This window comes from Chondromyces crocatus (assembly GCF_001189295.1).
In the GTDB taxonomy this organism is placed as follows: Bacteria; Myxococcota_A; Polyangia; order Polyangiales; family Polyangiaceae; genus Chondromyces; species Chondromyces crocatus.
In genome coordinates, this window is record NZ_CP012159.1 from 6276902 (window position 1) to 6334014 (window position 57113).

Genomic DNA, 57113 nt, shown 5'->3' on the forward strand with positions numbered 1-57113 from the left:
ATCGAGGCGCCGACCCGCGGCCCATCGCAGTCGGGCATGGGGAGGCCGTGGGGCCCGCTGCAGACCGCGCCTTCGAGGCGGAGGTCGAGCGCGATGTGCGACGCGCGGAACCGCTTCCCGTTCCGGTCCCTCACCGCGACGCAGACGCCGTCACGCACATGGTACTCGGTGTTGCGGGTGATGAAGACGCGGTGCCGGCGACGCTCCGGTCCCTCGTAGCCCAGGTTCATCATGGATGACTCCTTCCTGTCGGCGCTCCGTGGGGCGCGGCCCGATGGTGGCAAGGAGCGGCGGTGGCGGCCAAGTTCAGTGGTGTTCATGTAGGGAATTGGGGCAAAGGGTCGCGGGCTCGGCACGATCGCGTCGACATGAGGGCGAGATGAACGAGAGCCGCCTGTCGGGACCCGGCCTGTCGAAGAGCCGCGCCGCGCCGCTCGTGCGGCGGCGGATGGTGGAGCTCTGGTCGACGACCGAGGGAGAGCTGCGCGCGCTGTTCGACGCGGCGGACGTGGTGAGCGAGGGCGCCGCGCGCGTGGAAGGCGGGCAGCTCGTGTACTACGGGAGCACCAGCGTGCTCCTCGTGCCGCCCGATCCTTCCATGCTGCGTGACCTCTGGCGCGTGCTGCCGTTCGATCCCCACGTGCGGTTGCGGGCGTTGCGCATCGCACACCGTGAAGCGAGCGCGCGGGCTGGCGGTCCGCTGGCCAGCTTGCAGGCGGAGCTCGGCTTCGTGGAAGAGATGAGCCCGTCCACACTGTCACGTGGTCGTCCCGCGTTCGCGATCAGCGTCGACGTGACGGCGGTCGTGCTCGAACGAGGCGCGCGATCCTTGTGCAGCGGATGAACCTCTTGACGCCCGCGCGTACGTGGAAGACGGGTGCGGCTCTGTACGTAATGGTCGATCGCGCGTGATGAACAACAAGGAACGACCCGAGGCCGGCGACGCCGGCAAGGTGATTCACGTCGTCTTCGGGCCAGGGGGTGGCCGTGTGGCGGCACCTCACCCGCCGCGCGCTCCGGAGCCGCCTGCCTCGAACGAGCCGGTCTCCGATCTGTTCACGGCGAGCGAGGTGGCGAAGCTGCTCGGCGTCGCGGTGGGCAAGCTGCGGACCCTCGACCGCGCCAGCATCGTGTCGCCGAGTGGTCGTCGCCGTGGGCGTCGGGCCTACACGTTCTCCGATCTGATCGCGCTGCGGGCTGCGCGCGACCTGCTGGTCCGCAAGGTGCGCTTGCGCGACGTGGCGAAGGCGATCGAGAACATCGTCGCCGCCCTGCCGCGGGTGACGCGGCCGCTCGCCGAGCTGCGCATCGTCTCCGATGGGCAAGCGGTGGTGGTCCGTAGCTCCTCGGGCTCGTTCGAGCCGCTCACCGGGCAGATGGTCCTCGACTTCGAGGTCAAGGATCTGCGCGACGACGTCGTGCGTGTGCTGCGTCCGCGGGTGGGGCGTGATCGCGCCCGCACCGCGTACGACCTGTACATGCAGGCCAGCCAGCTCGATGAGGACCCGGAGACCATGGACGACGCCGAGTCGCTCTACCGGCGCGCGCTGGAGATCGATCCCTGGCTGGCCATCGCGACGACGAACCTCGGCAACATCTGCTTTCGCCGCGGGGACGAGGCGCAGGCCGAGGTGCTTTACCAGAAGGCCCTGCAGATCGATCCGCAGCAGCCCGAGGCCCAGTACAACCTCGGCTACGTGATGCTGGATCGAGGCCAGGCACTGGAGGCCATCTCCTACTTCCGGGGCGCGATCGAGAGCGATCCGCGCTTCGCGGACGCCTACTACAACCTGGCGATGGCCTACGAGCAGATCGGTGAATCGACGAAGGCGCGGCCTTGCTGGCGCAAATACCTGGAGCTCGAGCCGACCGGGACCTGGGCCGAGATCGCGCGCAAGCACCTCTGATTCCCCACGGTCGCGGCGCGTCCCTGAGTCCCACCACGGAGGGGCGCGCCGTGGGCGGGAGGAGCCGTACCTCGACGAGAGAGCGCAGGGCGTTCGCAGCGTTCTGCAGGCGCTGCATTTCTCACGATCTCGTTGATCTGGTCTGGTCGTCGCATCGATACTGCTGCGCCATGAGCATGAATTCTCCTCCTGGGGGCGGCGCATTCGGTGGCGGGCCTCCAGGTGGTTTCGGGGGGCCTCCGGGTGGTGGTTTCGGGGGCCCACCGGCAGGTGGTCCGTCAGGGGGGTTTGGGGGGCCGTCGGGTGGGGAGCCTCCGGGGGAGAGCTACGGGGCACCGCCCGGTGGGTTCGGTGGGGGTCCTGGCGGTCCGCCGCCGGGAGGTTTCGGGGGTCCGCCTGGTGGTCCGCCGGGAGGCTTTGGTGGACCGCCTGGAGGCTTCGGCGGTCCGCCAGGAGGACCTCCGGGCGGCTTTGGCGGTCCGCCCGGTGGTCCGCCGGGAGGCTTCGGGGGCCCGCCAGGAGGACCTCCTGGAGGTGGATACGGTCCGCCGCCTGGCGGCTTCGGTGGACCGCCAGGAGGACCTCCTGGGGGTGGATACGGTCCGCCGCCTGGCGGCTTTGGCGGCCCGCCAGGAGGACCGCCTGGAGGCTTCGGTGGACCGCCTGGAGGCTTCGGCGGACCACCTGGAGGCTTCGGCGGAGGCGCTCCGCCTCCGAAGAAAGGCCCTCCAGTCGGGTTGATCCTCGGCCTCGGATGCGGCGGCATCTTCCTGCTGGGGATCATCGGCGCGCTGGTGTTCTTCATGCGCGTGAAGAGCGCTGCCGAGGAGATCATGCAGTCGCCGGAGTTCAACCTCCCCACGGGCGACACGGCAGGCTCACCGGCGACCGGCACCCTCCAGGCCGAGCTGCGCGATCTGCGAGAGTTCAAGGGCTTCGGAAACTCGCGCGCGTTCGTCGGCGAGATCCACAACACGGGCACCGACGCCATCGGGATCCCCTCGGCGAAGGTGATCTTCTACGACGCCGCGGGGACGGCCGTCACGAGCAGCTCCTGCATGAGCATCGTCCGTGCGCTGCCGCCCGGAGAGAAGGTGCCTTGCTCGTTCACGGTGCCGGCGACCACGAAGTCGGTGAGCCACAAGGTCGAGATCACCCCGATGCGGGCGTTCGCCGCGGGCCAGACGGCGAAGCTCGAGGTCACCGACGTGACGTACACGCCCAAGAAGCAGGTGTACGGCATGAACGAGATGAAGGGGAAGGTCACCAACCAGTCGGACTTCGAGGCGAAGGGCGTGATCGTGATCGTTTCGCTCTACGACAAGGCCGGCAAGATCGTCGGCGCCACGCAGACCACCGTCGCAGGCAGCAACATCCCTGCGGGCGGCTCCGCGCGCTTCACTGCGACGCTCATGGATGTCGCGGGGCCCGCCGACACGTGGCAGGTCCTCTCGGTCGGCTACCGTCAGTGATCGGACGGCACGTGACCGCGCGTCACGTGCCGATGCGCCCGGACCTCACCCCGTCGCTCGACGGCGGGGTGAGCGGCTCGGAAGATGGCCCCTGAACCGTGATCATGGCCACGTGTTCATGGCGATGAACTGCAAACCGTGTAAGCTGCTCGCTCTGTGAGTGAGCACGAGCTCTCCCGTCACCTGGCTTCGCGTGTGGTGGACGCGCTGAGAGCCCGCGCCCGCATCGCCGTCGTCAAAGGGGGTGCGACGGCCCTGTTGCGGGAGCTGGACGCGGCGATGGCGGGTGGCCTGGCCACACTCTGGCCACGCATCCGCGGGGGGTCTCTTGCTGCCGTCAGCGAGGAAGTGAGAGACCTGGGCGACCACCTCAGCCGGGCGCTCAGGGATTCGGAGCACGTCGAGGACATCTTCGCCGACGAGACGACCTTGCAGAACGAGGCGGCCGAGGCGCTCCAGCGCGCGCTGGAGGAAGCCGCGCGGGCCGAGGCCGCGGCCCAGGCCAGCGCCGGGGGGGCCGAGCGCAGGAGCGCGCCGACGAGCGGGAACAGGCCGCCTCCAGGCACTGGGCTCACCCCGGTGCAGGTGCGGCTCGACACGCTGGGCTATGTGGCGGCGACCGTGAGCAAGCGGGCGCCTGAAGGGGCACTCCAGGAGGCGCTCTCGCGCGCAGCCGACGCCGCCGGGGGCATGCTCACGGCGTTCGACAAGGAAGCGCGTTCCGCCGTTTTCGCGCTCGGGGACGCCGATCCCGACGCGCGGCTCGAGCTGGAAGAAGCGATCGCCGACGAGTTCAGCGCGCTGGTCGAGTCGGGTCACGTTGCACTGCCGTCGGTGATCCGACGCGTGGAACTGGGCCGTGTCGTCCCCCTCGAGGAGCGCGATGCGCTGCGGCGACGGCTGGACGCGGTGGCGGCGCGCACGCTCCTGCGGAGTGGATGCGGGGCCACGTGGGAGCTGGAGGATGGGCGGACCCTCCTGGTGACCCTCACCCCCCTGTCCGAGCGGGACGCGCTCCAGGCGGAGCATCACGTGAGCCTGTTCGCGCGTGAGTTCGCTGCCCTGCACGCCTCGGCGTGGAGCGAGTCGAGCGATGTGGCGCTGGAGATCGCGCCTCCATCCGACGAGAAGCTGGGCGAGGGCGAACGCTCCGCCGAGGCCCTGGAAGAGACGGTGGTGACCAGCGGGGGCGAACTGCCCGGCGCGCCCGCCGTCGCGTCTGCACCTGGCGACGTCACCGCGTCGGAGCCGAACGTGTCGGTCGGGGGCGAGGAGCGGATGTCGTCGGCAAAGGGCGAGACCAAGCACGCACCGAAGAAGCCCGCTGCCAAGCCGGAGAGTCGTCCAGCGCGCAAACGCGCCAGCCGGCCTCGCTGACGGTCGCGTCGGCGGTCCCGCTGGTACCCGCGCCACTGGCCTCGCTGATGCCCGCTTCGGCCGCCACAGACGGCCGCTTCAGGGACGGCGGGCTCGGTACACCAGGATCACCGGGACGCCATCGAGTCCGCCGATGTGGGCGGGGCTCGTGGTCCCGAGGGCGACCCAGGCCTGGTAGGCCTCGCCCTGCATGTGCTGCTCGTGGTGGTAGAGCGCGAAGTCGGCCTTCGCCGACGAGCCCACCCCCCGGATGTCTTTGCGCAGCCGCCCGTCCCTGATCAGCATCTCCCACGAGGGCCACAGGGTGTCGTGGATGTAGACCGTCCCTCCGCGGGGCACCTCGGCGTTCAGGTAATCGACCACCGCGCCGGTCGTGTACCCCCAGAAGGTGCGGTTCAGGCCGAGGGTGGCGGCCCCCGAGGCGCCGCCCACGAGCGGGGTGTACGCGGAGAGGGCGAAGGGGTGGGCGTGCAGGGTCTCCGCGATCGGCGCAACGAGCACCATCGCTCCCATCACCACCGCGGGCAGCGGCCCCCGCCCGAGCTGCGCGAGCGCCGCGTGTCGACCTTGCCGGCGGAGCGCGATACCCGCGCGTCGGACGAGCGCCGCGAACGCGCTCCCAGCGAACAGCGCCAGGAAGGGGTACGCCGTCATCCAGTGCTTGGTCCCCCCGAAGATGGGCGTCTTCGGGGAGAGCCAGGCGGCGTAGATGGCCGCGATACCGAGGAACCACAGCAGCTCCGTGGCGGCCGGATCCGACGGCGAGCGCGGCCCTCGCTGGAGCTTCGCCAGCAGAGGCACCGCGCGACCGCGCGATCCCACCCGCTCGACGAGCTTCCCCAGCGTGGGCACGAGCCGCGTGCGCGCGGCCATCGCGAGCCCGAGCAGCGCGAGGAGCAGCGTGATGGTCGGCACCGTCGCCGCCGTCATCACGGGCGCATAGAGCCTCGGCATCGGCGGCGTCCAGTACGTCACGCCGAAGAACTCCATGTTGTAGTAGTCGTGCTCCAGGTGGAACAGCGCGTACTCGCGCAGCCGCGCGAAGGTGTCGCGCCAGAGCCAGGGCCACATCGCCACCATCACGATGGGCCCGATCAGCGCCATCGCCATGAGGGCCGTCAACGCGCGGCGAGGGACATCGCCCTTCGGTTCCCGGGTGATGAGCCCGTGCAGCACGATGGCGGTGGCGTGGGCGCTGCAGACGATGGGGAGGAACCAGGAGTTGTGCTTCGTGTTCAGCGCCAGGCCGAAGGTCAAGCCGCAGAGCAGAGGCCACACGCTCCCGCCGTCGCGCAGCGAGCGCCAGTAGCAGTACGCGCAGAGCAGCCAGACCGTCACGATCGCCGCGTCGAAGCAGGCCAGGTGCGCCTGGTAGAAGTACCGCGGCATCATGGCGAAGAGCCCCGCCGAGACGAGCCCCGCGGCCCTCCCTCGCGCGGCTGTGCCCCACCAGTACACCAGCGCCACGCCGATCCCGGACAGGACCATCCCCGGGAACCGGTAGCTCGTCCCGGGCATCGAGAAGAGCCCGAGCTTGCCCTGCAGGGTGTGGCTGGAGAGCGCGAACAGCGACTTGATGAGCGCCGGGTGCTCGTGGTTCACCGACCAGGCCGCGTCCACGGCGCGCCGGCTCACGGCCGTGCGAAAGTCCGAGGCGAGCAGCTCGAACCAGGCGGCGTAGCGATCCGCGGCGGCGAAGTAGAAGCCCTCGTCCCGCGCGTACCCCAGGTTGCCCGCCGTGTCGAGCAGGAGCGCCACGAACGCCACGCCGAGCGCGAGGCCCACCAGCGGATCCACCCAGCGAGATCGAGCCGCGTTCTTCATCGCGTGTCCGCCTCGAAGCAGTAATGCCGGTGCTGGTGGTTCGGCGAGCTCACCGCGAATTCCACCTCGGCCTCCTTGGCGCCTGCGTGCGCGCCGAGGGGCAGCTCGAACGATGCCCAGCCTTCGCCGTCGTGGTGCGTCGAGCGCCCGATCTCCTCGCCATTCACCCGCACCGCAAGCGTCACCGGGGCCCCGCGGCGCTCCCGCTCGATCATCCAGTACATCCCGGCGTGACCGCGGATCACCTTGCCGAGCGGCACGCCGCGGAAGCGGGTGACGATCTCGCCGCGGGCGAAGGGGTGGGACCAGATGCAGCGCCGAGGCCGGAACTCCTGGTCGGCGATGACGGTGACGCCGACGTTGAAGAAGACGCCGCCTGGGCACTCGAACCGCTCCAGAGGGAATGTCGGGTGGCCGCCGAGGCCGCCGGTGAGAACGCGCGCCTTCGGATTCCACGTGCAGGTCACGGCGGGCTCGGTGCCGAACACGTCCACACGGCGCGGTGACAGGTTGTCCACGAAGTCGAAGACCACCTCCGCCTTGGCCGGGTTCTCCAGCCGACGAACCAGAAACGGACCGCGCTGCTCTCGGGCCACCTCACGAAAGCTCGACAGCGCTGGCACGTGCTGCCCGAGCACGGAGATCTCGATGGCCCCCGCGTAGCGGCTCTCGTCCGGCCGCGCCGCCTCGCGCAGCGGCATCACGCCGTCGCCGAGGACGCGCCGCGCCAGCGGATCCGCCCAGTCCGGCGCCACGACCACCAGATCCCCCTCCTGCTTCAGCGCCTCGACGGGGGCTCGCACGGCCGCCCAGTCCTCGAAGCGCGGCGCCCGCCGGCTGAACGCGACGTGCCCCAGCAGCTCGACGACGCCGACCAAGGGCACCACCGCGAAGGCCCACCGCCCGACCCGGCTCCGCAAGGTCCCGCTCACGCCGCGCCTCCGCTCCGAGCCCCGCCTCGAAGACGCCGCTCCCGACGCCACAGCCCGAACAGCCCCGCCCCCGTCACCGCCGCGAGCCCGAGCCCGGCCAGCAGCCCCGGCGGCCTGTAGCGCAGGGTGATCCTGGACGTCCCCTCCGGCAGCTCCACCGCCACCCGGTCGCCCTGATTCACCACCCGCCCCCGATCGGCCCGCCAGCCTTCGTCGAAGTTCATGTTGTACACCAGCCGATCGCCCGCCCTCGCCTCCTCCACGTCGATCGTCGCGCTGTTGAAGGTCCAGGACACGAGCCGCGCCACACCCTTCCCCTCCACGAACACCTCACCCCGGTGCGCCGGGTCCCTCATCGAGAGCGCCCCCCTGCGATCGAAGGGCGGGGTGCCGTAGCAGTTCAGGACCCCGGTGTTGCCGAGCATCGCCAGGTACATCGGCCCCGCCCAGTCCCGGCGCTTGTACTGGAACGGCGGATCCTTGACGAAGCGGAACGACTCGGCCTCGGGGATGCGATCCGGGGGCACCATCCACATCGCGCTCCGCATGGGGAGCTGGGCCACCGCCGCGATGTCGAGCGCGAGGGGGACGACGGCGAGCGCGGCGACCAGGTCGAGCCACGGCCGCCGCACCGCCTGCCGCAGGATGACCCGGCCGAGCGACGCCGCCGCGACGAGGCCCAGGATCAGCACCGCCGGATAGAGAAACCGCGACGGCACGTGCTGCGAGCGGAAGACGGGCACGTGCTCGTGCAGCAGCGTCCAGGGAGCGGACGGATGGAACGCGCCGAACCCGAGCACGACGAACAGGAGCCCCACCAGCTTCAGCACCCGCTCGCGCCGCTCCGACCGGAGCGCGAGGCCCACGAGCAGCACGACCACCCCGGCCACGCCGATGTACATCCCCCACTCGTGCCAGCCGTACGGCGTGACGCGCGCGGGCCGATCGTAGAAGTCCTGCTGGCGCGACGTGAGCGTGGTCAGGAACGCGCCGAGATCCAGCCGCTCGGTCGACGCGATCAGCCGGGGCGCCTTCCCGAACCCGTCGAGGAGCGGCAAGAGCTTCGGCGCCGAGAGCCCGATCCCTGCCGTGCCCATGAGCGCCAGCGTGGAGAGCGGCCGCACCGAGCGCTCGGTGATGGCGAGCCCCGCTGCATAGAGGCCGAGCAAGAGTGCCGTGTGCGGCAGCGGGTAGATGCCGCCGCCGTACACCAGCATCGCGAGGGCCCCCGCGCCGAGCACGAGGTCCCGCGCGCGCCCGTCCGGCTTGCGGGCTTGCTCGTAGAAGGCGAGGCACCACGGCATCCAGGCGTAGGCGAGGTGCCAGGTGTGCCCTGCTGCCGTCTGCAAGCCGAACCGCCCGTTCACCGCCCACAGCGCCACCACCAGCGCGCGCGCCGCGAAGCTCCGGGTGAACCGCCCGGCGAGCACGTAGGCGCCGAAGGCCCCGAGCAAGGCCATCCCCAGCGTCTCCAGCCGCAGCGCCACGCTCATCGGCAACGTGAGGTAGAGCGGGAGCCACGGCGAGACGACGATGGTCCCCCCCTCCACGAAGCCCCAGGCGGGGAAGCCGCCACACGCGAACGGGTTCCACCAGGGCAGCTCGCCGTGCTGCAAGAGACCGCGTCGAACCAGCTCCCGGTGCGAGGTCTGCACGTCCCAGTCGTGGAACCCGAACGTCGACCACGAGCGCAGCCACGGCAGCAGGGTCGAGAACACCGCCGCGAACAGGGTGGCGAGCGCGGTGAGCTGGGCCGCTCGGCGCAGCAGCCTCCCGCGCCAGAGAACCTGGTCTGCGTCTGTGCGTGCTTCGGTCGAACCCTCGCTCACGGGCGGCGGACCATAGCACCGCCTCCCGCCCTTGCGGCGGGTGGGCCGCGCCCGCGCTGCGACCGGAAGAACGCGCGGGAGGCGACCTGGCTGACGTCACCCGCCTGCGGGGTCGGACAGGACAGGCGATACGGAAAGATCCGGGGTAAGCTGCCGACGTGACGGTCACGGGCAGGGCTTCATCGCCGGCATTCGACGCTTCGCCACCCACGGGTGCGCAGCACAAGGGAGAGGACGCGCGAGCGCCCCGGGCCGTCCACGCCGAGGTGGCCGACGTTGGACCGGCGCCCGAGCGCGGCGCGCGGCTCTTCGCCACGGCCTCCACCCACGCGCGCGAGGCGATGGAGACCGTCTACGCCGCGCGCCTCGCGCCGCCCACCTCGCCGTCGCCGCTCAACCGCCTGGCGTATGGCGCGGGCCTCCCGCTGGCCGTGGTGGGCGCGCTGCTCGCCCACCCCGATGCTGGGCGTCGCTACCGCAGGGTGTGCTTCACCCAGGCGGCGGTGGTCCTCGCGCTCGGGCTCCTGTTCGGTGGGGTGCTCGAGCGCGCCATCAACCTGCTGTGGGGGATGGATTCCCGGGGACCCTGGGGACAGGGGGCGAGCTGGATCACCCTCGTGTCGGCCTTCTACGCCACCCTCAGCACCGTGGAGTGGTGCGTGATCGCGCTCTCGCGGCAGTACCACGATGCCATCGGCCGGGACGCGGCGCTGCTCACCGGCGCCGAGCCCGAAGACCCCGCCTTCACGCCGCAGGTGAAGGTCGATCTGCACTGGGTCATGAAGCGGGTCAGGCGCTACGTCCGAGGGTGGATCGCCTTCACCGCGGGGCTGCCTGGGCTCGCGCTGCTCTGGCTCGTCCCGGGGGCTGGCGCCGAGCTGTACGCCGTCGCGTCGACCCTGTGGGGCGCCTACTGGCTGATCGTGCTCGTGGCCGCGAAGAGCGCCCACGCCTGGAAGGAAGAAGGTTCGGCGCCCTCTCCGTGGTTCAGGCGCGGCTGGGACGAGCTGACCACGACGGCGCCCGGCTTTCGCTGGTGGCTTCCGCGCTCGTACGGCCAGCTGCTCCGCCGCGCCACCTCGCAGCTCGACTCCCCGGCGGCGGCCTTCGAGCGAGCGCCCTGGGAGATGATGGGCGTGGCGTTCGCGCGGGTGCTGGGCGGGCTCCCGCTGTTCTACCTGCTGGTGAGGCCGATCATCCCGGTGGCAGCCCAGCACGTCCTGCGCGGTCAGCGCGAGCGGGAACTCGAGCGGCAATCAAAGCTGCTTCGCGACGCGGACGGCGCTCCCGCTGCCACGTCGACGGATCTCACGGTGTCCTCGGTTCGCCGTCGCTCGTCGTAGCCGCCGCCTCGCGCCGCGCGCGGTAAGATGGTCGCTGCGTCATGCAGGGCTCTCCATGATTCAGGCCCCTGAAACGCAGCTCAGCGTCCAGGTCCTCCGCCGGAATCGCCTGGCGCTCGTCCGCAGTCTGGGAGGTCTCGGGCTCGGCCCCACCTTTCTCCTCCTGGGTCTGGGACTCCAGGGAGAGAGCAGCTTCGACGGTCTCCTGACCCTCTCCGGAGCCGCGTTGACCATCGTCTCCCCCTCCCTGGCCCTGTTCGTCCTGCTGACCAACCCGCACCCCGTGCTCGTCCCGGCCACGCTCCGGGTGAGCGCCCGGGGTGTCGTCCTCGATGGCCGCCTGGCACTCCCGCGCACCCGGGTCCGCGCGGGATTTCTCATCCCGGCGCGGCAGGGCGTCATCGTGCGCATCGAGCGACGCCTCGGCGCGGCGCTCGAACTGCTGGTCGCCGACCACGAGCAAGGACGCGACCTCCTGCGCGCCCTCGACCTGGACAGCTCGCAGACGACCGCTTCCTTCCGCCTGCGCTCCCTGGGCCTCGGCCTGCGCGCGCTCCGCCTCGGGGCGCTCGCCGCCTTTGCGGTCTGCGCGGGCGCGCTCCTCGGCGCGCTCACGCTCGACGCACCGGCCGCGCTCCCCTTCGCCATCGCGCTGCTCGCGCTGGTGCTGCTCGCCAGCGTGGTGATCCTCAGCGTCCCGGCACGGGCGATGGTCGGTACCGATGGCGTGCTCGTCTCCTGGTTCTGGCGCGAGCGCTTCATCGCTCACGCCGATCTCGTCCGCGCCAGCGTCACCTACCAGCGCGTACCGGGCGTCCTGCTCACCCTGGAGAGTGGGCGCACCCTGCTCCTTCCCACCCGGCTCGGCTGGAACCATGAGCAGGTCGTGCGCGAGACCCGCATGCTCTCGGAGCGCATCGAGGTGGGCCTCTCGGAGGCGCGTGCCAGCGGGTTCACCCACGACGAGGAGCGCCTCGCGCGCGGCAAGCGTCCCCTCCCCGACTGGATCCGGCACCTGCGTGCTCTCGGCGCTGGCGCCGACGCCGACCACCGCACCGCCCCGATCGCCGCGGACCGCCTCTGGCGCCTCGTCGAAGACACCACCACGGCGCCCGACATCCGCGTGGCCGCCGCCGTCGCGCTCTCCTGCTCGGGCGGAGACGCGCGTCACCGGTTGCGCCGCGTCGCGAATGCCACCGCGGCGCCCCACCTCCACGCGGCCTTCAGCGCCGTGTCCGAAGCCGAGACCGAAGCGGAGGCGGAAGCCGACGCCGCGCTCCTGAAAGCGCTGTCGACCCTCACCCCCCGCCTCCGTTAGTCCTGCGCCAGGGCGCTACGGCAGCTCCACCGCGTACACCAGCGTCCCCTTCGGGTTCCGGAGCGCCCGCTCCTGGATCACCCCGCGCAGCGTCTTCCAGGTCCCGTCCTGGTCCACGTACGCCTCCTTCAGCTTCAGCGCCGCGGCCTTGTCTCCCCGCGCCTTGATGCCCAGCACCTCGCGCGCGAGCTGCTCCACCACCCCGGGGAACCTGTCCATCGCCAGCGTGAAGCAGCCCTTGTCGCGCCCGTTCGCGGCGACCTCGTCGGCCCGCCAGGTCATGGCGCCCTTCTCGAGCAGGCGCCCCGCCTGGATGGCGGCGAGCTGCGGGTACGGCTTGGCCTTCCCGTCCGACGTGGTCATCCCCTGCGAGATCTGCCCGAACGCCCACACCACGTCGCCCGCCAGCGCACGCTCCGCGGTCGTCTTGTCGAGCACGCCCCGATCCTTCAACCAGCTCGCGAAATAGAGGGCCGCCGTCTGTGCCTTCAGCTCCTCCAGCGTCGCGGCCAGGGGGCCGCCGAAGGCCTCGTCGTCGGTCTTCCCGTTCGCGCGGTACTCGTGCGACGGGCCCAGGTTGTGCGCGGCCTCGTGCAGCACCGTGCTCATCGTCTGCATCCCCGGCTCGATGGGGATGAGCGGCGTCGCGTCACGGCACAGGAGCGACTCCACCATCGCCCGGCTGGCGCCGAGGCTGTCGTCGTCCTCGAAGAGGTTGGTCATCGCCACCGTGCGCCCTCGCCCCTCGTTCGCGACCGGCCCCCAGTTCGGCAGGCTCTGCCCCACCGTCGCTCCCGCGGCAGAGCGCGAGTCGCCCGCGTTGATCACGATGTCGATGAAGTCCGGCAGATGGAACGAGACCTTCCGGGCCTTGTAAGGCTTCCCTGCGAGCTTCGCGAGCGCCTCTTCCATCTCGCTCTTCCGCGGGTCCAGCTTGCGCTGCCATGCGAGCGACGCCTGGTTGATCCGGGCGAAGCTCACGTGGAAGCCCGCCTTGCGCGAGCACGGATCCGCGTACGTCTCGTCCGGCCCGATGCGCAGATACCACCGCGAGTTCTCCGCGTTCATCCGCGACCACGCCTCGTCCGCGGGCTCCCACTTGTTGTCGAGGAACGCCTGCGCGGCCGCGAGCAGGTAGGCCTTCAGCGCCGCCTCGGCCGGGCTCTGGATCCCCGCCGCGGCAGCCTTCAGCTCTCGGCTCACCGCCTCCATGTCTTCCCGGAACGCCTGGCTGTAGGGCACCGCTTCCAGCTTGTCCGCGCCGCCCCGCGCCTCCACCACCGTGAAGGGCCCGAGCAGCGCCGCCTGATCGGGCCGCTTCTCCAGCGCCTCGCAGAACTTCCCGCCTTGCTGCAGCGCCGCGGGGTACAGCCCGGAGACGCGCGACGGCTTCGACGGCAGCGCGTTGCAGTCGGGGTTGCTCTCCGTCCGCGGCTGCGCGCACCAGGGGCCCTGGTTGCGGAAGAACAGCGCACGGCTCGCGGGATCTTGCTTCGCCGCGTCGGCCGCGAGGGCCGTGGCGCCGCGCTGCTTCAGGTAGATCCGCTCGATGAGTGTCGCCGCTGCCAGCACGTGCTTCACGAGCACCCGATCCTCCTCCGCCGCCTCACGAAGATCGGTGCGCACCAGGGAAGGCCGCCCTTGCGACAGCTCCAGCTCCACCGCCTCACGACGGCGCTTCTCGCGATCGTCCGCGCCACCGCGATCGTGTCCTTGCGCGTGGACCTTGGCCACCGCCGCGTACGCGGCGCGGAACGCCGGCGTGAACAGCCCACCCTCCACCCAGCGCGGCGGTGCGCCGTGGCGCCAGAGACCGACCACCTCGCCGGGCTCGATGCTCCCAGGTGAGGCCGTGTCGGAGACCCAGAGCACCGGGAGGTCGAGCTCCTGTGCGATCCGGTTGAAGTCGAGCCTCGGGACCGCGTTCAGCGGCACCTCGTCTGCGCGCTGGGCCGCGGACGACGCGACCTCGGCCGCATCCGGGGGCGGATCGGGCGCGGGGGGAACGGCGGGGGGCGGCGCTGGGGTGCAGCCCATCGCGACGAGAGACAGCAGGAAGGCGAGAGAAGATCGGGGCGCTCCACGCATCGGGCGCATGCTTGCCGCCTCCGCGCCTCGAGTGCAAGCCGAAGGCGCTGTGATAGGCTGCGCCGCCATGGACAACGTGGCCCCCACGTACGAGCCGCTCCTTCACTTCTGGCTCGGCGAACCTGGCGCAGATCCGCTCGCGAACGCTGGCCGCTGGTTCTCGGTCGACCCCACCTTCGACGCCGAGCTGCGCTCACGGTTCAGCGCGCTGCTCGAACGCGGTGAGCGCGACGAGCTCGAGCCCTGGCGCACCACCCCTCGGGGCTCGCTCGCCTACGTCATCCTGCACGACCAGATCCCCCGCAACATCTTCCGGGGCACCCGCAAGGCCTTCTCGCACGACGAGCGCGCCCTCGAAGCCACCCTCGTTGCCATCGCCCGCGGCTTCGAGGCCGACCTCGGCATCGTCGAGCGCTGGTTCCTGTACATGCCCCTCATGCACGCGGAGGACATCACCTACCAGCAGCGCTGCGTGGACGCCTTCGCCCGGCTCGCCGACGAGTGCGAAATCCCTCTGCGCGGCGCCTTGCAGAACTCACTGGACTACGCCATCCGCCATCGTGACGTCGTCGCCCGCTTCGGCCGCTTCCCCCACCGCAACGCCGCCCTCGGGCGCACCTCGACCGCCGACGAGATCGAGTTCCTGCAAGAGCCAGGGTCCTCCTTCTGACGGACCCGCTGGCCCCACGGACCTGCTGAGCAGGGGGGACGCCTGGTGCTCGGTTCCCCGAGCTCGTCCCGGGTCCTCGGCCAAGCGATCTGCGAAGAAAGCAGGGGTAGCGACCATCGGGAGCGCAGGGGCCGATAGGCCCCTGATTCAGGGTACGCAGTACTAGCGGGCGACGGGGGGTAGCACCCCATCGGCAGGCGCCACGGCCGCGATCACGCCCGGATAGGGCGGATCGTCCTTCACCCTCTGGTTGGCGAAGAGCAGCGCGTAGCCCGGGTGCACCACGACGCACGGCGATGACGCCCGGACGCCGGCGCTTCCCCCGAACACGGGCGACACCCCCCGGTCGAGTGGCCCCTCGGCGTCGTCGAGCCAGCGCCCCGCGAGCCCGACGCTCGCTCGTCCGGTGAGGCTCGTCGCGGCGTAGTACACCCGGACGTGGACACGACCCGTCGCCGAGGTGGCGAGCACGGGCGCCGGGGCGCCCACGGAGGCGTCATCGTGGGCCGCGCCCTCCTCCTCGACCACCGCGGAAGGGGCGAGCGCCGGCCTGCTCCCCACGCGCTCCCACGCGAGCCCGTCCGTCGATCGCGCCTCCCCGATCACCGATCCGCCCTCGGGCCGGGCGACCTCGTAGAACAGCCGGAACGACCCATCGGGCAAGCGCACCACACCGGGCGCCGATGGCGTGGCTCCCTGCTCCCACCCACCGCCCTCCGGCGCCAGCACGGGCTCAGCCTCCCGGGTGAACGTGCGACCGTCCGCGCTCCGAGCGAGGCCGATCCCCCCGGCCGCTGCGTAGTACATCCAGATCGCTCCGTTCACGCGCAGCGTCGAAGGCGCCCCCACGGTGCCTCCCTCCCAGGGCAACGCGGGCTCCAGCACCACCTCCACCCTTCGCGTGAAGGAGCGCCCGTCCTCGGCCTCGTGCCGCACGATCGCGTTCGGCGGTGCGGAAGGCGTTGCCTTCTCGCCCTCGGGAGCGAGCGTGGCCGAGAAGAAACCGAACACCTTCGGCGTCGCAGGATCCTCGTCCGCGTCCAGCACCGAGGGATCGCGGACGAAGCGCGACGAGTCGTCGATGACGAAGGGCGCGGCTCGGGCGGCCCCCAGCTCCTCCTGGACGATGGCGCGAAACGGCCCCGCCTGCGCGCTGGGCAGCACCTCGTCCTCCTCGCTGGTCGAGGGCAGCGTCGCGCACGCGGAGAGCAGGGACGACAGGAGGACGACGTTGACGACGCGCAGCATGGCCGACGCAGAATAGCGCCGTTCAGCGCAGGGAGCAGCGTGACGTCACGGCGTGTCCTTCTGTTACCCTCGTCGGACGGAATGGCACCGAGCCGAAGGAACATGGCGTTCGCCACCAGAGGCAGCCTCTACCTCTTCGTCCACAATGGCGTCTCGCCGGACGAAGCCGAGTGGAACGAGGCCACGAAGGGAGCCTTGAACGTCCCCGATCCGCAGCACATCCGGACGCTGGTCTTCACCGACGGCGGCGGCCCTTCCAACACCACCCGCGCTCAGACCGAGGGGATCCTGCGCGGGCGCCCTTCCGCCGTCGCCGTGGTGACCGACAGCGCCTGGGTGCGCGCGCTGGTGAAGGTCCAGGGCCTCACGAACCCCAGGAACCGCGCCTTCTCGCCGCGGGAGATCCAGGAAGCGTACTGGCACCTGGGCCTCACGGCCGACGAGATCACGTGGAGCGAGCTTCAGGTGAGGGAGATGCGCCGCCAGCTCGACCGGTGAAGCGCCGACCCGGGTGGGGGTCGGGCGTCATTCGGCGGGGCGACGGGTGAAGCGCCGACCCGAGCGCAGCTCAGGCGCCGCTCGGAGCAGCGACGGGCACGCGCTGGCTCGACGCCTCGCCAGCGGCGCTCGGGACCGCCTTCGCTGCGAGCACCCCGCGGAAGCTGTCGCGGTAGGACCAGGCGAGGAACAGCTCCAGCCCGAGCAGCGCGACCACCATCGCGTACCCTGGCGCGAGGAACACGTGGAACGCCGCGATGTTCACGATGACCGGCGCGAGCAGGGTGAGCGCCAGCGGGACGAACCGGTTGCCCAGGAGCGCGAGCCCGGCCAGGACCTCCGTCCCCTTGATCAGCGGGAACATGTACCCCGCCGACGCGAGCCCTCCGAGGAAGGCGCCAGCCGCTTCCGGGGGCGGCGGCTGCGGGGGCAGGAAGTTCAGGAACCCGTTCAGCCCGAACACGAAGAAGATGAGGCCGAGCAGAATGCGGGCGGCGGTCGGTGCGTGGCGCGTGATCATGGGAGAGCTCCTCTCGAAATCAGCTCGAAACCACCGTCAACATCGTCCGTTGCGCGGGGTAGTACAAGGTACGTAGACTTCGACTCTATGTTGCACCCCAGTGAACAATCCGAGGCGCCCCTCCTGGAGGAGATCGCCACCTTCCTGCGCGTGGCCGAGGCCGGGAGCCTGACCTTGGCGGCGCGGCAGCTCGGGGTGCCCAAGTCGACCGTGAGCCGACGCATCGCGCGCCTCGAAGAGAAGCTCGGCGCCCGCCTCTTGCACCGGACCACGCGCAAGCTCGGCCTCACCGAGGTCGGCGCGGACTACCGGCACCGGGCGGCGACCGCCATCGCGCAGCTCGACGAAGCGACGGAGGTGATCCGCGCCCAGCGCGAGCAGCCTTGTGGACACCTGCGGGTGACCGCGCCCTACGACAGCTGGCTCTCCCCCTTCCCCGACCTCTGCGCCGAGTTCGCGCGCCTCCACCCGCGCTGCACGCTGGAGGTCGTCCTCACCGACCGCACCCTCGATCTCGTGGCCGACGGGATCGATCTGGCCGTGCGCGGGGCGATGACGCTGCCGGACTCCACGCTGGTCGCGCGGCGCCTGTGGGGCGTGCCCATCCGCCTCTACGCCACGCCGCGCTACCTCGAAGAGCGACGGATCCCTGCATCGCCGGAAGCGCTCGCGGAGCACGACCTGATCCTGAACCGCGCGCTCCACGGACGCGGCTCGCTGCGCCTCATCGGCCCGGCAGGGGAAGAGCGGCAGGTGCCCGTGCGCGCTGCGGTGGCCGTGAACGGCTTCGTGTTCGTCCATCGGGTGACGCTCGCGCACGCCGGGATCGGCCTCATGCCCTCCATGAACGCGGAAGCGGACGTCGACGCGGGCCGGCTGGTCGAGGTGCTCCCCACCTGGACCACCGGCATGGCCAACATGTTCGTGGTGCACCCCGGTGGACGGCTCCTGTCGGCCAAGGTCCGCGCCTTCCAGGACCTCTTGCTCGAACGGATGGGCGAGAAAGCCTGCCCGCGCAACAGGGAGGAGCGCCTCGCGCACGAGGCGGCCCGGCGTGAGCTGGAGGGGGCCTTCGCCGGTCGCCCCGAGGAGGGCCGAGACGAACCTCGCGACGCAGCGACCCGACGCAAGAAGAGCGTCGTCGAGGCGAGTGAGCACGGAACGACCCGCGAGCCCCGCAAGACGGGCAGCGTCCGTGGCGCCGACGAGAGCCGGAAGGGCAGCGTCCGTGGCGCCGACAAGAGCCGCGCTGGCGTCCCTGCGCGGCGCGAGCGTGCGGAGACGAGGACGCGCTCCAGCCACGCGACGCAGGCTGGCCGAGCGCGCTGACGACCTACCGAACCGCTTTCCCGGCGAGCCCACCCCGCGCTTCGGCCCGCAAGGCGGCGAGGCGCTTCAGCGACCCCGCGAGCGCCGGATAAAGGCCTGCATACACCTCCCGGTACAGGCGGTCGTAGATCCCTTGCTGCGCTCCTGGGCTGAAGGTCGCGCCCCGCGCGCTCATCGCCCCGACGGCGGCGCCGAGATCCGGAAACATCCCTGACGCCCACGCCGCGAGCATGCCGGCGCCGAGCGAGCTGGCCTCGGTCGCGCCCGTCCGGACCACGGGCTTCCCCGTCACGTCGGCCAGGATCTGGCACCACAGATCGCTGCGCGAGCCCCCGCCCATCACCAGCAGCTCGCCGATGGGCCCTGACGCCGCCTCCACCGCCTCGGTGTGGAGCCGCTGCTCCATCGCGATCCCTTCCAGCGTCGCTCGGTACACGTGCGCTGGCGCGTGCGCCCCGTGCCACCCCACCATCACCCCGCTCGCGTCGTCGTCCCAGTACGGGTTCATCACCCCGTTCCAGTACGGCACCAGCAGCAGCCCGTCCGCGCCTGGCGGCAGCCCCCGCGCCACCTGCTCCAGCGCCGAAAGCGTCCCACCCACCTCGCTGGCCGAGCGCCCGAGCAGCCGCTCCACGAGCCAGGTGAGCGTGAAGGTCCCCCCCTTGAGATCGGTCTCCAGGAGGTACGCACCCGGCGTCGCCGCGACCATCGTGCGGAACGCCCGATCGATCCGGTACGCGGACGACACGACGCCCGACACGATGGCCGTCCCCAGGTTCAGGTACGCCGCCCCGGGACCGCTCAACCCGGCCCCGAGCGCCGCCGCTTGCCCATCCCCCGCGCCGGCCACCACCGGCAACCCTGCGGGCAACCCGAGCGCGCCCGCCGCGGCCTCCATGAGGCCACCGATCACCTCACCCGGCGCGCAGAGCACCGGCAGCTGCGCCCGCGAGAGCCCGGCCAGCGCGAGGATCTCCGGCGAGAAATCCCGCGCTTCCATGTCGACGAGCCCCAGCGGATCGGCGCTGGCGAGCGACGTCGCGAGCCGCCCCGTCAGCCGCCACGAGAGGAGCGCATGCACGTCGAGCACCCGCGGACGCTGCGCCCCGAGCGACGGGGCCCCTCGACGCAGCAAGAACAGCAGCTTGTAGAGCGAAGGCGTCGTGCACGGGGGCTTCCCGGTCACCGTGTGCAGCCGCGTCTCGCCGAGCGCGGCGATCGCCTCCGCGACCTCGGGGCGGCACCGCGCGTCCATCCACACCAGCGCCGGATGCAGCGGCTTGCCCTCGGCGTCGGTCACCACGAACGTCTCGCGCTGGTGGGTGATCCCCATCGCGCGCACCCGCCAAGCGTTCCCCTCCCCCAGCCGCTCGACGGCCTGCCGGGTGGCCTCCAGCGTGGCCTCCCACCAGCGCTCCGCGTCCTGCTCCCACGCGTCGGGTTCCGGGTTCGTCAGGCCGATCGACGCGCGCCCCTCGCTGACCACGCGCCCTCGACCATCCCAGACGATCGCCTTGCACGCCGTGGTGCTGCAGTCGATGCCGAGGACCAGCCCCTCCCCCTGCCCTGCGTCGCCTCGATCCCCGTGCCTCCGCTTGCCCTCCCCGCTCATCGCTATCCTGCCCCTTCCGCGAAGAACCTCTCGAACGGCATCGCGACGGGCGCATCGTCGAGCGCCACCGCCATCATCTGGCGCAAGAGCGGCAGCTCCCCCGGGCGAAGCTCCCCGCGTGCCTCGTGGGCCGCGAGCCCCTCGCGCATCACCGCGAGGATCTCCAGGCACTCGAGCGTCGCCCCTTCCATGCGCGCCACCGACGCCGCGACCCCGAGGCCCAGCCCCAGCCAGCGACCGAAGCGCCCGGTGCGCCCCCCGTTCATCGTCACATCCAGGTCCCCCACGCCGGGCAAACCGGTCACCGTCAGCGGGTCGCCCCCGAGCAGCGCCGTCACCCGCATCATCTCCCGGATGGCCTGCGCGAAGACCGCCGACTCCCAGTTGTGCATCGCCACGCTGCCGGCCACCCCGCCTGCCTTCTCGTGCAGCCCCACCCCGAACGCGACCCCCATCGCGTAGGCGTTCTTCAGTGCCGCCGACACCTCCGCCCCGATCACGTCGGCGCAAGGAAACACATGGTAATACGGCCCGCGCAGCGCCTCGGCGAGTCGGGCCAGCGTGCCCGCGTCCCGCCCGGTCACCACCACGCACGTCGGCACCCGACGGGCCAGCTCCCCGGCGATGCAGGGCCCGGCGATCGCCGCCGGGAACACCGTGTCCCGCACCGCCTCGGGCAGCCCGCGCTGCACCCTGTCGGGCAGCACGCCGAGGCGCCCCTCGCGAAGCTCCAGCCCCTTGGTGATCATCACGATGGGCAGCCCTGGCCGCGCGAAAGGCGCGAGCTGCGACGTCGCCCAGTCGATCCCTGCCGAGCTCACGCCGAGCGCGACGAGCTCCGCGCCTTCCATCGCGGCCGGGAGCGCCTCCGCCGGGTACGGGCGGATGGCTGCCGGCAGGTCGAGCTTCATCGTCGGATGGAAGTGCCCTGCCTGGAGACTCTCGATGATCGCCCCATCGAGGTGGGTCCCCACGAGGCGCACCTCGTGCCCACGGTCGACGAGCGGCACGCAGAGCGCGCTGCCCATCATGCCCGCGCCGAGGACGGTGATGACGGCCATGGCGGGGACGTTAGCCTGCGTGCCGCTCGCTCCACCACCCCCCAAACATCCCCTGACGGTTCCATGACCAGGCCCCGTGCGCACCGCGCGCGTCCCCGTGCGGCCTCACGCCCGGACGCGCGGCTCAGGGCCAGAACGCTTGGCTCAGGGCCACGACTCGATGCCGCGGATGGTCGCCTCGGCCTCGTCTTCGAGGGGCGTGCCATCGTCGGTGAAGGACCTCGCCCACAGCCGCGCCCGACGGCCCACGTACGCCTCCACGTCACGGGACGCGAGGTACGCGACGATCCCCGACGCCTCGCGGAAGGACCCCGCATCGAGCAGCACCGTCCACGCCTGGAGCCCCTGGGCCGACGTCATCGGAGCGCCGCTCTCGGCGTCTTCCACCCCGTAGGTCAGCAGCAGCTCGGGGCCACACGCGGTGCAGCGCACGCTCAGCCAGATGTGATACCCGCCCTGGGGTCCTGCGATGATCGCGATCGTGGCGTCGCGCTCCAGCGCCTCGAAGGCGCGATCGCCGCTGCCGACCTCGAAGTCCTCCACGTTCCGGGGTCCCTCGTCCCCGCCCAGCGCGCCTCCTGCATCCGCGGCGTCGGCCGCGCAGCCGAGCCCTCCCAGAGCACACACGAGCGGGACGAGGACCGAGAAGGGCGATGTGCGTTGAAGCCGACGAGACAGCGCGCGAACCATGAAGTCGGACGAGGATCTCGGGGCTGACGTCCATCGTCAGCGCTTCGATGCCAGAGTCCTCGCAGAGCAGCGAGCATGCCAGAAAAGCCCTTCACCCGGGCGCGGTTCCTGGCGCCATCCCGCCGAGGCCTGGGCCGCCGCGTTGCCGTGGTGAGCGCGAGATCCCCGAGCCGAGCCGTGAAGCGCTCCTCACGCGGACCACGACACCGATGGCAGGCCGCAGGACCTCGGCCTCGGCGCGCCAGATGAACGCGCAAGGGGCTCGCGATGACCTGTACCTCGGCCTTGAAACTCCCTCGAGGTGTGGTCATCCTCGCTGGACCCGACCGAAGGACCACCGCATGAACCAGCGCCTGCGCATCGCCCTCGTCCTGCTTGGCCTGCTCGCCATCCCCGCGGCGGCGTACGCCTACGGTGAGCTGACGCTTCCCGACGAGCCCGCCTCGTCGTGCCATGGCTGAGCTTTCGTGGTGGCGGCGACGGTCACGCCGCTCGCGCTCGGCGCACCGCTGCCGCGTGGGTCACGAGGGCTGAGGTTCCGGGTCGGACGGGTCGGCGAAGAAGCCCGCGTCGAACGGATCAGGCCCGGAATCGAAGGGATTCCCGCCGGAGTCGAAGGGGCTGCCCCCCTCGAACGGATCGCTTGCGTCCTCGTACCCGGAGTCGAAGGGATCACCCGCGTCGAAGGGGTTGCCTCCATCAGGCCCGATGACGCCGCCATCCGGCCCGAGCACCGGACCGGGTGGGATCGGTTCGCAGCCCCAGAGGGTCGCCACGCCCAGCCCGAACAGCGCTCCCGCGAGCACGCCCGCGCGGTACACGAGGGACTTCTTCGCGCCCAGCCTCTTCGTGCCTTGCACCTCGTACCTCCCGTCCGCGTCTCCAGGTCGCCACCTGCGCTGTGTTCTCAGCCGTTTCGCAGCCCGGACTGCAACGCAACGATACCCCGCACACCCTAGCCCGCACCGGACACCCCTGCGAGGCAGGCATGGCCTGAATCCCGGGAGGCACGCTTCCTGGTTCGCCTTAGGCCATTCACCCACGCCCGGTGGAGCGGAGTCGACGCGATGACGACCGGTCGAGCGCACTCCGACGAGCAGCGCACACTGCTCGAAGCAGCGCACACTGCTCGGAGCAGCGCAGGCTGCTCGAAGCCGTGCGTGCTGCTCGAACGGGTGACGCGACGTCGATCGCGTGATCGCGTTCGCGTGACGCCACGTCGACGCCCTGCGAACCCGTATCGGGCGATGGAAGGGCCTGCTAGGACGCGGCCATGAGCCAGGAGCCCTCGACCCCCACGCGTGCCTCGGCCACGAGCCAGGAGCCCTCGTCCCCTGCGCATGCCTCGGCGACATCGGCGGCGACGACAGCGTCGCCGGGGACGACGCCGACCGCGGCGCTGTTCGTGGAAGGCGGTGGCCTGCGAGGGGCGTTCAGCGCCGGTGTCCTCGCCGAGCTCTCCAGGCCCGGGGGACCGCACTTCGACGATGTCATCGCGGTGTCGTCGGGGGCGCCGACGGCGGCGTACATGGTGGCGGGGCAGATCGACGACGGCCTCCGCATCTGGGAGCGCCACACCCACGGCGCCCAGCTCATCTCCCCCTTCAACTGGCTGCGCGCCGCGCCGCTCATGAACATCGAGCGGCTCGTCGGTGTCTTCGAGCGGGTGGTGCCTCTCGACGCCGCCCGTCTCCGTGACGCCCGCTCACGTCTGTGGATCGTGGTCACCAACTGCCACACCGGGCGCGCCGAGTACGTGCGCGCCATGCCCGACAACACGCTCGGCCTCCTCCAGGCGACGATGGCCATCCCCATCGCGTACGGCAGGATCGTCCCCGTGGACGGCGTGCCGTACATCGACGGCGGCGTGGCCGACGCCATCCCCGCACGTCATGCGGTCTCGTTGAAGCGCGACCTCACCGTCGCCGTGCTCACCCGCCCTCGTGGTTACCGGCGGAGCGCTCGACCCGCCCTCACCTACGCCATGGGCCGGACGTACCCGGGCCACCCCGAGATCGGCCGTGCCCTCGCCACGCGCTGGAAGGCCTCGAACGACGCGCTGGACCTCATCGACGAGCTGGAGGATCGAGGTCGGATGGCCGTGATCCGCCCCACCGGCCCACTGCCCGCCGGTCGGCTGAGCACGCGCAGGGAGGACATCGTGGCGACCATCGAGGCCGGGCGCGAGGCGGCGCGATCGTGGCTGCGGCGTGATGGGTACGTCACCGAGATGTGAGTCAGGCCACCGGTGACACGCGTCCGGTGGGTCCAGAGGTTCGGCGACACGCGTCCGGTGGGTCCAGAGGTTCGGCTGCACGCGTCTGGTGGGTCCAGAGGTTCGGCTGCACGCGTCTGGTGGGTCCAGAGGTTCGGCTGCACGCGTCTGGTGGGTCCAGAGGTTCGGCTGCACGCGTCTGGTGGGTCCAGAGGTTCGGCTGCACGCGTCTGGTGGGTCCAGAGGTTCGGCTGCACGCGTCTGGTGGGTCCAGGTCACCGTCCTTACATGGTTCTTCTGTTGTCGACGGATCGGCCTCGTTGCTCTGGGCGACTCGCCTCCTCAACGAACGCCTGCATGGCTTCACAGATGGATGCATCGCGCCGCGGCGCATGCCAGCGCTCCAGCGTGCGGGAAGCAGCGCCTCGACGGGCGAGAGAGCGCGCTCCGGGTTGCGAGGGGCGAAAGGCTGCGTGCATTCCGACGCAGAACGCCCGGCGTCGATGGCTGCCAGGGGCTGGGAGCGCCCTTGCGTGACGGGTGAGGCAGCTCCACGCTGGCGTGCATGGGTGGGGCAGACGAGGAGTCTTCCGCATCGGGTGATGCCACGCCGACCGAGAAGGACGCGGGGAAGCGCCGCCACGAGGTGACGCATGGCGCCGCCCCTCTCGGAGCCGCGGCGTGAAACCCGTGCGGGCGCGCTCGGTCGACGCGGAGATCGACGCCCTTTACGGGCGCTCGCCGCATGCGTTCACGGCGTCGCGGAACGACCTGTCGGCGCGGCTGCGGCGCGAGGGCAAGCGGACCGAAGCCGCCGAGGTCCAGCGCTTGAAGCGACCAGGGCCCGTGGCGTTCGGCGTGAACCTGCTCTACCGGAAACGGCGGGACGACCTTGAAGCGCTGCTCGACGCGGGGAATGCGGCGCGGGGGGCCCAGCTCGCCGCGCTCGAAGGCGAGGATGTGAAGGAACTGCGCGCGGCGCTGGATGCGCGCAACCGGGCCGTGAGCGACACCGCGCGGCTCACGGTGGAGCTGATGGCGGACGCCGAGGAGCCGCCGAGCGTGGCGGTGCAGGAGCGTCTGCGGAAGACCCTCCAGGCCCTCGCGGACAGCCCGGATGCGCACGAGGTCCTCGCGGGCGGTCGGCTCGTGGAGGACGTGGAGCCGCCCGGGCTTTCGGTGCTGATGGGGCTCGAAGCGGGGCTGCCATCGCGTCGGGGACGGGCACCCGCGAAGGGACGCGCGCGCCAGGAGGCGAAGCGCGAGGCCGAGACGTCGAAGGCGCGGGCCGAGGCGGCGCGCAAGCAGGAGGCGGAGGCCGCGCGAGCGCGCGCACGGCAGGAGGCCGAGGCGGAACGGGCCGAGATCCGGTCGCGAGCCGAGCTGCAACGGCAACGCGCCGGGCTCTCGAAGAAGCAGGCGGCGGCTGATCTCGCACGCCGGAAGGCGAGCGAGGCCGAAGCGGCGGTGAGCGTGGCCCGGCGGGACGTGGCGCGCGCCGAGCGTTCGGTGGAGAAGGCCAAGGCGAAGGTGGATGCAGCGGTGGAGCGCGCAGCGCTTGCCGAAGCGGCTGTACGCGAGGCGGAGGGGGCGGTCGCCAGCGCAAAGAAGGACCTCCACTCCCTCGAACGAGGCCGGCGTGGTGCGGGGAGCCCGCGAGGAGCGGGGAGTCCGCGTGGTGCGGGGGGCCAGCGTGGTGCAGGGAGCCGGCGCGCAGCGCGTGGGACGAGGGGGTAACAGGCGGCGGTCTCGGTGGGCGCCTCGTGTTACCCGCGGGTAACACCGGGAGCTGGCAGGCCCGTTCCCGTCGAATCCCGAGCGGTGATGCGCGGCGATCCTGCTGGGCCGGCAGAGCGCAGACACCCCGGGGTCGGCGGCACGCTCGCGGGGTCGTACTGCACCTGGCGCAGGCGCGTGGACGTCGGTGGCACGCTCATCGCTAGCGTCCCGACCACGCGGCCTCTGCGTGATGCACCTGGGCGTCAGGCGGGGGTCGAGGTTCTCGCAAGGAGGGGTTGTCCATGCACGTCACATCCAGCATCCGCACGGTGCTCGCCTCGTCTGCACTCGTCCTGCTGCTCGGCCAGCCAGCATGCGCACCGGAGAACACGAGCACGATCGAGGTCACCCCCCTACCCTCGGGGTTACCGGACGCGCGGAAGGGCGAGGTCCTCGTCGACGCGCAAGGGGCACTTCATTTTGCGTCACCGCAGGCGTTCTTCGACCAGATCGATGCCCTGAACGCGATGACGGCCGCGGAGATGGACGCGTGGGAAGACGGCATCGGCTTCGTGTCCGAGCGCCGTCGCTTCGAGGAGGTGATGGCCGAGGTGGCCGCTGCGGAGACCGAAGCAGAGGCGGACGCGATCCTGAGCGCACACCAGGATCTGATCGAGGTGATCGGAGACGAAGCCCGCCCGAGGATCCAGGCGGGAGGTTACCGCTCGGTGGTCGGTCCCGACGGGGTGTTCCACGTGAACGGCGTCGTGCACAAGGTGCTCCCGTCACGGGTGATCAGCGCCGAGGATGGGCGGATCGAGACGATCGAAGCCGCGCTCGCGGCGCCAGAAGCAGCCGCTGCGGGGGCCTTCGCCGGGGTGAACGTGGTGAGCTACGCGCGGGGCGTCGAGGACGATTCCAGCGCCGTGGCGCTGGGCTGCACCGATCGACGCGAGGCGTTCGCATCCACCTCCGACCGGAAGGTCGAGTTCACCCTGTCGACATCCCGGGAATACTGCGCGGGCTGCTGCGGTACCTACTACCACCGGGTTCGCGTCGATCTTCAGCTCGAGGGCTACAAGAAGAACTGGCTCGGGAAGTGGGTGTCGTACGACACGGCATACGAGCACCAGAACGTGGCGTTCAAGCTCGACGCGCCCAGGGTGACGGGGTTCAACGGCGTGTCGTCGAGCTTCTATTACGACAGCTACTCGGTCAGCATCCCCGCTGGCTCGTCGAACTGTGATGCAAAGACCTGGGGGATCTCGATGATCGTCGGGGATCAGGTGCAGAATGCGTCGATCGACGAGCCGTACTTCACCCGCGTGAAGGGTCAGGGAAAGAGCCGCGGTACGGGGGCGGGAACGTGGGCGAACATCTGCTGCGGATACGCCGAGGGCTGCGGTTTTTGACGCACACGGCAGGGGCGCGCGGCGTCGCTGCGCTCGGGACGCGGTTGTCCGTTCCTGGCGGGCACCTGCGTGCCATGCCGCCGTGAGCGTTCTCGTCGTGGGCGCTGCGCGCTCCGGGGCCCGCGGGTCGTCATAACGCCCGAGGCGCGTCGCCTGTCGATGCGTCGCGCGTGCGTTTCTCGTGGTCCGTCGTGTCGGCGGGCGCGCATAATGATCCTCCTCGGATGCTTGCTGCACCAAGGGCAGCGGGCGCGGTGGCGCCACCGTGGCGCGTCGGATCCGGTGGCGAGCGTGGCGTGGCGGCCATGGCTCCGGGAGCGATCGAGTCCCTGTCGATGAGCACCACTTCCTCCCCAGGGCTCCCGCGGCGCGTGCGTCGCGCGGGGCCTCGCAGCGAGACCCGGCTGAAGTGCGTCGCGGCGGCGCCCGAGGCGCGGCTCTGTGTCGAGATCCTCGGCGAGCACGACACGACCGGTGGGGTCGGTGTGACCGGTGGGGTCGGCGCGGCCGGCGGGGCTCGGGGGGTGGTGCTGACGGGGCCCGAGGTGACGATCGGCCGCGGGGCTGGATGCTCACTCGTCCTGCCGGATCCCACCGTGAGCGAGGTGCATCTGGTGCTGCGTGTGGAGGACGGCGCGATCCGGGTGATCGATGCGGGAGGGCGTGGCGGCGTCTGGCTCGACGGGGTGCGCGTGCGGGATGCCTATGCGCGCCCGGATGCCGTCGTGGGCCTGGGGAGGTCCAGGCTCCGCCTCCGGGGCGTGGGGGACGAGGGGGAAGCGCCTTCCGGGCCGCGCTCCAGGCTGGGTGGGCTGCTGGGCGTCAGCCCGGCGATGCAGCGGGTGTTCGCGTTGCTGGAGCGCGCGGCGCGCACGGACGCGACGGTGCTGCTGGAGGGGGAAACGGGGACGGGCAAGGAGCTGGCGGCGCAGGCGCTCCACGAAGAGAGCCCGCGGGCGGGCGGTGTGCTCCAGGTGGTCGACTGCTCGGCGCTCTCCGCGACGATGATCGAGGACATGCTCTTCGGGCATGTGCGGGGCGCGTTCACGGGCGCCATCGCCGAGCATCCCGGCGGGTTCGAGGAGGCGGACGGAGGGACGCTGTTCCTCGACGAGATCGGCGAGCTGCCGCTCGAACTGCAACCCAAGCTGCTCCGCGCCATCGAGACACGCGCCATCTGCCGGCTCGGATCGAACGTGCCCCGGCGGGTGGACGTGCGCATCGTGGCGGCGACGAACCGATCGCTCGCGCGGGAGGTGGCCGAGGGGCGTTTCCGCGCCGATCTGTACTACCGGCTGAACGTGGTGCGGGTGGAGCTGCCGCCGCTGCGCGAGCGACCCGAGGATGTCCAGGCGTTGGTCCGGCACATCGAGGAGGGCTTGCCAGCCGCGTCGCAGGCGCGAGCGCCCCTGTCGGAGGACGAGGTGGACCTGCTCTCGCGGCGCCCGTGGCCGGGTAATGTGCGCGAGCTGCGCAACGAGGTCGTCCGGATGCACGCGCTCGGCTTGCACGCGCTGGAGACGCCGACGCCGACGCCGACGAAGGCGCCCGCGGCGTGGTCGGCACCGCGTCCAGGCGTGGCGGAGACCGGCGAGGACGGGGAGCCCGTGGTGGATCTCTCGATGGGGTTCAGGCTGGCGCGCCAGCAGCAGCTGGACGCGTTCGAGCGACGGTTCCTCGCAGAGGCGCTGCGGCGGGCCCACGGCAACGTGTCCCTCGCAGCCCAGAGCATCGGGGTCAGCCGCAAGTTGCTGCACCGGGCGATCGCACGGCACGCGTTGCGGGAGGTCGATCCGTGAGCGTCAGACGGCGAGCGCTGTGTCTCCGAGGGAGAGTCTGCGCTCGTCGATCCAGGCCCTCGCCTCGGCTTCGTCGACCAGGAAGACCACGGGGTGCTGTTGCGCACCCGTGAAGAGCTGGAGCGCGCCCATGACCAGCGTGCAGAGCAGCCTGGACTGGAAGCTCGTGTTGTAGATGACCGTACCCCGCATCGGGATGTCGGCGCCGGCGCAGATGGATTTCCGCGCCTCTGCGGGCATGGTGCCGATGCGGGTGACGTCGGCCATGACGAGCACGTAACCGTACCTGTCGGCCGAGAGGCGGTACTGATCGAGGATCCTGACCACCTCGCTGGCCGCGAGATCGCCGTCGATGATCAGCCGCACCAACCCTGGCGTCTCATGGATGGTCCTGTGACGCCCTATCTCCACGGCCTGCCGCTCCCCCGGCTGGACGTCCGAAACCCCTGGCGATGACGTGGAACGTCTGACGTGTGCTCTCACCATGCTGCCCCCCGAGGCATGAAGAGTGTCCACCTGGTGTGCGACGCCTCGGTCCGACCGCAGCGACGCACGCATCGCGATTTCGCTCTGATGGATCAGAGCGCCTGCGAACAGCTTCCCCCTTGCGCGTTCGACTGTAACACGCGCGCTGCGCTCTGGATCGGCGTTGTGACGCGAACGTGCCCGCTTTCACCTCGTTCGTTCTGCTGTCCTGGGTGTGCACGGCGCGTCGTGTCCGAGCATCGCGTAGAGGCTGCGCGTGGAGCGCTGCGCGCCCTACATCGCGCGGACGTAGCGAGGAGATTCTGGGCAGGGCGTTCGTCACAGGCGGAGGCCGCGCGGCGCGGTGTCGCGAGGCGAGGCGCGCGCCGTCGAGTCCCCCACGCGCGAGGTGAGGGCGTGAAAATACTTGGTGCGCCAAACAGACGGAACGGTCGAGAGACGTGGCTCAGCTCGCGACCGCCATGGCGTCCAGCGAGGCGCGCCGCTGGGTGACCCACCCGAAGGCGCTCTCCTCGTCGGGGAGGAAGACCACGGGGTTGTCGTGCTGGGTGGTGAAGAGCTGGAGCGCGCCCATGACCAGGGTGCACAGGATCCGCGACTGGAAGCTCGCGCCGTAGATGGCGGTGCCGCGGATCGGGATGCTCGCGCCTTCACAGATGGCCTTGCGAGCATCCACCGGGATGCCGCCGAGGCCTCTGGCGTCGATGAGGAGGAAGACCCGCCCTCGCTCCTCGGCGAAGGCGCGGACGATCCCGAGCACGCTGAGCATCTCCATGGCGGAGATGTCTCCTCTCAGCACCACCCGGCTGATGTCGGGTGGCTCCAGGGTGACACTGTGCCCCCCCATCGTGAGCCGCTGGACCTTCACTCCTCGATGCGTGTCTGGCCGCTCCGACGCGGAGAAGGCGCGCTTCCTGGCTACTCTGTTCATGTTTCCCCCCCGGGAGAGGAGAAGGTGGCCGCTGGAGCGCGCCGTGCCTGCGTGGGCGTACCCGGCATCGCGCCGTGTCGCCTCGCTGGAGGTTGTCCGCTCCGGCTGGTTTCCCTTCCCCCCAGGACCGAGGCTACAGCAACTCTGCGGTCCCTGGATCCGCACATTCTGCGCGCTTCGACGCGTCTCGTGCGCTGCGGGCGGCCGAATTTGTGGCCAGGGCGCGCGCGCCGTCGCTGTGGCCGTCAGGAACGCACGATGCATTCGCGCGAGCGACGACGTGGGGGGCGCACCCAGCCACCGCTCAGCGGCAGAGGAGACGCAAGAATCCCAGCGGGAGCGGGATGTACGGTGCGTGCGGAGCGCCTTTCCCTTCGGCGATCTGCTCCAGCAAGGACTCGCCCCAGACCGAGGTGCGCTCGGTGTCGATGGCGTAGACGGGATCGGTGAGCGCGTCGTCGAGGGAGATCCAGCGGACGCCTTCCTTCTCGTACGCGGTGAGCAGGCGGTCGATGGCGCGCGCGTCGAAGGCGCCCACGTGGAGCAGGAGGATCTGCTTGATGGGGCGGCCGTAGATCTGCCGCGCCGTGGCGTCGGCCCACTGGAGCGTCGCGCGCCCGTAGTTCACGAAGGCGCCGTCGAGCACCTTGATCGCCTCCTCGTCGTTTCGCGCCGCGCAGCGCGCGTAGGGCTCGTTCCAGGCCCAGTCGCCGAAGTCGATGGTGACCTGTGCGATGCGGTAGCCGCGGTCGGCGAGGTGGGCGCGGATGGCATTCCGCGTGGGGAGATCGCGCCCCTCCCGGAGGAAGGGGTAGCGGAACAGCTTCCAGGCGCGCTCGGGGGCCTGGCCCATGAGTTCTCGCAGGAGCGGCTCGTTGCGGTCGATGTCCTGGAGGTAGTCGGCGAGGCTGATCTCGTAGAGGTTGGGGTGACGGAAGGTGTGGTTGCCGAGGGGGTGGCCCGCGGCGACCCAGGCCTCGAGGGCGGCGCGATCCTCGGGGTGCTCGGTGAGCTTGTCGGCGTTGAGGAACCCGACGACCTGCGGCACGGCGTGCTTGCGGAACGCGTCGAGCAAGGTGCGGTGGACGTCCAGGCGGGTGAGGCCCGCCGGCAAGGGGCCGTGGGCAGGCAGGTCGTCGACGGTGATGGCGACCTCGATGGGCGCGCGAGAGGGCGGGCCAGCGGTGGGCGAGGACGAGGGCACCGGGGAGGCCGGGGAGGCCGGGGAGGCATGGCCCGCGGGGGGCGTCGGCCCAGGGAGCGTGGCGCTGGCGTCGGAGGCGGGGGCGTGTCCCGGGACGCTGGCGGCGCTGGGCGAGGAGGGCGGGACACAGGCCGCGAGCAGCAGCGCGGCGGTCAGCGCGGCGGTCAGCGCGGCCGCGGGGCGAGCAGAAGGCATGACTCCCTCTCCCACCCCCTGCGCTGCCAGGCAAGCCGCGCACTTTTTTGCGGGAGCGTGGGAACTCGATCGGGTCGCCAGGCGTCTCTTCCTGGACCTCCATGCCTCACCGCCACGTTGCTGCGCTGTCCGCCTCGCTCTTCGCCTCGATCGCCGCGGTCGTCGGCTGGTCCTGGTGCCACCTGCTCGCCAACGAGGCCGTGGCGGTGACATGGCGCCACCTGAGGGGGCCGGCCGCGCTCCATGCAGCGGTGGTTTTCGCGGTGGTGGGCTGGGTTCTCGCGCCCACGGCGGCGAGCGAGGAAGGGAGGCCTGCGCGACCCTCCCCTGCCCTGCTGGTGTCGACCGTGCTGGCGGGGGGGGCGCTGACGGGCGGGTGGCTGGTCCTGACGTTCGGCAAGGATCTGCTGTTCGGGCTCCGCTACGGGCTGTACGGGGGAGGGCTGATGCTCCCGGCTGCGGCGCTGCTCGTTGCCCTGGTGCGGAGGGTGGGCGCAGGACGGCGTGGCTCGGTGGTCGCACGCGCGGAGACGCGCGCCCTTCTGGCAGGGGTCGCCGTGATCGTGGGGTGCAGCACGGTGCTCGCGTTCCTGGACTGGCCCGCGGTGGTGGTGGGCCGAGCAGAGACGCCGTTCGCCCTCTTCGTGCTGGTGGGCGCAGCGATCGTCGTCGTCCTGGTGTTGCTCACCGATCTCGTGGCGCTGGCCCGCGTGAAGCGCCTGGCGTCGTCGTTCGATGAAGACGCCCCGGGGGAAGGTCGGGTCACGGGCGAGCGGGGCGATCTCGATCTCGGGGTGGGCGACGAGGTGCGGGTCGAGCTGTCGCCGGGGATGGCCTACCGCGGTGGTGGGCAAGCGATCTTGCGGGTCTTCGGCGATCCGGCGGAGGCGTCGCTCGTTCTCGGGCGCGCCGTGCGTCGGGGGGCGTGTCTGGTGGCCATCCTGGAGGGGGTGGGGCTGCTGCACGGGGCGGCACGGACGGTCGACGTGGCGGCGTTCACGAGCGCCGAGGTCTGCGAGCGTCAAGGCCCGGGTCGCCCGCGCACCGTGCTGGACGCGGGAGGGGCCGAAGTCTGCCGGGAAGCTGCGCTGCTCTCGGAGCGCGCCGGACACCCGGCCGAGGTCGCGTCGCGCCTGCATCGCTCGGCGTGCCAGCGTGGGGCGGAGGAGAGCTGCTTCGCCCTCACGCTGATGGAGCGGCACGCTCTGAAGGAGCGGCTCGTCTCGGTGCGGTGAGGGGCGGATCCGGTGCGGTGGGGGGTGGACGGCGAGCGCGTGCCACGGAGCGGACCCCGTGGCGTTTGCCGTTCACTGCTCGGCGAGGGTCTTCAGCTTGGCGAGGCCGTCCTCGAAGTCCTTGCCGATCATGCTGTCCATGTCGACGAAGATGCACATGACCTTCGCGAAGAAGGACTGGGGGCCATGCATGGCCCACGTGACGGTGGTCGTGTCGCCGCTGGGGGCCAGGGTGAACTCGGCGGTGTTCCGGGCTGCGAACGGCTTGATGAAGTCCAGCTGGATCGTGATCTTCCCAGGCGGCGAGGTCTCGATGATCTCCATGCGCCCCTGACCGACGTCGCTGTTGCCCTCGTACTCGTACACGGCGCCTTTCCCGCTCGGCGCGCCGCTGTAGGTCCTCTTCATCGCCGGATCTCGGCCCTCGAAGGGAGACCAGGCAGCCCAGCCGTGAAAGTCGGCGATGTGCGGGTAGATCTTCTCGGGTGAAGCATTGATGCGGGTCGAACGCTCGACGCGCATCGTGTCGGGGCGGGTCGCGGCAAAGCCGAGGAGCCCGACGATCAGCACGACGACGATGATGGCAATCTTCTTGGCCATGGTGGGTTTCCTTCAGGGAGGCGCAGAGCTTTCGGGGACGAGCGGTTGCACGAAGGCACCCGTGGCGTCATGCGCAGCCTTCCTGCGGCTGCGCGAGGTCGTCGTCCCCTGCGGCGGGGTGTTCGTCGGTTCTTCTGGCGAGGTCAATCTCTCGTTGGCTGCGTCCGTGCCGTTTCTCGCGCGTGGCGTTGTCGATTCTGGCTCCACGGATGAGAAGAACGGTGGTGAACGCGCAATGCGCGTGAACTTGGTTCACTGGCTCCGTGGGCGAGCGAACGAGACGCTCCACGTGGGCGCAGCCTTCTCGATGAGTTCGTGGATCTCGGGCGGAAGATCGGAGGCCCCCGTCAGCGGGCGGATCTCGAGCACGTCGTCGTTTCCGAAGCCCCCGGGGTAGCGGAGCGCCCAGGCGATGGCCTCTTCCTTCGACGCCACCTCGATCATGTAGAACCCCCCGATCAGCTCCTTGGTCTCGGCGAAGGGGCCGTCGAGCACCGTGCCCTTCCCGCCGGCGAAGACGACGTGCGCGCCACGGTCGCTGGCGCTGAGCCCCTCTGCCGCGAGCAGGACGCCCGCGCGGTGCATGTCTTCGTTGTACTTCATGTGCGCCATGAACACCTTCTCGTCGAAGGGGGCGTTCTCCCGAGGCGTCTCGTCCTGCTTCGAGGGGCGGGGGATGATGAGAAAGCGCATCGTGTCTCTCCGTGGCTTGTCGCTGGATCAGGTCGTGTCGGCGGGTCCGACGGGGAGGCCGAGCTCTCCTCGCGGGGAGCGCCCCTCCTGACCCTTCCCTGGCTCGACGAACGAGGGGGCTGCCTTTCGACACGGGGCGCGATTTTTTTGCGAGAAGGCTCAACACGCCGAGATCGCAGGAGGATCCAGCCGTGAGAGGCCGGACGGCGCGGCTCAGCGGGAGGGGACGGCGACCTCGGAGGCGATGGCTCCGGTGGGCAGGAGGCGGAGGGTGAGGTTGCTCGGGTGCGCGGCGTCGCGGTGGACGCGGTGGGTGGCGGCCACGAAATCGAGGTCGTCCGCCTCGAAGAGGTTCGGCACGAAGGTCTGGGGATTGCGGTCCACCAGGGGGAACCAGGTGCTCTGGACGTGGACCATGATGCGGTGGCCCTTCTTGAAGGTGTGGAGCTGGTCCCAGAGGGTGAAGCGCACGCGGGCCACCTCGTCGGGATCGAACGGGACCGGGTGCTGGAAGCTGTCGCGGTAGCGGCCTCTGAACACCTCGGCGCGGACGAGGCGGTGGTAGTTCCCGAGGTCACGGCCACCGTCCTGAGGGGCGTCGACCTGGCCCGGGTAGACGTCGATGATCTTGACGATCCAGTCGGCGTCGGTCCCGGTCGTGGAGACCCACAGGTCGACGTCGATGGGGCCCGCGAGGGTGGCGTCTTCGTCGAGGGGATCGGTCTGGTAGACGAGCACGTCGGGGCGACGGCTGGCGAAGCGCTGATCCTCCGTCATGTACGCCGTCGCCCAGCTGGTGCTGATCTCCTGGGTGTACGGGATGGGCCGGTCGGGATCGCTGACGAAGGCGTCGAAGGCGGGCTCGGCCGGCGGTGGGACGTCGAAGCTGAGCCGGCCGGAGCCATGCAAGTACAGCGGCTTCTCCTTGGCTTCGGGGGGAGGCCATGCCTGGAAGCCGCGCCAGCGGTTCGTGCCGGTCTCGAACACCAGCGCTTCGGGCAGCACGGGCGCGGGGGCGTCCTTCAGGTGATGGCGGAAGAACGGGAGTTCGACGTGCTTGCGGTAGTACTCGGAGGTGGCCTGGCCGAAGTCGATGTCGCCGAGGGAGCGGCCGTCGTTCTTTGCCCAGCCGCCGTGGATCCAGGGGCCCATGACGAGGGTGTTCTGGATGCCCGGGTTCTGCTGCTCGACCGCGGCGTAGGTCTTGAGGGGGCCGTAGAGGTCTTCGGTGTCGTACCAGCCGCCGACGGTGAGGACCGCGCTGTGGATGTTGCGGAGATGCGGCAGGATGTTGCGCACTTGCCAGAACGCGTCGTAGTCGGGGTGGGCGGTGATCTCGTTCCAGAAGGGGATGCGGTCCTGGAAGTAGAAGTCGTTGGCGTTCCGGACCGGGCCGAGGTCGAGGAAGAACTGGTAGCCGTCCGGTGTGCCGTGCTGGAAGCGCTCGGGCCACTCCTTGGTGAGCCCATGGCGAGGCTGTCCGAAGCTGGAGAAGAAATTGAACGCGAGCGCGAGGACGAAGGCGCCGTTCCGGTGCATGTCGTCCCAGAACCAGTCGGCGATCGGGGCTTGCGGTGAGACGGCCTTGAGGGCGGGGTGTCCGTCGATCATGCCCGCGGAGGTGTAGAAGCCGGGGTAGGAGACGCCCCACTGGCCGACACGGCCGTTGTGGCCTTCGACGTTGGCGAGGAGCCACGTGATGGTGTCCCAGGTGTCGGTGCTCTCGTCGATGTCTCCCTGGACCTTGTCGGTCAGGTGAGGCCGGACGTTGATGAAGTCGCCTTCGGACATGAAGCGGCCGCGCACGTCCTGATCGACGAAGATGAAGCCGTCGCGCTCGATTTCTTCGCTCGGGCCGAGGGCGCGCTCCGGGTAGCGGTCTTCGCCGTAGGGGCCGACGCTGTACGGGGTGCGTCGGAGCAGGATGGGGCGCGGTTGTCGGCTGTCGCGCGGCGTGTAGATGGCGGTGAAGAGGGTGACGCCATCGCGCATGGGGATGCGGACTTCGCGCTTGAGGTAAGACTTCCGGAGGTACTGGCTCCGGGGGCTCGTCGTCGAAGGGCCCGTCGTGGAGGGGCCCGAAGCGCTTGCGGTGCTCGAAGCGCTCGAAGCGCTTGCGGTGCTCGCGGCACTCGCGGCGCTCGCAGCGCTCGAGGCGCCGCTCGCAGGCGCCGAGGAGCCTGGGTCGGAGCGACAGGCGATGAGCCCGGTCGCGAGGAGGGAGGTGAGCGTCGCGAACGCGAGGGTTCGGCTCGTGGAGGGCGTGCGCGGCAGAGGGCCTGGCGCGGTGGAGCGCGTCATGGCGCGCGAGCATAGCGCGGGTGAGTCCCTGGAGAAGGGCCAGGGGTGGGCTGCGCGGGCGGGGGTGCTAGCCTGGCGACCATGTCCGGCGGTCTGATGCTCTCCGACGGGGGCGGTGGCGGGGTCGCGCGCTGCATGCGCTGCGGCGCCGAGGCTGCGGGGCCCTGTGCGCGGTGCCGCGAGCCGGTATGCGGTGACTGCTGTGTGCTGACCGAGGGCGGGGCGCAGGTGTGGGCGATCTGCTTCGGTTGCGAGGATCGAGGAGGGCGATCGCTGCGGGGGGGCTGGCTGACGGTGATCGGCTGGTTCGCGTTGCCGATCGCGGCGCTCGCCGTGGTCGTGGCGCTGCTGGAGTGGCTGTCCCGGAGGTGAGCGGGGCCGTGGGGCGGGCCCGGCTCACGAGGGGAGCGCGGATCGGCTCGTCTCTTGAAGGTCGGCGAGCACGGTGAGCAGGCGGGGGGGGTCGACGGGCTTGGAGATGTGGCGGTCGAAGCCCGCGCGGAGGGCGCGGTGCTCGTCCTCGCTGCGGGTGTAGGCGGTCAAGGCGACGGCGCGGGTGAGGCCACCTTCGGCGGGGCCGAGGGCGCGCACCTTCCGGATCAGGGAGTAGCCGTCCTCTCCTGGCATGGCGATGTCGGCGACGAGCAGGTCGGGACGGACGCGCTCGAGCAGCTCGAACGCCTCGGCGGCGGAGCCGGCCGAGATGACCCGCGCGCCGCCGCGCTCCAGGAGCTCGACGAGCAGGTCGCGCGCGTCGGGTTCGTCGTCCACGACCAGGACGCGGATGCCGTGCAGGGCGCGCGGGTGGTCGTCGTCCGGGTGAAGGACCTCGGGGTCGAGGCTCCCAGGTCCTCCCTGCCTGCGCTGTCTCGCGGGGACGAAGGGCAGGCGAACGGTGAAGGTCGCCCCCGCCCCTTCCCCTTCGCTCGACGCGCGGATGGTACCGCCGTGCTGCTCGACGAGGCTCTTGACGATGGCCAGGCCCAGGCCGAGCCCGCCGTGTGCCCGTGTGGTGCTGCCCTCGGCTTGACGGAACCGTTCGAAGACGTGGGGCAGGAAGTCTTGCGCGATCCCTCGGCCGCTGTCCTGAACGAGGACGTCGACCGCGTCGCCCAGGCGCTGGAGCTGGACGGCGACCCGGCCGCCTTGCGGGGTGAACTTGATGGCGTTGCTGAGCAGGTTCCAGACCACCTGCTGGAGGCGCACGGCGTCGCCGAGGATGATGGTCGGGCCCTCGCCGAGCGCGGCGTCGAGGTGGATCTCCTTCGCGTCTGCGGCAGGGCGCAAGGTCTCCAGGGCGGCCTCGATGACGGTCACGAGGTCGAGGGGGTGCGCCTCGATGCGGAGCTTGCCGCTCATGATGCGCGAGATGTCGAGGAGGTCTTCGATGAGCTGGGTCTGCGCGCGTGCGTTGCGTTCGACGGTCTCCAGGGCCCGATCGCGTCGCTCCGGCGGGAGGTGCCCGGTGCGGAGCATGCGGGTCCAGCCGAGGATGGCGTTCAGCGGGGTGCGGAGCTCGTGGCTCACGGTGGCGAGGAACTGATCCTTCAGCTCGTTGGCCTCTTCGGCCGCGGCCCGGGCCTGCTGCTCGCGCACGAGGAGCCGGTTGCGCTCGGCTTCGAGGCGCTTCTGCTCGCGCAGATCACGGGCGACCGTGGCGATGGCGCGGAGCGCGCCTCCCTCCCCGCGGATGGCGATGCTGGTCTGCTGCACGGGGATGATCTCGCCCGATTTGAAGTGGCGCACGGCCACCTCCTCGGCGCAGGAGCCCTCACGGAGGACGGTCGCCACGACCTCCTCCGGTGAGGACCCGTCGCGGCTCGGCGCCAGGTACTCGGAGAACCGCTTGGTCCTCGCCTCTTCCTGGCTGTCCAGCCCCATCAGCCGACGCCCCGCGGAGTTGAGGTAGAGCGTCTGTCCTTCGGGGGTGGCGAACCCGATCAGGTCGTCGCTCGTCTCGACCAGCGCCTGGAAGAGCGCTCGCTCTGCTTCGGCCTCCTTGCGCGCGCTGATGTCCTCCACGATCTTGATGAAGTGGTCGGGCTCGCCAGAGATGCCACGGACGAGCGAGCTGGCGATGTTGGTCCAGATCGTCCTGCCGTCTTTGCGGACATAGCGCTTCTCCATGGAGAAGGAGCGGACCTCGCCCGACAACAGGCGCGCCACGTTGGCGAGGCTGGCCTCCATGTCGTCGGGGTGCGTGAGGTCCTGGTAGGTCAGCCCGCGCAGCTCCTCGGGCGTGTACCCGAGGATGTCGACGAGCTTCTGGTTGACGTGCAGCCAGCGCCCTCCAGGCTCCACGAGGGACACCCCGACGGCCGCCTGCTCGAAGGTGGCGCGGAAGCGCTCCTGCAGGCGTCGGGTGTCCTCCGCGAGGGCCTCGGCTTGTCTGCGCGCGGCGACCCGCTCGGTGACGTCGAGCGCGACGGCGATGATGCCTTCGATGTTCCCCTCGGCGTCACGGAGGGGGTGACAGACGAGGTCGTAGTGAGCAATCCCCTGCCCCTCCTGACACCCGATCGGTAGAGGCACCTCCACGCGGCGGAGTGGCTCGCCTGTGGCGTAGACGTGGTCCAGGCCGGTGATCAGCTCCTGGCCTCCAGGCGCGCGGATGACGTCACGGAGGGGCTTGCCGATCAGCGCGGGAAAGGGGAACGCGCTCGTGACCATCGGGTTGGCCAGTTCGTAGACGTGATCCGGGCCGCGCAGGATGGTGATCGCGACGGGCGCTTGCGTGAAGACCTGCTCCAGGCGGCTGCGCTGCGTCTCCATTTCCCGGAAGAGGCGGGCGTTCTCGATCGCCAGGGCGGCGCGCTCGGCGATGGCCTCGACGAGGACGACGTCCTCCGCCGTGTAGCCACGGCCCGAGGTGCTCATCGCCGCGGTGAGGTAGCCGAGTGGGCGGTTCATCACGCGGAGCGGCGCCATGATCGTGGCATGGACACCGACCTCGCGGGCCGCTGCGACGTAGGGGTCGTCGGAAGGGAGCGCGGCGAGCACCTCCTTCGTGTAGTCGGCGAAGTGGCGGGCGCGGTTGGACGCGAGCACCTCGCGGAGGAGGGGCAGGAGGCCTGCAGGGACCGGCATGGTGCGCGCCTTGCGCACCGGCACGCCGAGCGCGTCGGTGGCGGCTGCGTCCGTGAGCCTGTGAATCTCTCCGTGCGCGTCGACGATGCTGACGGCGCTGGCATCGGCCACGGCCGGTACCAGGAGGCGCGCGAGGTCCTGCAAGCGGCTCTCGTAGTCGAGGGAGCTGCCCATGACGGCGGCCACCTGGGCGAGCAGCGCGAACCGCTCCCTGGCAGCTTCGGCGGCCTTGCGCGCGCGTACCTGATCGGAGACCTCCACGATGACGGCCATCAGGCCGGAGACGGCACCGCTGGGCTCGCGCAGGGGTTCGAGGTTGAAGGTGTAGTAGCCCTCTTCCAGGAGCGTCTCGTCCCGTCGGTAGATGAAGGCCTGGAAGTCCTTGATCACGGCGGACTCTCCCGTCTCGTAGGCGTGATCGAAGAGAGAGAAGACCCCCTGGGTGGCGAGCTCCGGAAAGACCGCGCGGAGCGTCCTGCCGATGAGTTCCTTCCCCGGAAAGAAGCGAGCGTAGTGCGGGTTGGCGAGTTCGAAGACGTGCTCGGGGCCGCGCCAGACGGCGATGGCGACCGGCGCTTGCAGGATGAGCGCACGCAGCCGGTGCTGCTGGATCTCGGCCTCTGCGCGCGCAGCCTGGGCTTGCTCGACGAGCCTGACGCGCTCGGCCTCGGCGGCGATGGCGAGGTGATCCACCTGGCTTGCGAGGACGGCTCCGGTCTCGTCGAAGGCCGAGTGCATCAGCGCGGATGCCGCGTCGGCCGCGTTCAGCCCTTCGCTCGCGCAGAGGGTGACGAGGACCGTGCGCAGGTGGGACAGCTCGCGGAGCGCGGCGACGATGCCGTCGCCCGAGCGAAAGCCCGGGGAGGCGCGCTCGTGGACAGGGAGGTCATGCGCGACCCGTCTGCCCAGGCGTTCGCTGCCCTCGAGTTCCAGGGGGCACACGTCCAATGCGTCGGCGAGCTGGTCGAGGAACCTGGACACGCGACCGTGCAACGCCGGCTCGCCCAGACGGCTGGCCTCGGGGAGCGAGGGATCGTCGAGCACCCTTCGCCGCCACAGTTCGAGGATCGGTTCGATCCTGGTTCGCAGGAGCGAAGCGAGTCGGTGCGGGCTGGGGGGATCGTGCATGGTCGAGTCCGAGGCACCCGAGAAGACGCAAATCCGCGCGGAGCGTGACGGCGTGCCAGCGGTAAGGACCCGAGCAAAGCAGGTCCTCGGCGTGGCCGGAAGGCCCCCCTGCGGAGGAAGCGGACGGCACGACGGGAAGCAGTCGACCGCGGGCGGCAGCGTTGCCGCGCGTCAGGAAGAGGAGGATTGCAGGGCTCGCCGAGGCCAGAGCACCGCCGCCATCACTGAGGAACGACCTGGATGGTGTCGCAACCGAAGAGCACGTCCACTCGACCGTTCGGGTCTCCCTGGACTGCACCGCACGTGCTGGGGCACAAGGTGACCCGGCTGGGGTTCTGGGGATCGTCGTAGTACCAGCCGCCACTCTGCGAACTGCAGCTGCTTGCGCCAGGGACGCTTCCAATCACCTGGGTGTTGCCGTTGCTCGACGTGTATTCGACGTTGACCTTGGTCGGGTCGAAGGCGCCGTCCGGGTTCTCCGGGATCACGAAATCACAGGAGATCCCTGAGCTGGTGACGACCGCGGTGGCCATGTTCATGAAGACTGGATCGAAATCCTGCTGGCACAGGTCGCCGAGGACGCCTCCCGTCTGCTGGACGAGCTGTTTGTAGACCGTCCCCTCGGCGGCAGAGAGCGGAATGCACGAGGGGCAGCAGACCCCAGGGCTCCCGCCGCCGAAGCAGTTGAAGACGCAGGTCTGCGGGTTCTGCGAAGAGACGATGGCGTCGAACTTGAAGCCCTGGAACGTCGGGGGGTCGAGGGCGAGGAGCTGGTTGGTGAAGTTCGCGGCAGAGAGGTTGGAGTTGTCGTCGCTGACGACGGCGAGGGTCTTCGTGGCGTCGGGTCGGAGGGAGTCTTTCCACTGCGGGTAGGTGTTCAGGATGAGCTGGAGCGCGTTGCTGCTGCCCACGGCCTGGGTCACGTGGCGGTACGAGGGGAGGTTCTCGTCCGGGCCCCCGGGGCACGCGCCGGCGCCGAGAGGCGCGGGGATGCAGACGCTCGCGTCGGCGATGAGCACGACGTGGACGTCGATGTTGGCGGCCGTGATCAGGGCGGCGAAGTTGTTGAGGTTCGCCTGAACCTCGGCCGCCTCTTCATCCATGCTGCCCGAGGTGTCGACGGCGATGATGATGTCCGCAGGCTGGACCAGGGTCTGGGCCTGCGAAGAGACGCCAGCGCAGGAGCCGCCCACGCCCGCACCCCCCGTGCCGCCCGTGGGCAGGATGCTCCCGCCGACGCCGAGACCGCCGGCGCTGCCGCCCGTGCCTCCACCCGCCCCTCCCGTGCCTGGTCCTGTGCCACTGCCTTGAGGTGTCCCCGCTCCTTCGCCAGCGGCTCCTCCCCCTGATGCCGAGCAAGCGGCCATCAGACCGCCACCCAGCGCAACAAAGCCAAGGCAACCGAACAGCGTGCGCTTCAGGTTTCGCATGGTGGCACCGCCGCAGGACGAGAAAGGGATGGTTTCAGAGAACGGTGATGGCGAGGCCGCAGAGTGCCAAACCCGGATGGTTCGTGTCGAGCGTAACAACCATCCAGCGCCATTGGATCGAGGTGGCTGTCGCCTCGGTGCAGGTTCACGGAGAAGATCGTGGTTGCCTGGCGAGGGGTCGCAGGTCGGTTCGACGCCACGCGCGTGCTGGCGGGAGGGCGTCGACTCAGGAGGGCGACCGCCATGTGCGGTGTGGCAGCGGAGTGCAGGTGCGGGTGTGACCGACGTGGCGTTCATCGATGTCTGGCGATGTCGTCGGCAACCCGGAGTCGCTGAGCGCGCCTGCAGGCGTGATCCGCGCGTAGGTAGGCGCGCTCGGCGCGTAGCTCGTGGAGGCTCGGTGCGCGTCGTGTGCGAGGGACCGAATCCATCACCCTGGCTGTCGTGCGTGCGTTCGAGCGCCACCAACGATGCGTGCGCACATACGCAACCGCGTGGCCGTGGCGTGGCACGACCGGTGGCCCGTGAGCACGACGAGGTCTAGACGGCTGCCAACGCCGTGACCTAGACTCGCGCCCGCGGCTGGACGCTTCGGGGAGGCGGAGGACGACTTGACACGGACAGGCGAGAACGACGTGAACGCCAGCGGGCCATCTCCGTCGGAGAATCTCCGTGCTCCAGGAGCCGATCTGGGTCAAGGAGATGAAAGCACTCACCTGCGCGCATGACTCCATCGACACGATGCACGAATGCTGTGGGATCCAGGAGACCAGGACGGGGACCGAGTCCCGTCAGACCAAGGCGTCCAGGTCGTGCTGAGAGGTCGTCCGACGAGATGCTCCTCGAAACGCGGACGCTGCTTTCGTTCTGGGCCGAGTGCGGCACGCGCTCGCAGCGGCTCGTCTGCATGATCTCCCCGGCCGCCAGGGAGGCGGCACGCCGCGCATGATGCTCCACGCCGGCACGCTTTTTCATGATCGGTACCGCGTCGTCCGATCCATCCAGGTCGGTGGCATGGGCGCGGTGTACGAGGTGCTGGACGAGAAGACCGAGAGCCGACGCGCGCTCAAGGTCCTCCTGCCCACCACGCTCCAGAGCGCCGATCTGCGGGCGAGGTTCGAGCGCGAGGCGAAGATCACGGGTGCCATCGAGAGCAACCACGTGGTCCATACCCTCGACACGGGCCTGGACGAGGCGACCGGGGCGCCGTTTCTGGTCATGGAACTGCTCCGCGGCGAGGAGCTTGCGGCCATCGTCGCGCGGCAGGGGCTGCTCTCGGCCGACGAGGCGATGCTCTACCTGCGGCAGGCCGCGCTCGGCCTCGACAAGGTGCACGCGGCGGGCATCGTCCACCGCGACCTCAAGCTCGGGAACCTGTTCGTGGTCACCCAGGACGATGGGACCCCTTGCCTCAAGATCATCGACTTCGGGGTGGCCAAGGCCATCGCACCCGTCGCCGGGGAGGCCAACAAGACCCGGCCCCTCGGGACACCGCTCTTCATGGCACCAGAGCAGATCCGTGGCGATGGCCGGATCGGCTTCGCTGCCGACATCTTTGCCCTCGGTCATGTCACCTATGTCCTCCTGACGGGTGAGCCGTACTGGACCGAGGAGGCCGACGAGGCAGGGTCGATCCACGGCTTCATCCTGGCGATGATCCAGGGGGCGACCGAAGCGGCCACGGTGCGGGCGAGGCGCCGGCGGGGAGTGACGCTCCCTCCTGCATTCGACGTCTGGTTCGCGCGCGCCACGGCGATGAAGCCCGAGGAGAGGTTCTCCCGCGCGACGGAGGCGGTGGCTGCGCTCGCGGAAGCGCTCGGAGTCCAGGGAGGCGCGCCTGGACGTATCCCGAGTGGGGCTGCTTGGCCCCCCGTTCAGCCCGCGCCAGGTGCGCTGAATGCTCCGAGCTCGGGCGTCCCACGGCTGGCGCACAGCGCGTCGGTGTCCGGCGCTGCAGGCATCAGCACGTCGGCGTTGATTCACGAGGCGCCGGAGCTGCACGGTCAGCTCGATCCGCGGAGGAGGCGTCGGCTCGTGCTCGGTGGGCTCGGCGCGGTCGCACTGCTGGTGTCGCTGGGCGCCCTATTGCTTTCCAGCAGCGGTCCGTCGACGCCGGGGGCGGCCCCTTCGTCGTCTGCGGCGAGCGCGCTGGTAGCCCATGACCCGTCGGAGAGCGCCCCCGCGGCCACGAGCCAGGAGGTCGACACGCCACCCCTCGTGAGCGCTTCCGCGTCGGCCTCTGCCTCCACCGTGCCGGCTGGCAAGGCCACGCCGACCCCCACGCCAGCGAAGCCGGCCGTGCAGCACCGGCCATCACCCAGCCAACGCCACCCTGGTATCGACTGACTCCCGATGACGACCTGCACCCTACCCCGTCGCGTCACGGCGAGCGCCCTCGCGCTGGCGCTCGTCACGGTGCTCCACCAGCCTGCGCACGCGGATCCGCTCGACGCCCAGCGTCGGGCGTCGAGCCAGACCCTGTACAACGAGGCCGTGGCCGAGATGGACAAGGGGAACGTCGCGAGCGCCTGCCAGAAGCTGGAGGAGGTGGTGAAGCTCGAGCCGACGGGCCTGGGTGCGAAGCTCACCCTGGCGCAGTGTTACGAGAAGGCCGGTCGCCTCGCCAGCGCGTGGGCGATGTACGGGGTCACCGAGGAAGGTGGGCTCCGGGAGAAGCGGGCCGATCGCTGGCGGCCCGCGCGAAAGCGCAAGGAAGCGCTCGAGCCGAGGCTCGCGCGGCTCACGCTCGTGGTGCCCTCGGAGGTCCAGGCGCTGTCCGAGCTCGCCATCGAGCGGGATGGGGTCCCGGTGGGGTCGGGTCAGTGGGGCGTGGCGGTGCCGGTCGACAAGGGCAAGCACACGATCCGGGTGACGGCCAGCGGCAAGGAGCCCTGGGAGCGCACCATCGAGATCGAGGAGGACGGTCAGAAGCTGGAGGTCGCCGTCGAGACACTGGGGGATGCTGCCCCGACCGCGGCGACCAAGCCTCCCAGCGAGGTGCCGGTCGAACCTCCGGCAAGCTCCGGTTCATTCTGGGGGCCGCAGCGCATCGCCGGCGTCGCGGTGGGGACGCTGGGGCTCGCGGCGCTCGGCGTGGGCAGCTACTTCGGTGCTTCGGCGCTCGGGAAGATGAGCGAGAGCGACGACGGGCACTGCGACGGGAACAGCCGCTGTGATCCGGTCGGACGGCAGCTCCGACAGGACGGGCGCGCAGCAGGAGACGTCTCCACCGTGCTGTTCATCGCGGGCGGCGTGGTGCTCGCGGGGGGCATCGTCCTCTTCGCGACGGCGCCGAGTTCCAAGCGCACCGAGGTCTCCCTCGGCCTCGGATCCATCCAGATGAACGGGACCTTCTGAGCCTGCAAGGAGAATGACGGTGAACGCGGCAGCAAAGCGCCTGCTCACGACCGCGCTGCTCACGGTGGTGGGGAGCTCGGGGTGCAACGCCATCCTCGGTCTCGACGAGGGACAGACCCTCTGTGACGCCACGTGGGCGCACTGGACCCCGGATTTCGAGCCGAACTACGAGACGACGAGCAACTCGGCACTCGAAACCACGACGCGCCTCCGCTGGACACGCAGACCGAGCGGCGTGATGACGTTCGAGAAGGCGAAGGCCGTGTGTGAAGAGGCGACCATCGATGGGGAGGATGATTATCGCCTGCCCACGCGCATCGAGCTGCTCTCCCTGATCGACTACAACCGCGAGCGGCCCATCGACCGCGGCATCTTCTTGATCGGAGAAGGCGACCGCATCCCGATATGGACCGCGTCAGCGCCCAAGAACAAACCGCTCGCGGTGGGAGGGGCGACGCCCCTCAACGATTATCGGCTCACGGTCGACGTGGCCTCGGGCCAGGTGGTGGCCGTCGATCCAGCGCTCGCCGCGAGCGTGTACCAGAGCCTCTGCGTCCGCGTCGAGGGCGTCAAGATCGCCGAGAAGACGAACGGGTGTGCGGATCGCTACGTCTCTGAGGAAGGCGGCGCCGTGCTGCTCGATCGGGAGACCGGGCTCCGCTGGGAGGAAGGCGGAGAGGATGACGAGGCGCCCACGTGGCAGGATGCCGAAACGCGCTGCAACGGTCTGAGCCTCGCTGGCGGTGGGTGGTTTCTGCCGACCGTCATCGAGCTGAGCACCCTCGTGGATGAGGCGTCTGCCGAGGGCCGCCCGGCCATCGACACGCGCTTCAAGGGCAGAGGCTTCAACTACTGGTCCTCCACGCAGGATGCTTCGCGGCCGGGGCAGAAGTGGGCAGTATCCTTTTACAATGGCGTGGTGTCATCGGTCTCGGAAACCGGTTCCGATGCCCCTCCCGAGGAGATCCCACGGGTCCGTTGCGTCCGCCGCTGAGCCGCGACGGCGACACGTGGCCACAACGGGTTCCCGCTGGGCTCTCGCCTTGGCAGGCCTCGAATCCTCGAGAGAATCGTAGCCATGCGCGCGCTCAAGGTGATCCAGCAACGACGTGACGCCACACGCGACCAGGTCCGGTCGGAGCTCGTCCGCCTGTTCCTCGCGGATCCATCCGAGCAAGGGACGACCCACGCCGTGGGGAGAGCGTATGCGCTGCTCGACACGGAGGCCCGCCGTGTGCTGGCGGCGATCCCTGGGTCCGGTCCAGCTTGCGCACCGGGTTGCTCGTTCTGCTGCCACGTTCATGCGGACGCCACGATGCCGGAGCTCCTCACGGTTGCGACGGCTCTTCGTCGCACGCTCTCGCCCGAGGCGCTCGACACGTTGAGGCAACGCCTCGCGTCCCATGTCGCTCGCGTGGAGCAGCTCGACGACCAGGCGCGCTGGGACGCGCGGATTCCATGCGCTTTCCTCGGTGATGGCGGCCGCTGCTCGATCTATGAAGTGCGGCCGCTTCGCTGCAGAGCATTCCACTCGTGGTCGGCCACGGCGTGTCGCGCGGGGTATGAAGGCGACCTGGAGGCGGAGCCCGTGGTGAATCCTCGCCTCGATCAGGCGCTCGCTGCGATCGAAGAGGGGTTCGACCAGGCACTGGGAGAGGCGGGGCTGTCTGCCGGTGCACACCGGCTGGAGAGCGGGGTCCTGAGGTTGCTGAGCCGAGAAGCGCCAACCCCCCCTGCACGCTGAAGCTCGAAGGCACGCGGACGCAAGGGGGCCAGAAAGGGCCGATTCCCGAGGAGGGCGCTCCGCCCACCGCCCATTTTGCGCCGGAAGCTCAGCGGGAGGACGCCGACGGCGACGAGGTCGAATCTGGACCTCGCTCGTCGGCTCGCCCGCGGGTCATTTGCAGCGCGGGCCCGTCCAGGTGAGGTTGCACTGGTTGGAGATGCACTCACGGGCATAGACGCAGGCCGCGCCAGCCCCCTTCTTCACCTGGCAGGCCCCGGCGTTCGTTCCCCAGCCGCAGTACTTCCCTGCCCCGCACTGCGCATCGGCCGTGCAGAGGCAGGTGCCGCTCTGGATCGTGCAGGGGGCCGAGGAGCAGTCCCCGGTCGTGCACTCCGCGTCGAAGCGGCAGGATTCCCCGAGGTCCTTCGAGGCGGGCGCATAGGCCTTGCCGCACTGGGTCGGGTAGGAGGCCTCCCGCTGCGCGACGGGGACGTAGGCGGCGACGCCGCTGGGATCGACGTCGTTGGCTGGGTCAGCCATGCCGGAGCGGGGTCCCGAGGCGCGCTCCCACATGCGGATGAACGACTCCGCGGAGCTGCGCAGCGGGCCCGTGTTGGCGCCGAGGCGGTCGAGATCCTGGATGAGGTCCGGCAAGAGGCCCACGTGCGCGAGTCCCTTCTCGTCGAAGTCGGTACCCAGGCGGCCCGGACCGGACACCTTCTGGGCGTGCGCCTGGGCATCCGCCTCGGCCTGGAAGCCCGCCGAGCAAGCGCCATGCGGCCCGAAGCGGGGCCTGACCTGCTGGATGAAGCCGTTCATGTCGGCGCCGAACGCCATGGGGACCTTCAGGCCCATGCGACCGAACTCGTAAGCCTGCGCGAAGGAGCGGCTGGAGCCCTGGCAGGTGTTGGCGACGGGGGTCCGGGTGTAGTCCCGCGTCTCCTCGTGTGCGGTGCGCAAGCCGAACATCCCGCCGGTGCGGCGCAGCATCTGGATGACCCACGCGGGCGTCGTCTTCTCGTGCGCGGCCTGCTTCGGCGCCATGATCTCGCGGAAGTGCCCGTGGGACAGGTAGAGCGGGTAGTAAGCGTTCTGCTGCGCCAGGGCGTAAGCGTCCTGGATCCCGCGCTCGGAGAGGTGGGCCAGATCGATGAGCATGCCCTTGGTCATCATCGCCTGGATCAGCGTCCGGCCTTCGGTCGTCAGGCCACGGACGTTGCGGCAGTTGCTGTCGACGTCGAAGCCGAGCGTCACGCTGTCCGTCGTGACGCCACAGTCGTGATCGACGTGGCAGTTCTTGGTGAACTGCGCGATCTGGAAGATGGGGTTGTGGAGCGCGGCGCCGCCGAAGCGGTTGTCGAGCTGATGCACGGGCTGCAGCGTGCGCACGCCCATGGTGTGGAAGCGGTTCAGCTCCGACAGCGCATCCTTGTTGCCGAACAGGTTGCTGACCTCGATCGAGAGCACGATCGCGAGCTTGCCGGCCTGGATGATCTGACGTGCGTGGGCAGGAGAGAGCGCGACTTCGACCCAGGACGAGCGCTGGGCGACGAAGTCGTGCACCATCTGGATCTGGATCTCGACATCCCGCATCTCGTCGCAGGGGCGGCTGCGGTTCTGGTCGGGCAGCAGGCTGCAGAGGAAGTCGTTGCCGACCGCCGAGACGACCACGAGGTTCATGCCGCGATCGTGGGCGCTGCGCATCCAGCCCTCCCACGCCTGCTGGTGCGCGATGGTGTCCCACCGGGGCCACTCGGAGCCGAACCTGGAGCGGCCGAGGTGGAGACCCGTGTCCCCTTGTGTCCCTTCGACTTGCCCGATGACCTCCGAGGCGGCTGCGCCGCCCACCCAGAAGAGCTGGTGCAGGAGAGGGACCCCGCTCAGATCGACGCTGGCGTTGTCCGGGCACATGTCGAGGAGGCCCGAGAGATCCTGCTTCACGCGGGCATGGTCACTCGGCGGCATTCCTCCATCGCAGTCGTGCAGCCCACCCGCGTGGCTTCCGTGGAACCACCCTCCACCGAAGGCCTCTTCGGCCATCATGTGGTGGTGGAGTTCGGCGAACCCGGTGACCGGCGTCGTCGACTCGGCCTGATCCTCACCCACGATCTCGTCATGCTCCTCCAGCGCTGGGTCGGGCTCGACGCCACATGCAGGAGACATCGCGAACGCGAGGAGGACGGAGGCAATGGTGAGGGAACGGATCATGTTCACCCGGCTGGAGGAAGGGATTGTGCGTGTGGAGTCGTCGCCGGAGTAACATGCACCGGTATGAATGTCAGCACGTGACGAAGCGTGCGATCCTGCGATTCCGGGCTGGTGATGCCATTGCATGAATGGCGGAATCGAACGACGTGGTGCGGGGTTCGGATCGCGCTGGACGCGCGTGTCGATCACGCCGCGCCGGCATGATGTCTCAGCGCACGCACCAGCCAGCCCCATTCCCGCAAGGATTCAGTCATGGGGGGTTGTCCGTTCATCGTCGAGACCAGCTCCCAGTACCGCGCTGCGCGTGGGTCTTGCCGGTCGGACTGCATGCGCAGGCTCGCGAGGAACACCGCGTCGGCCGGCGCGCCGTGCGCTGCTGCCATGGCTCGGAAGATGGAATGGATGCGCTCGGCGACCTCGGGCGCGGTGGGGGGCACGCCGCGCTCGATGGCCTCGCGCCCCAGACGTATCCCCTCCCCGCTCGCGCGCTGGTACGCGGCGCCATCGAAGCCTTTCTTCCACAGGGTCGTCGCCTGCCCTCGCATGCTCTCGACGAAGGAGGGATCGTTGATCAGGGCTGCAAGCTCGATCCACGCATCGATCTGTTCCGGCGTGGGCTCGTCCGGAAGCTGGGGCGTACTGAATTCGATCGTCTGCTGGAGCCACTCGGGGTCGATGGGCATTCCATCGGCCACCTGCTGATAAAAACGTTCAATCGCAGTCTGGCGCTCGTTTCGGGATAGTCTGGTCACGGTCCACAGCCTCCTCAGGTCGTGCTCGGCGAGCTCCGAGCGGAGCGCGGCGCGAAGAGCAGATGCCGTCTGTCGCAGGGAAGCGATGTGCGCCTCGATCGCGGTGAGCCGCAGTCGCATGGCCTCCGGGAGCGGCAAGTCACGGTGGAGCACCGCCTGGATCGTCGGCAAGCCGAGCCCTGCCTCGCGCAAGGTGCGGATGAGATCGATGCGTGCGAGAGCCCGCTCGGAGTAGAGTCGGTAGTTGCCTCGCGATCGCCCGGAAGGAGGCAGGAGGCCTTCGTCCGAGTAGAAGCGGAGGGTCTTGACCGGGACCCCCGTTCGTCGTGCCAGCTCACCGATGGTCAGGCGCTCTTTCGCCATGGGGGACACCGTGCAGTCTCCAGCAGAGGGAGGGTCAAGCCCGCTGTTGGCAGTGGCCTTCAGAGCTGGGCCTCCGTGGCCCTGGCCAGGATCGTGTCGACCGTCTGTTCCGGTGAGAGCTGCGAGGTATCGAGCCAGAGGCCGAGCCTCGGGGTCTCCATGCGGAGCACGGTGTCGAGGGCCTCGAGAGGATACGAGCCATAACCATCCTTGCCTCGGGCGGCATTCCGAGCACGGATGACTTCGGGCTCCGCGACGAGGACGACGAGGTGCCTTGGCCGACTGCACACGGCGTCGAGCCAGAAGCGGAGCCGATCGCCCACGGCGATGTCCTGGAGGACGGTGGTGAACCCTGCGGCCGCATAGGCGTCGGCGACCGCAGCCGACAGGCGGTAGCGCAGGTCGAGCTGACGGAGCGCTTCGTCCGAGGGGTCCGGGGTCATGTCGACCCGACCACGCACGATCATACGTCTGTAAGCATCGCCACTGACGCTCACGCCTCGCTCGAACCGCTCGGCCAGGAGGCGGGCGATGGTGGACTTCCCGGCCGCGGACACGCCCGTGATCATGTAGACGGCGCTCACAGGGGTACGCCTAGGGGGCGGGAGGCTCGAACGCAAGCGGGGGCGATCTCCCCTACGAATGTGGGGTGACGGGTCGCTGCGCTCACGCTGCGCGCTGGCGCGGTAGACTGCCCACGATCACGCGGACCACAGGCTGATGTGCCGCAAATCGCGGGTGATGCAGGCCTCGAGGGAGAAAACCAGAAGGAAGACGAAAAGTTCGTGCGGCGCGTCAGAGATTGTCGTGCTAGGGTCGGCCCCCTTGACAGCATGGGTCGATAGCTCAGTCGGTAGAGCTGCGGGCTTTTAACCCGTAGGTCCAGGGTTCGAGTCCCTGTCGACCCACCATCTGAAAAACACTGAGGTTTTCGTCGAGTGGACGAGGCGCCTCAGAGAGGGGTTCGGAGCCCCATCCTCCACGCGATGACCGCGCCGGGAGGCGAAGCATCACCCTGAGGGCGTCGCGCTCCCATGGGCGTGGACCTGAGGGGCGACACGCCGCGACGGTGGCGACGATGCGCCGCACCACCCGGTGCACCGCGACATCGACGCTTGGTCAGACGCCCTCGTCTGGGCGTTGGGCGACGCTTCCGGAGAGCAACATCCCAGCAACGTGACGATCCGCGTGTGGGGAGCACGTTCTGTGCTCGGCGATCGGCTCCACGAGGCGATCGCTCGGGCGGAAGGAGGGTTGACAGTCGCGGGCCTGGAAGGTGTTTTTGCGAACGGGAGTTCGTTCCATCCCTGATCCAAACGTTCCCCAGGAGAGACCCCGTGAGCGATGACGTCACCCTCCTTCGTGCCCGTGTTCTGGCGCTGATGCCCCAGGCCAAGTCCGATCTCGCGGACATGGTCGCCTACCGCTCGGTGCACGCCCCGCAAGACAACCCGCCTGCGGACTGCGAGCACATGGTCACGTGGCTGCAGCAGGTGTTCACCAAGGCTGGCTTCGCCGAGGTCGAGACCCATGTCACGTCCGACGGCTCCAAGACGGTCACCGGCATCAAGCGCGGGCCTGAGGGGGCCCCCACCGTGCTGCTGTACTTCCATCACGACGTGCAGCCAGTTCCGGACGAGTCGCAGTGGGACACGCCCCCCTGGACGCTGACGGATGGGAAGGACAAGCGCTGGTACGGCCGCGGCGCGGCGGACTGCAAAGGCAACATCGCGGTGCACCTCACGGCCATCCGCGCGCTCGGCGACAACCTCCCGGTGACGCTCAAGATCGTGGGCGAGGGCTCCGAGGAGCAGGGCACTGGCGGTCTGGAGGACTTCGTCCCCGAGAACCCGGATCTGCTCGCGGCCGACGCCATCCTCGTGGCGGACGCGGGCAATTTCCAGGCAGGGATTCCGACCCTGACCACGTCGCTGCGAGGGGTGACGAACGTGCGCGTCACCGTCGATACCCTGGAAGGACCCATGCACTCGGGTCAGTTCGGTGGACCGGCCCCCGACGCGCTCGCGGCGCTGATCTCCATGCTGGCCACGTTGCGCGACGCCAAGGGCGACACCACGGTCAAAGGCTTGCCGAGTGACCAGACCTGGCCGGGGCAGCAATACGATGCGGACCAGTTCCGCACCGACGCCCGCGTCCTGCCCGGCGTGGATCTGCTCGGCGATGGAACCGTGTCGGACATGCTGTGGGCGCGGCTCGCGGCGACCGTCATCGGCATCGACTGCCCCTCGGTGGACGACGCGACCCCTGCCGTTCAGGCCAAGGCGCGGGCGCTCATCAGCATGCGGGTGCCGCCTGGCATCGACGCCGAGGTCGCGCAGCGGGCCCTGATGGATCACCTGACGGCCGTCGCGCCCTGGAAGGTGAAGCTCACCGTCGAGCCGATGATCGTCGGTCAGCCTTTCGTCGCGGCGACCAAGGGGCCTGCCCACGATGCGATGGTCGCCTCGCTGAGCGCAGCCTACGAGAAGGACGTCGTCTCCCTGGGCCAGGGCGCTTCGATTCCGCTGTGTAACGTCTTCCAGACGACGTTCCCCAAGGCGGAGATCATGCTGCTCGGCGTGGAAGAGCCCAAGGCGCTGATCCACGCGCCGAACGAGAGCGTGGACCCCAGCGAGATCGAGAACATGTCCCTCTCCCTTGCGCTCTTCCTGCAGAAGTTCGCCGCCGCCCGGTCCTGAGCCGACGGGGCACCACGTCGGGCCCGGCGGTGCCGTATCTCGGCGTCGTCGGGCAGAGAAGTCCGGCATCGACGCACCCTCGAAGCAGGAGCGCCGCTCTTTGGCCTCTGAAAGGCCCTGAAGATGGCGGCCGGTTGGTGGCCGAGTCCCCCCTGCCCGGAGGGCATCGTTGTGTTGTCGTTGTCCTCACGACCGAGCCACGGCAACCATCTCGCGCCATGAGTGAGTCCTTCCTCCACCTCTTCCAGGAGGTGGTGTCCGTGCTGCGCAGCCATCCCGAGGTGGTGGTGTACGACGTGACGGTACGGTCGCCCGCGTCGGAGCTGGACATCACCGCCGCGGAGAGGGCGATGAGGCGGCCCATGCCAGATGATCTGCGCGCCTTCTACCGAGCCCACGACGGCGTGTTCCTGTCCTGGGGACTCGAGGGGCGTGATGTCACGGAGCCGCTCGAACCCTTTGGCTTTCCCGAGTACGGAGCACCGCCAGGCGTGATCAACCTCTTGCCCGTTGCGAAGGCCTTCTCGGCGAACTGGGTGGCTCGCGATCTGATCAACTGGCCCGCGGAGGCGCATCGGGTGATCTACGGCGTCGAGGCGGAGGACGACGAGGAGGACGACGACGGCCCGGAGCGCGTTCGCGCCGCGCTGCTGGACCACGACTCCAGATACCAACCCACCAGCTTGGTACTCGGGCCACCAGACCAGCCGGCGTGGACCCTGATCGCTCACGATCACGGGGCCGACATGCTGTCGTCATCGCTTTCGACGTTCACCACGTACCTGGCGGTGACGCTGGCGAGGTGGGGGACGAACCGCATGCCGGTCTACAGGCCCGTCCGGACCCGTGGAACAGCGACGCCTGGCGTGCCGGTGATCGATGGGCCGAAGGAGCACCCCTCGCTCGACGAGATCGTGGAGGAGCTGAGGAAGAGCGCTGCAAGTTGAGCCGAGGCGGAGGGTGGCTTCCGCGTGAGCGCATGAGGCACTGCCGCCCTCGCACCGTCCATCGCCTACGCGCCGCTCGATTGCCAGCGGAGCACCTCCAGAGCGACGGCGACGTGGACGCGACTGTGCTCGAGCGGCCGCGGCAGGAGCTCTTCTGCCCGGGCGAGCCGACGAAGCAGGGTGTTGCGGTGCGTGCGGAGGCGCGCTGCAGCGCGGGATGCGTTGCACCCTTCGTCGAGGAAGGTCCGCAGGGCATCCTTGATCTCCGGACTGGCCGATTCGAGTGCACCCAGGGTGTGCTTGATGAACTGGTCTGCGCCCTCTGGGTTGTGCGTGACCAGGGAGACGAGGCGGACCTCATCGAAACGGACGATGCGTTGCTCGGAGCCGAGACGTGCGACCATGCGCCGCGTGGTGAGCGCGTCCAGGTGGCCACGGCGAAAGCCCTGAATCCCCTGCCCTCTCGATCCGATGGCGAGCCGGATGCCCTCGAGCTGCCGGATCACCAGGCTCAGGCGCTCGACGTCCGGCTCGGCCCCTCCCGGCACCCACACCCACAGCGTCGCCGCGCTGGCGATGATGAGGAGAGGACGTGGCGCGCCTGAGGCACGGCTCAAGGCGTCAGCCACACTTTCCAGAGCGCTGAGGTCTGGCTCGATGTGATCGCTCCAGACGACGGCAGCTCGGTGAGCCTGGTCGAGCTCGTAGCCTAGCCGCCGTGAAGCGTCCCCAGGGCTGAGCGGAGCGCCGTCCAGGAGGAGCGCAACGACCTCGCGCCGCTCGGCGTGGGTGCCCCGGGTCAGCTCGTCGCGTTCTGCTTTCATCTGCGCGGAGATGTCCGCGATCGTCGCGTCGATGAACGACGAGATGGATCGTGCCGACACCTCGAGAAGCTCACGCAGCTCGTCCGGCCGGGAAGTCAGCTCGAAGGCAATCGACATCCACCGCAGCCAGGCCGCGTTCTGCCCTGTCCGGTAAGCGTTCAGTGCCGACTCGCTCACCCCACGTCGCACGAGGTCGCGTGCAATGCCGAGGGGCTCGGCGCCAAGGTTGGGTGCCACGGGCGCCGCCGGGTCGCGAAGATTGGACGCCGCCCAGTGAAACAGGTTCGCGCGATTCGTTCTGCGCGTGGCCGCGGCGAGCACCGGGTCGTCGGCGATGGCCTTCATGTTCTCGACCGAGAGCGTCGCCCGGTCGATCTCTTCGATCCAGTCCGGTGGCGCGTTCAGGACCCTCTCGGCACCACGCCGCATCAACTCGCGCACACGCTTCGATGCAAGAGCCCCGGCCAGACACCGGGGCTCTCGCGGGGGTCGACCGGAGGAGGATCGACGATGGACAGCCTTAGGCGACACGCGCCCGTTGGGAATGATGTGATCTGGCACGCGCGCCGATTGCACGGCGCGGGGCTCGTTGCGGTTGGGACTTGCAAGCCAATGGGTCCGCCAGACGCAGAGGGGCGCGCACCGTGCTCCGCGGCATGGCACCCGCGGCCGTGCGACCGTGCGGGCAAGCGTCCGCTTCTCGCGGATTACCCCCGGTGGGCCGCGCGGGGGCCATCGTTCGCGGACGTCGAGTCGAGCCTCCGCGTGTGGGCTCCCTGCAACCTCGCGCTCGTCGCAGTCGGCGTCCTCGTCGTCATCGAGGCCGACTCGCCCGACGCCGACGCGGAGCTCGCGTCGCTCGGGGGAGCGGAGCTCGCGAGCGCCCCCGCGCGCGAGGCGCGCTCCGGCCGGGGACGCGCCTACGTCTTCCGCGCGCCGCCCGGTGTCAACGTCCCCAACGGCGCGCGCCGCGGCACGAGCGGCGCGGTCGACGTGCGCGGCACCGGCGGGCTGCTCGTAGTGCCGCCGTCCAGACACGTCAGCGGGCACGTCTACGCATGGCTGCCCGGGCGCGCCGTGGGAGACTGCGCCGCCGGTGGTGCCCGACGGACTGCGCTTGCTGCTCGCGCCGCCGACAGCCAGGCGAGTGCATGCACCCATGGGTCGGGTCGCAGGCGGCACGGGCGACGACTTGATCATCGCCGCGGGTAAATCATCGCGCGTGCGCGTGCTTATTCGCGACCGCCTCTTGGTCGCGAACCTGTGGCAGGGCAAGGGCAAGACGTACGGGGACACGTCGGCGAGCGGCTACGACTACGCGCTCGCTCAAGAACTCGTGCGTACGCGCGTTCCGGACGGGGAGATCCTCGCCGCGCTTGCGGCTCGCGGCGGGGCGCATGGTCGGGACGCGGCCTACCTGCTCCGGACGCTCGATGCCGCCCGCCGGTCGCGAGGCGCGTGATGAGTATCCGCGTCTACTCGCGCGCCGACCTGGACGCGCTCGCAGAAGCGGAGCCCGGCGGGTGGCTCTGGAATGGTCTGCTCCCGCGAGCCGGCATCGCTCTGCTAGCGGGGGCGCCCCGGACCGGCAAGACGCGGCTGCTCGCGCTGCTCGCTGCGGCGATGACGGACGCGGTGTGCGAGGGAGGAGCGGACCTCGGCGGACGCCGCGTCGAGCTGACCTCGGGCGTGATGCTGCTCGTGGCCGCGGAGCACGCCGCGCGGGACCTCCGCGACGCGCTCGCCGCCGCCGAGCATGGGCGCGACATCCGGCAGACGCTCGTGCACACCGTGCGTGAGGTGGACATCGACGACGAGACGCAGGCCGTGGACCTCGCCGCCGAAGCGGACAAGCTCAAGACGGACGTCATCGCCGTCGACCCGATCCGCCGGGTCACGCGGTCGGACGAGAGCAGCGCACAAGACGTGTCCGGGGTGGCGCGGACGCTCAGGGCGCTCGGCGCCGAGCGGCGCCTCGTCATCGTTGTGCATCACGTGGGACACGCCGGGCGCGTCCGCGGCTCGACGGACTGGGAGGCGATGGCTGACACGACGATCCTGGTGGACGCGGTGGGGGGCGACGT

48 protein-coding genes and 1 tRNA gene (2 of these 49 running past the window's edge) are annotated in these 57113 nt (G+C 70.2%); 26 read left to right on the forward strand and 23 right to left on the reverse strand.

All coding sequences use genetic code 11. From position 1 onward, the window contains the following. Window positions 1-233 carry the 5' portion of a hypothetical protein gene (locus CMC5_RS22965; protein ID WP_245677705.1) on the reverse strand. Its footprint begins 112 nt before the window's first position, so 233 of the gene's 345 nt are visible here — the first part of the coding sequence; it begins with the start codon at window positions 231-233; its stop codon lies beyond the left edge, outside the window. Between the two features lie 146 nt (window positions 234-379). On the opposite strand from CMC5_RS22965, the gene CMC5_RS22970 reads away from it, so the two are divergent. The 5 genes from CMC5_RS22970 (at window position 380) to CMC5_RS22990 (ending at window position 4756) form a co-directional block, all read left to right on the forward strand. Then, complete coding sequence (locus CMC5_RS22970; RefSeq protein ID WP_050432428.1) at window positions 380-844, forward strand: hypothetical protein; 465 nt, start codon at window positions 380-382, stop codon at window positions 842-844. A 67-nt stretch (window positions 845-911) separates the two neighbouring features. Then, complete coding sequence (locus CMC5_RS22975) at window positions 912-1907, forward strand: tetratricopeptide repeat protein (RefSeq protein ID WP_050432429.1); 996 nt, start codon at window positions 912-914, stop codon at window positions 1905-1907. 420 nt (window positions 1908-2327) lie between these two features. Beyond that, window positions 2328-2648, forward strand: a complete 321-nt coding sequence (locus tag CMC5_RS44850; protein WP_156338811.1) for a hypothetical protein — start codon at window positions 2328-2330, stop codon at window positions 2646-2648. Then, on the forward strand, window positions 2645-3379 hold the full coding sequence (locus tag CMC5_RS22985; RefSeq protein WP_050432431.1) for an FxLYD domain-containing protein: 735 nt from the start codon (window positions 2645-2647) through the stop codon (window positions 3377-3379). Before CMC5_RS44850 ends, CMC5_RS22985 begins: the two co-directional genes overlap by 4 nt. Window positions 3380-3535: 156 nt before the next feature. Beyond that, window positions 3536-4756 carry a hypothetical protein gene (locus CMC5_RS22990; protein WP_156338812.1) on the forward strand — a complete coding sequence of 407 codons (1221 nt, stop codon included), beginning with the start codon at window positions 3536-3538 and terminating at the stop codon, window positions 4754-4756. 78 nt (window positions 4757-4834) lie between these two features. Here CMC5_RS22990 and CMC5_RS22995 read toward each other — a convergent pair whose 3' ends face one another. The 3 genes from CMC5_RS22995 to CMC5_RS23005 are packed head-to-tail and all read right to left on the reverse strand — an operon-like array spanning window position 4835 to window position 9341. Beyond that, window positions 4835-6580 (reverse strand): ArnT family glycosyltransferase, encoded by a 1746-nt coding sequence (locus tag CMC5_RS22995; RefSeq protein WP_050432433.1) that lies wholly within the window; start codon window positions 6578-6580, stop codon window positions 4835-4837. Further along, window positions 6577-7512 carry a hypothetical protein gene (locus CMC5_RS23000; protein WP_245677706.1) on the reverse strand — a complete coding sequence of 312 codons (936 nt, stop codon included), beginning with the start codon at window positions 7510-7512 and terminating at the stop codon, window positions 6577-6579. Before CMC5_RS23000 ends, CMC5_RS22995 begins: the two co-directional genes overlap by 4 nt. Further along, window positions 7509-9341, reverse strand: coding sequence for a hypothetical protein (locus CMC5_RS23005; RefSeq protein ID WP_050432435.1), 1833 nt, complete (start codon window positions 9339-9341; stop codon window positions 7509-7511). The genes CMC5_RS23000 and CMC5_RS23005 overlap by 4 nt, the downstream gene beginning before the upstream one ends. Window positions 9342-9499: 158 nt before the next feature. Here CMC5_RS23005 and CMC5_RS23010 point away from each other — a divergent pair, with 158 nt between their 5' ends. After that, window positions 9500-10684: a hypothetical protein gene (locus tag CMC5_RS23010; RefSeq protein WP_050432436.1), complete on the forward strand. Its 1185-nt coding sequence runs from the start codon at window positions 9500-9502 to the stop codon at window positions 10682-10684. Window positions 10685-10739: 55 nt separating this feature from the next. Next, window positions 10740-12002, forward strand: coding sequence for a hypothetical protein (locus tag CMC5_RS23015; RefSeq protein ID WP_050432437.1), 1263 nt, complete (start codon window positions 10740-10742; stop codon window positions 12000-12002). A 15-nt stretch (window positions 12003-12017) separates the two neighbouring features. On the opposite strand, the gene CMC5_RS23020 is transcribed toward CMC5_RS23015, so the two are convergent. Beyond that, window positions 12018-14090, reverse strand: a complete 2073-nt coding sequence (locus CMC5_RS23020) for a hypothetical protein (RefSeq protein ID WP_050436073.1) — start codon at window positions 14088-14090, stop codon at window positions 12018-12020. Between the two features lie 67 nt (window positions 14091-14157). On the opposite strand from CMC5_RS23020, the gene CMC5_RS23025 reads away from it, so the two are divergent. Next, window positions 14158-14760: a DUF924 family protein gene (locus CMC5_RS23025; protein ID WP_063796333.1), complete on the forward strand. Its 603-nt coding sequence runs from the start codon at window positions 14158-14160 to the stop codon at window positions 14758-14760. Between the two features lie 162 nt (window positions 14761-14922). Here the strand turns inward: CMC5_RS23025 and CMC5_RS23030 are convergent, their stop codons facing one another. Continuing rightward, window positions 14923-16008, reverse strand: coding sequence for a glycoside hydrolase family protein (locus CMC5_RS23030; RefSeq protein ID WP_050432438.1), 1086 nt, complete (start codon window positions 16006-16008; stop codon window positions 14923-14925). A gap of 102 nt (window positions 16009-16110) precedes the next feature. Here CMC5_RS23030 and CMC5_RS23035 point away from each other — a divergent pair, with 102 nt between their 5' ends. Beyond that, entirely contained in the window at window positions 16111-16506 is a 396-nt protein-coding gene (locus tag CMC5_RS23035; protein WP_050432439.1) for a SpoIIAA family protein, read from the forward strand. Between the two features lie 70 nt (window positions 16507-16576). Here the strand turns inward: CMC5_RS23035 and CMC5_RS23040 are convergent, their stop codons facing one another. Then, the gene (locus CMC5_RS23040; protein WP_050432440.1) at window positions 16577-17026 is read right to left on the reverse strand and encodes a hypothetical protein; all 450 of its coding nucleotides are present in this window, start codon (window positions 17024-17026) and stop codon (window positions 16577-16579) included. Window positions 17027-17113: 87 nt separating this feature from the next. Between CMC5_RS23040 and CMC5_RS23045 the strand changes: the two genes are divergently transcribed. Next, complete coding sequence (locus CMC5_RS23045; RefSeq protein WP_050432441.1) at window positions 17114-18355, forward strand: LysR family transcriptional regulator; 1242 nt, start codon at window positions 17114-17116, stop codon at window positions 18353-18355. Window positions 18356-18359: 4 nt separating this feature from the next. On the opposite strand, the gene CMC5_RS23050 is transcribed toward CMC5_RS23045, so the two are convergent. The 4 genes from CMC5_RS23050 to CMC5_RS23070 all read right to left on the reverse strand — a co-directional run bounded on the left by CMC5_RS23050 (window position 18360) and on the right by CMC5_RS23070 (window position 22578). Continuing rightward, the gene (locus tag CMC5_RS23050; protein WP_050432442.1) at window positions 18360-19967 is read right to left on the reverse strand and encodes a xylulokinase; all 1608 of its coding nucleotides are present in this window, start codon (window positions 19965-19967) and stop codon (window positions 18360-18362) included. A gap of 2 nt (window positions 19968-19969) precedes the next feature. Then, a complete protein-coding gene (locus CMC5_RS23055; RefSeq protein WP_050432443.1) occupies window positions 19970-21028 on the reverse strand; it encodes an NAD(P)H-dependent glycerol-3-phosphate dehydrogenase in 1059 nt (352 codons plus the stop codon). Between the two features lie 144 nt (window positions 21029-21172). Continuing rightward, a complete protein-coding gene (locus CMC5_RS23060; RefSeq protein ID WP_050432444.1) occupies window positions 21173-21718 on the reverse strand; it encodes a hypothetical protein in 546 nt (181 codons plus the stop codon). A 521-nt stretch (window positions 21719-22239) separates the two neighbouring features. Next, a complete protein-coding gene (locus CMC5_RS23070; RefSeq protein ID WP_050432446.1) occupies window positions 22240-22578 on the reverse strand; it encodes a hypothetical protein in 339 nt (112 codons plus the stop codon). Window positions 22579-22991: 413 nt separating this feature from the next. On the opposite strand from CMC5_RS23070, the gene CMC5_RS23075 reads away from it, so the two are divergent. The 4 genes from CMC5_RS23075 (at window position 22992) to CMC5_RS23090 (ending at window position 28863) form a co-directional block, all read left to right on the forward strand. Next, on the forward strand, window positions 22992-23954 hold the full coding sequence (locus CMC5_RS23075) for a patatin-like phospholipase family protein (protein ID WP_050432447.1): 963 nt from the start codon (window positions 22992-22994) through the stop codon (window positions 23952-23954). A 660-nt stretch (window positions 23955-24614) separates the two neighbouring features. Further along, window positions 24615-25670, forward strand: coding sequence for a hypothetical protein (locus CMC5_RS23080; RefSeq protein ID WP_050432448.1), 1056 nt, complete (start codon window positions 24615-24617; stop codon window positions 25668-25670). Between the two features lie 284 nt (window positions 25671-25954). After that, entirely contained in the window at window positions 25955-27064 is a 1110-nt protein-coding gene (locus CMC5_RS23085; protein WP_050432449.1) for a hypothetical protein, read from the forward strand. Between the two features lie 335 nt (window positions 27065-27399). Beyond that, a complete protein-coding gene (locus tag CMC5_RS23090; protein WP_169796624.1) occupies window positions 27400-28863 on the forward strand; it encodes a sigma 54-interacting transcriptional regulator in 1464 nt (487 codons plus the stop codon). Window positions 28864-28866: 3 nt separating this feature from the next. On the opposite strand, the gene CMC5_RS23095 is transcribed toward CMC5_RS23090, so the two are convergent. The 3 genes from CMC5_RS23095 to CMC5_RS23105 form a co-directional block, all read right to left on the reverse strand. Next, complete coding sequence (locus CMC5_RS23095) at window positions 28867-29232, reverse strand: hypothetical protein (RefSeq protein ID WP_050432451.1); 366 nt, start codon at window positions 29230-29232, stop codon at window positions 28867-28869. Window positions 29233-29794: 562 nt separating this feature from the next. Beyond that, window positions 29795-30217, reverse strand: coding sequence for a hypothetical protein (locus CMC5_RS23100; protein ID WP_050432452.1), 423 nt, complete (start codon window positions 30215-30217; stop codon window positions 29795-29797). A 367-nt stretch (window positions 30218-30584) separates the two neighbouring features. Continuing rightward, entirely contained in the window at window positions 30585-31679 is a 1095-nt protein-coding gene (locus tag CMC5_RS23105) for a polysaccharide deacetylase family protein (protein WP_050432453.1), read from the reverse strand. 101 nt (window positions 31680-31780) lie between these two features. Between CMC5_RS23105 and CMC5_RS23110 the strand changes: the two genes are divergently transcribed. Further along, window positions 31781-32914: a hypothetical protein gene (locus tag CMC5_RS23110; protein ID WP_050432454.1), complete on the forward strand. Its 1134-nt coding sequence runs from the start codon at window positions 31781-31783 to the stop codon at window positions 32912-32914. A gap of 72 nt (window positions 32915-32986) precedes the next feature. Here CMC5_RS23110 and CMC5_RS23115 read toward each other — a convergent pair whose 3' ends face one another. From CMC5_RS23115 to CMC5_RS23125, 3 genes are all read right to left on the reverse strand, one after another. Beyond that, on the reverse strand, window positions 32987-33514 hold the full coding sequence (locus CMC5_RS23115) for an SRPBCC family protein (RefSeq protein ID WP_050432455.1): 528 nt from the start codon (window positions 33512-33514) through the stop codon (window positions 32987-32989). Between the two features lie 252 nt (window positions 33515-33766). Continuing rightward, window positions 33767-34207, reverse strand: coding sequence for a YciI family protein (locus CMC5_RS23120; protein ID WP_050432456.1), 441 nt, complete (start codon window positions 34205-34207; stop codon window positions 33767-33769). A gap of 213 nt (window positions 34208-34420) precedes the next feature. Continuing rightward, window positions 34421-36508 carry a CocE/NonD family hydrolase gene (locus CMC5_RS23125; protein ID WP_082362716.1) on the reverse strand — a complete coding sequence of 696 codons (2088 nt, stop codon included), beginning with the start codon at window positions 36506-36508 and terminating at the stop codon, window positions 34421-34423. Window positions 36509-36589: 81 nt separating this feature from the next. Here CMC5_RS23125 and CMC5_RS23135 point away from each other — a divergent pair, with 81 nt between their 5' ends. After that, complete coding sequence (locus tag CMC5_RS23135) at window positions 36590-36880, forward strand: hypothetical protein (RefSeq protein WP_050432459.1); 291 nt, start codon at window positions 36590-36592, stop codon at window positions 36878-36880. 24 nt (window positions 36881-36904) lie between these two features. Here the strand turns inward: CMC5_RS23135 and CMC5_RS23140 are convergent, their stop codons facing one another. Then, entirely contained in the window at window positions 36905-40639 is a 3735-nt protein-coding gene (locus tag CMC5_RS23140; protein ID WP_169796626.1) for a PAS domain-containing protein, read from the reverse strand. Window positions 40640-40944: 305 nt separating this feature from the next. After that, a complete protein-coding gene (locus tag CMC5_RS23145) occupies window positions 40945-42153 on the reverse strand; it encodes a vWA domain-containing protein (protein WP_156338813.1) in 1209 nt (402 codons plus the stop codon). A 945-nt stretch (window positions 42154-43098) separates the two neighbouring features. Between CMC5_RS23145 and CMC5_RS23150 the strand changes: the two genes are divergently transcribed. From CMC5_RS23150 to CMC5_RS23165, 4 genes are all read left to right on the forward strand, one after another. Further along, on the forward strand, window positions 43099-44499 hold the full coding sequence (locus tag CMC5_RS23150) for a serine/threonine-protein kinase (protein ID WP_050432462.1): 1401 nt from the start codon (window positions 43099-43101) through the stop codon (window positions 44497-44499). Between the two features lie 6 nt (window positions 44500-44505). After that, window positions 44506-45510 (forward strand): outer membrane protein assembly factor BamD, encoded by a 1005-nt coding sequence (locus CMC5_RS23155; protein WP_050432463.1) that lies wholly within the window; start codon window positions 44506-44508, stop codon window positions 45508-45510. A gap of 19 nt (window positions 45511-45529) precedes the next feature. Continuing rightward, window positions 45530-46504 (forward strand): Lcl domain-containing protein, encoded by a 975-nt coding sequence (locus tag CMC5_RS23160; protein ID WP_169796627.1) that lies wholly within the window; start codon window positions 45530-45532, stop codon window positions 46502-46504. An 84-nt stretch (window positions 46505-46588) separates the two neighbouring features. After that, window positions 46589-47254 (forward strand): YkgJ family cysteine cluster protein, encoded by a 666-nt coding sequence (locus CMC5_RS23165; RefSeq protein WP_050432465.1) that lies wholly within the window; start codon window positions 46589-46591, stop codon window positions 47252-47254. A gap of 153 nt (window positions 47255-47407) precedes the next feature. On the opposite strand, the gene CMC5_RS23170 is transcribed toward CMC5_RS23165, so the two are convergent. The 3 genes from CMC5_RS23170 to CMC5_RS23180 form a co-directional block, all read right to left on the reverse strand. Beyond that, window positions 47408-49444 carry a membrane dipeptidase gene (locus tag CMC5_RS23170; RefSeq protein WP_050436074.1) on the reverse strand — a complete coding sequence of 679 codons (2037 nt, stop codon included), beginning with the start codon at window positions 49442-49444 and terminating at the stop codon, window positions 47408-47410. A gap of 185 nt (window positions 49445-49629) precedes the next feature. Then, window positions 49630-50559: a helix-turn-helix domain-containing protein gene (locus CMC5_RS23175; protein ID WP_050432466.1), complete on the reverse strand. Its 930-nt coding sequence runs from the start codon at window positions 50557-50559 to the stop codon at window positions 49630-49632. A gap of 59 nt (window positions 50560-50618) precedes the next feature. Then, a complete protein-coding gene (locus CMC5_RS23180) occupies window positions 50619-51143 on the reverse strand; it encodes an AAA family ATPase (RefSeq protein WP_245677707.1) in 525 nt (174 codons plus the stop codon). A gap of 251 nt (window positions 51144-51394) precedes the next feature. Here CMC5_RS23180 and CMC5_RS23185 point away from each other — a divergent pair. The 3 genes from CMC5_RS23185 to CMC5_RS23200 all read left to right on the forward strand — a co-directional run bounded on the left by CMC5_RS23185 (window position 51395) and on the right by CMC5_RS23200 (window position 54205). Then, window positions 51395-51470, forward strand: a tRNA-Lys gene (locus tag CMC5_RS23185). 471 nt (window positions 51471-51941) lie between these two features. After that, a complete protein-coding gene (locus CMC5_RS23195; RefSeq protein ID WP_050436076.1) occupies window positions 51942-53258 on the forward strand; it encodes a dipeptidase in 1317 nt (438 codons plus the stop codon). Window positions 53259-53476: 218 nt separating this feature from the next. Then, complete coding sequence (locus tag CMC5_RS23200) at window positions 53477-54205, forward strand: SMI1/KNR4 family protein (protein WP_050432468.1); 729 nt, start codon at window positions 53477-53479, stop codon at window positions 54203-54205. Window positions 54206-54270: 65 nt separating this feature from the next. Here CMC5_RS23200 and CMC5_RS23205 read toward each other — a convergent pair whose 3' ends face one another. Continuing rightward, a complete protein-coding gene (locus CMC5_RS23205; RefSeq protein WP_425394840.1) occupies window positions 54271-55497 on the reverse strand; it encodes a PucR family transcriptional regulator in 1227 nt (408 codons plus the stop codon). Window positions 55498-55641: 144 nt separating this feature from the next. Here CMC5_RS23205 and CMC5_RS42845 point away from each other — a divergent pair, with 144 nt between their 5' ends. The 3 genes in view from CMC5_RS42845 to CMC5_RS23220 are tightly spaced (at most 10 nt apart) and all read left to right on the forward strand, a layout consistent with a single transcriptional unit that may run on beyond the window. Continuing rightward, on the forward strand, window positions 55642-56241 hold the full coding sequence (locus CMC5_RS42845; RefSeq protein ID WP_169796628.1) for a bifunctional DNA primase/polymerase: 600 nt from the start codon (window positions 55642-55644) through the stop codon (window positions 56239-56241). 10 nt (window positions 56242-56251) lie between these two features. Further along, the gene (locus tag CMC5_RS23215; protein ID WP_050432471.1) at window positions 56252-56491 is read left to right on the forward strand and encodes a hypothetical protein; all 240 of its coding nucleotides are present in this window, start codon (window positions 56252-56254) and stop codon (window positions 56489-56491) included. Next, window positions 56491-57113 carry the 5' portion of an AAA family ATPase gene (locus CMC5_RS23220; protein ID WP_050432472.1) on the forward strand. The gene runs 349 nt beyond the window's last position, so the window shows 623 of its 972 coding nt (coding positions 1-623); it begins with the start codon at window positions 56491-56493; the stop codon falls past the right edge of the window. Before CMC5_RS23215 ends, CMC5_RS23220 begins: the two co-directional genes overlap by 1 nt.

Coding starts and splice junctions, on each gene's coding strand:
- CMC5_RS22970 (WP_050432428.1), top strand. CDS start 380: ATGAACGAGAGCCGCCTGTCGGGACCCGGCCTGTCGAAGAGCCGCGCC.
- CMC5_RS22975 (WP_050432429.1), top strand. CDS start 912: ATGAACAACAAGGAACGACCCGAGGCCGGCGACGCCGGCAAGGTGATT.
- CMC5_RS22995 (WP_050432433.1), bottom strand. CDS start 6,580: ATGAAGAACGCGGCTCGATCTCGCTGGGTGGATCCGCTGGTGGGCCTC.
- CMC5_RS23015 (WP_050432437.1), top strand. CDS start 10,740: ATGATTCAGGCCCCTGAAACGCAGCTCAGCGTCCAGGTCCTCCGCCGG.
- CMC5_RS23020 (WP_050436073.1), bottom strand. CDS start 14,090: ATGCGTGGAGCGCCCCGATCTTCTCTCGCCTTCCTGCTGTCTCTCGTC.
- CMC5_RS23025 (WP_063796333.1), top strand. CDS start 14,158: ATGGACAACGTGGCCCCCACGTACGAGCCGCTCCTTCACTTCTGGCTC.
- CMC5_RS23030 (WP_050432438.1), bottom strand. CDS start 16,008: ATGCTGCGCGTCGTCAACGTCGTCCTCCTGTCGTCCCTGCTCTCCGCG.
- CMC5_RS23035 (WP_050432439.1), top strand. CDS start 16,111: ATGGCGTTCGCCACCAGAGGCAGCCTCTACCTCTTCGTCCACAATGGC.
- CMC5_RS23040 (WP_050432440.1), bottom strand. CDS start 17,026: ATGATCACGCGCCACGCACCGACCGCCGCCCGCATTCTGCTCGGCCTC.
- CMC5_RS23045 (WP_050432441.1), top strand. CDS start 17,114: ATGTTGCACCCCAGTGAACAATCCGAGGCGCCCCTCCTGGAGGAGATC.
- CMC5_RS23050 (WP_050432442.1), bottom strand. CDS start 19,967: ATGAGCGGGGAGGGCAAGCGGAGGCACGGGGATCGAGGCGACGCAGGG.
- CMC5_RS23055 (WP_050432443.1), bottom strand. CDS start 21,028: ATGGCCGTCATCACCGTCCTCGGCGCGGGCATGATGGGCAGCGCGCTC.
- CMC5_RS23060 (WP_050432444.1), bottom strand. CDS start 21,718: ATGGTTCGCGCGCTGTCTCGTCGGCTTCAACGCACATCGCCCTTCTCG.
- CMC5_RS23075 (WP_050432447.1), top strand. CDS start 22,992: ATGAGCCAGGAGCCCTCGACCCCCACGCGTGCCTCGGCCACGAGCCAG.
- CMC5_RS23085 (WP_050432449.1), top strand. CDS start 25,955: ATGCACGTCACATCCAGCATCCGCACGGTGCTCGCCTCGTCTGCACTC.
- CMC5_RS23090 (WP_169796624.1), top strand. CDS start 27,400: ATGAGCACCACTTCCTCCCCAGGGCTCCCGCGGCGCGTGCGTCGCGCG.
- CMC5_RS23105 (WP_050432453.1), bottom strand. CDS start 31,679: ATGCCTTCTGCTCGCCCCGCGGCCGCGCTGACCGCCGCGCTGACCGCC.
- CMC5_RS23110 (WP_050432454.1), top strand. CDS start 31,781: ATGCCTCACCGCCACGTTGCTGCGCTGTCCGCCTCGCTCTTCGCCTCG.
- CMC5_RS23115 (WP_050432455.1), bottom strand. CDS start 33,514: ATGGCCAAGAAGATTGCCATCATCGTCGTCGTGCTGATCGTCGGGCTC.
- CMC5_RS23120 (WP_050432456.1), bottom strand. CDS start 34,207: ATGCGCTTTCTCATCATCCCCCGCCCCTCGAAGCAGGACGAGACGCCT.
- CMC5_RS23125 (WP_082362716.1), bottom strand. CDS start 36,508: ATGACGCGCTCCACCGCGCCAGGCCCTCTGCCGCGCACGCCCTCCACG.
- CMC5_RS23135 (WP_050432459.1), top strand. CDS start 36,590: ATGTCCGGCGGTCTGATGCTCTCCGACGGGGGCGGTGGCGGGGTCGCG.
- CMC5_RS23145 (WP_156338813.1), bottom strand. CDS start 42,153: ATGCGAAACCTGAAGCGCACGCTGTTCGGTTGCCTTGGCTTTGTTGCG.
- CMC5_RS23150 (WP_050432462.1), top strand. CDS start 43,099: ATGATGCTCCACGCCGGCACGCTTTTTCATGATCGGTACCGCGTCGTC.
- CMC5_RS23155 (WP_050432463.1), top strand. CDS start 44,506: ATGACGACCTGCACCCTACCCCGTCGCGTCACGGCGAGCGCCCTCGCG.
- CMC5_RS23165 (WP_050432465.1), top strand. CDS start 46,589: ATGCGCGCGCTCAAGGTGATCCAGCAACGACGTGACGCCACACGCGAC.
- CMC5_RS23170 (WP_050436074.1), bottom strand. CDS start 49,444: ATGATCCGTTCCCTCACCATTGCCTCCGTCCTCCTCGCGTTCGCGATG.
- CMC5_RS23175 (WP_050432466.1), bottom strand. CDS start 50,559: ATGGCGAAAGAGCGCCTGACCATCGGTGAGCTGGCACGACGAACGGGG.
- CMC5_RS23195 (WP_050436076.1), top strand. CDS start 51,942: ATGCCCCAGGCCAAGTCCGATCTCGCGGACATGGTCGCCTACCGCTCG.
- CMC5_RS23200 (WP_050432468.1), top strand. CDS start 53,477: ATGAGTGAGTCCTTCCTCCACCTCTTCCAGGAGGTGGTGTCCGTGCTG.
- CMC5_RS42845 (WP_169796628.1), top strand. CDS start 55,642: ATGGGTCCGCCAGACGCAGAGGGGCGCGCACCGTGCTCCGCGGCATGG.